The 57239-nt window shown below is 73.5% G+C and carries 49 protein-coding genes and 2 pseudogenes (1 of these 51 running past the window's edge); 26 read left to right on the plus strand and 25 right to left on the minus strand.

The features are described 5' to 3' along the window. Both G011_RS32200 and G011_RS0123770 read left to right on the plus strand, forming a co-directional pair. The coding region (locus G011_RS32200) for a hypothetical protein (protein WP_036553025.1) at positions 1 to 223 on the plus strand (223 nt) is incomplete at its 5' end. Then, the gene (locus G011_RS0123770; protein WP_019610648.1) at positions 220 to 435 is read left to right on the plus strand and encodes a hypothetical protein; all 216 of its coding nucleotides are present in this window, start codon (positions 220 to 222) and stop codon (positions 433 to 435) included. The genes G011_RS32200 and G011_RS0123770, both read left to right, overlap by 4 nt. Before the next feature lie 472 nt (positions 436 to 907). Here G011_RS0123770 and G011_RS0123775 read toward each other — a convergent pair whose 3' ends face one another. Further along, a complete protein-coding gene (locus G011_RS0123775; protein WP_019610649.1) occupies positions 908 to 1564 on the minus strand; it encodes a hypothetical protein in 657 nt (218 codons plus the stop codon). Between the two features lie 672 nt (positions 1565 to 2236). Between G011_RS0123775 and G011_RS0123780 the strand changes: the two genes are divergently transcribed. Next, positions 2237 to 3841, plus strand: coding sequence for an MFS transporter (locus G011_RS0123780; protein ID WP_019610650.1), 1605 nt, complete (start codon positions 2237 to 2239; stop codon positions 3839 to 3841). 170 nt (positions 3842 to 4011) lie between these two features. On the opposite strand, the gene G011_RS0123785 is transcribed toward G011_RS0123780, so the two are convergent. Further along, complete coding sequence (locus G011_RS0123785) at positions 4012 to 5388, minus strand: sodium/glutamate symporter (protein ID WP_019610651.1); 1377 nt, start codon at positions 5386 to 5388, stop codon at positions 4012 to 4014. 95 nt (positions 5389 to 5483) lie between these two features. Continuing rightward, entirely contained in the window at positions 5484 to 6617 is a 1134-nt protein-coding gene (locus G011_RS0123790; protein ID WP_026338592.1) for an FAD-binding oxidoreductase, read from the minus strand. 72 nt (positions 6618 to 6689) lie between these two features. Here G011_RS0123790 and G011_RS0123795 point away from each other — a divergent pair, with 72 nt between their 5' ends. Both G011_RS0123795 and G011_RS0123800 read left to right on the plus strand, forming a co-directional pair. Next, entirely contained in the window at positions 6690 to 7622 is a 933-nt protein-coding gene (locus G011_RS0123795; RefSeq protein WP_026338593.1) for a MurR/RpiR family transcriptional regulator, read from the plus strand. Between the two features lie 88 nt (positions 7623 to 7710). Continuing rightward, complete coding sequence (locus G011_RS0123800; protein WP_019610654.1) at positions 7711 to 8514, plus strand: SAM-dependent methyltransferase; 804 nt, start codon at positions 7711 to 7713, stop codon at positions 8512 to 8514. A 1078-nt stretch (positions 8515 to 9592) separates the two neighbouring features. Here the strand turns inward: G011_RS0123800 and G011_RS0123810 are convergent. From G011_RS0123810 to G011_RS0123825, 4 genes are all read right to left on the minus strand, one after another. Beyond that, on the minus strand, positions 9593 to 11101 hold the full coding sequence (locus G011_RS0123810) for a rhamnulokinase family protein (RefSeq protein ID WP_019610656.1): 1509 nt from the start codon (positions 11099 to 11101) through the stop codon (positions 9593 to 9595). Further along, a complete protein-coding gene (locus tag G011_RS0123815; RefSeq protein ID WP_019610657.1) occupies positions 11098 to 13194 on the minus strand; it encodes a bifunctional rhamnulose-1-phosphate aldolase/short-chain dehydrogenase in 2097 nt (698 codons plus the stop codon). The genes G011_RS0123810 and G011_RS0123815 overlap by 4 nt, the downstream gene beginning before the upstream one ends. Continuing rightward, positions 13182 to 14360: an L-rhamnose isomerase gene (gene rhaI / locus G011_RS0123820; RefSeq protein WP_026338594.1), complete on the minus strand. Its 1179-nt coding sequence runs from the start codon at positions 14358 to 14360 to the stop codon at positions 13182 to 13184. Before rhaI ends, G011_RS0123815 begins: the two co-directional genes overlap by 13 nt. Before the next feature lie 445 nt (positions 14361 to 14805). Next, positions 14806 to 15402: a LysE/ArgO family amino acid transporter gene (locus G011_RS0123825; RefSeq protein ID WP_019610659.1), complete on the minus strand. Its 597-nt coding sequence runs from the start codon at positions 15400 to 15402 to the stop codon at positions 14806 to 14808. A gap of 96 nt (positions 15403 to 15498) precedes the next feature. On the opposite strand from G011_RS0123825, the gene G011_RS0123830 reads away from it, so the two are divergent. Next, complete coding sequence (locus tag G011_RS0123830) at positions 15499 to 16395, plus strand: LysR family transcriptional regulator ArgP (RefSeq protein ID WP_019610660.1); 897 nt, start codon at positions 15499 to 15501, stop codon at positions 16393 to 16395. A gap of 258 nt (positions 16396 to 16653) precedes the next feature. Beyond that, positions 16654 to 17520, plus strand: coding sequence for an LLM class F420-dependent oxidoreductase (locus G011_RS0123835; protein ID WP_019610661.1), 867 nt, complete (start codon positions 16654 to 16656; stop codon positions 17518 to 17520). Between the two features lie 133 nt (positions 17521 to 17653). Here the strand turns inward: G011_RS0123835 and G011_RS0123840 are convergent, their stop codons facing one another. Then, the gene (locus G011_RS0123840) at positions 17654 to 18562 is read right to left on the minus strand and encodes a serine hydrolase (RefSeq protein ID WP_013153414.1); all 909 of its coding nucleotides are present in this window, start codon (positions 18560 to 18562) and stop codon (positions 17654 to 17656) included. After that, positions 18559 to 19503 (minus strand): LysR family transcriptional regulator, encoded by a 945-nt coding sequence (locus tag G011_RS0123845; protein WP_019610662.1) that lies wholly within the window; start codon positions 19501 to 19503, stop codon positions 18559 to 18561. Before G011_RS0123845 ends, G011_RS0123840 begins: the two co-directional genes overlap by 4 nt. 208 nt (positions 19504 to 19711) lie before the next feature. Here G011_RS0123845 and bla (G011_RS0123850) point away from each other — a divergent pair, with 208 nt between their 5' ends. From bla (G011_RS0123850) to G011_RS0123865, 4 genes are all read left to right on the plus strand, one after another. Then, a complete protein-coding gene (gene bla, locus G011_RS0123850; protein WP_019610663.1) occupies positions 19712 to 20629 on the plus strand; it encodes a class A beta-lactamase in 918 nt (305 codons plus the stop codon). A gap of 62 nt (positions 20630 to 20691) precedes the next feature. Next, the gene (bla, locus tag G011_RS0123855; RefSeq protein WP_019610664.1) at positions 20692 to 21645 is read left to right on the plus strand and encodes a class A beta-lactamase; all 954 of its coding nucleotides are present in this window, start codon (positions 20692 to 20694) and stop codon (positions 21643 to 21645) included. A gap of 320 nt (positions 21646 to 21965) precedes the next feature. After that, entirely contained in the window at positions 21966 to 22316 is a 351-nt protein-coding gene (locus G011_RS0123860; protein WP_019610665.1) for a DUF3817 domain-containing protein, read from the plus strand. Between the two features lie 143 nt (positions 22317 to 22459). After that, the gene (locus G011_RS0123865) at positions 22460 to 23491 is read left to right on the plus strand and encodes a phosphatidylinositol-specific phospholipase C domain-containing protein (RefSeq protein ID WP_019610666.1); all 1032 of its coding nucleotides are present in this window, start codon (positions 22460 to 22462) and stop codon (positions 23489 to 23491) included. A 24-nt stretch (positions 23492 to 23515) separates the two neighbouring features. Here the strand turns inward: G011_RS0123865 and G011_RS0123870 are convergent, their stop codons facing one another. Next, a complete protein-coding gene (locus tag G011_RS0123870) occupies positions 23516 to 23992 on the minus strand; it encodes a hypothetical protein (protein WP_013153420.1) in 477 nt (158 codons plus the stop codon). 443 nt (positions 23993 to 24435) lie between these two features. Here G011_RS0123870 and G011_RS0123875 point away from each other — a divergent pair, with 443 nt between their 5' ends. Continuing rightward, complete coding sequence (locus G011_RS0123875) at positions 24436 to 25242, plus strand: peptidoglycan recognition family protein (RefSeq protein ID WP_019610667.1); 807 nt, start codon at positions 24436 to 24438, stop codon at positions 25240 to 25242. Between the two features lie 60 nt (positions 25243 to 25302). Here G011_RS0123875 and G011_RS0123880 read toward each other — a convergent pair whose 3' ends face one another. Continuing rightward, positions 25303 to 28488: a BTAD domain-containing putative transcriptional regulator gene (locus G011_RS0123880; protein ID WP_019610668.1), complete on the minus strand. Its 3186-nt coding sequence runs from the start codon at positions 28486 to 28488 to the stop codon at positions 25303 to 25305. Between the two features lie 107 nt (positions 28489 to 28595). Between G011_RS0123880 and G011_RS0123885 the strand changes: the two genes are divergently transcribed. From G011_RS0123885 to G011_RS0123905, 5 genes are all read left to right on the plus strand, one after another. Next, complete coding sequence (locus G011_RS0123885; RefSeq protein ID WP_019610669.1) at positions 28596 to 29357, plus strand: SDR family oxidoreductase; 762 nt, start codon at positions 28596 to 28598, stop codon at positions 29355 to 29357. Between the two features lie 72 nt (positions 29358 to 29429). After that, positions 29430 to 29876 carry a MarR family winged helix-turn-helix transcriptional regulator gene (locus tag G011_RS0123890; RefSeq protein ID WP_019610670.1) on the plus strand — a complete coding sequence of 149 codons (447 nt, stop codon included), beginning with the start codon at positions 29430 to 29432 and terminating at the stop codon, positions 29874 to 29876. Positions 29877 to 29998: 122 nt separating this feature from the next. Next, the gene (locus G011_RS0123895; protein WP_013153423.1) at positions 29999 to 30508 is read left to right on the plus strand and encodes a hypothetical protein; all 510 of its coding nucleotides are present in this window, start codon (positions 29999 to 30001) and stop codon (positions 30506 to 30508) included. A gap of 101 nt (positions 30509 to 30609) precedes the next feature. Further along, positions 30610 to 31695: an S-(hydroxymethyl)mycothiol dehydrogenase gene (locus G011_RS0123900; protein WP_026338597.1), complete on the plus strand. Its 1086-nt coding sequence runs from the start codon at positions 30610 to 30612 to the stop codon at positions 31693 to 31695. Beyond that, positions 31692 to 32324: an MBL fold metallo-hydrolase gene (locus G011_RS0123905; RefSeq protein ID WP_013153425.1), complete on the plus strand. Its 633-nt coding sequence runs from the start codon at positions 31692 to 31694 to the stop codon at positions 32322 to 32324. Before G011_RS0123900 ends, G011_RS0123905 begins: the two co-directional genes overlap by 4 nt. A gap of 88 nt (positions 32325 to 32412) precedes the next feature. Here the strand turns inward: G011_RS0123905 and G011_RS0123910 are convergent, their stop codons facing one another. Further along, positions 32413 to 33486, minus strand: a complete 1074-nt coding sequence (locus G011_RS0123910; protein WP_026338598.1) for a hypothetical protein — start codon at positions 33484 to 33486, stop codon at positions 32413 to 32415. 175 nt (positions 33487 to 33661) lie between these two features. On the opposite strand from G011_RS0123910, the gene G011_RS0123915 reads away from it, so the two are divergent. Continuing rightward, positions 33662 to 36736, plus strand: coding sequence for a BTAD domain-containing putative transcriptional regulator (locus G011_RS0123915; protein WP_019610673.1), 3075 nt, complete (start codon positions 33662 to 33664; stop codon positions 36734 to 36736). Between the two features lie 44 nt (positions 36737 to 36780). Here G011_RS0123915 and G011_RS0123920 read toward each other — a convergent pair whose 3' ends face one another. Next, positions 36781 to 37398: a hypothetical protein gene (locus tag G011_RS0123920; protein ID WP_019610674.1), complete on the minus strand. Its 618-nt coding sequence runs from the start codon at positions 37396 to 37398 to the stop codon at positions 36781 to 36783. A gap of 134 nt (positions 37399 to 37532) precedes the next feature. Then, positions 37533 to 38135, minus strand: a complete 603-nt coding sequence (locus tag G011_RS0123925; RefSeq protein ID WP_019610675.1) for a DUF4352 domain-containing protein — start codon at positions 38133 to 38135, stop codon at positions 37533 to 37535. A gap of 688 nt (positions 38136 to 38823) precedes the next feature. Between G011_RS0123925 and G011_RS0123930 the strand changes: the two genes are divergently transcribed. Both G011_RS0123930 and G011_RS0123935 read left to right on the plus strand, forming a co-directional pair. Beyond that, positions 38824 to 40197 carry a multidrug effflux MFS transporter gene (locus G011_RS0123930; protein ID WP_019610676.1) on the plus strand — a complete coding sequence of 458 codons (1374 nt, stop codon included), beginning with the start codon at positions 38824 to 38826 and terminating at the stop codon, positions 40195 to 40197. 274 nt (positions 40198 to 40471) lie between these two features. Then, the gene (locus tag G011_RS0123935; RefSeq protein WP_019610677.1) at positions 40472 to 40681 is read left to right on the plus strand and encodes a hypothetical protein; all 210 of its coding nucleotides are present in this window, start codon (positions 40472 to 40474) and stop codon (positions 40679 to 40681) included. 39 nt (positions 40682 to 40720) lie between these two features. Here G011_RS0123935 and G011_RS0123940 read toward each other — a convergent pair whose 3' ends face one another. The 4 genes from G011_RS0123940 to G011_RS0123955 form a co-directional block, all read right to left on the minus strand. Beyond that, positions 40721 to 41440: a DNA alkylation repair protein gene (locus tag G011_RS0123940; protein ID WP_019610678.1), complete on the minus strand. Its 720-nt coding sequence runs from the start codon at positions 41438 to 41440 to the stop codon at positions 40721 to 40723. Between the two features lie 94 nt (positions 41441 to 41534). Continuing rightward, positions 41535 to 42392 (minus strand): SigB/SigF/SigG family RNA polymerase sigma factor, encoded by an 858-nt coding sequence (locus G011_RS0123945; RefSeq protein WP_019610679.1) that lies wholly within the window; start codon positions 42390 to 42392, stop codon positions 41535 to 41537. 498 nt (positions 42393 to 42890) lie between these two features. Then, positions 42891 to 43817 carry a cation diffusion facilitator family transporter gene (locus tag G011_RS0123950; RefSeq protein ID WP_019610680.1) on the minus strand — a complete coding sequence of 309 codons (927 nt, stop codon included), beginning with the start codon at positions 43815 to 43817 and terminating at the stop codon, positions 42891 to 42893. Between the two features lie 190 nt (positions 43818 to 44007). Beyond that, the gene (locus G011_RS0123955) at positions 44008 to 44751 is read right to left on the minus strand and encodes a TetR/AcrR family transcriptional regulator (protein WP_013153432.1); all 744 of its coding nucleotides are present in this window, start codon (positions 44749 to 44751) and stop codon (positions 44008 to 44010) included. Between the two features lie 80 nt (positions 44752 to 44831). Between G011_RS0123955 and G011_RS31360 the strand changes: the two genes are divergently transcribed. Next, complete coding sequence (locus tag G011_RS31360) at positions 44832 to 46730, plus strand: type II CAAX prenyl endopeptidase Rce1 family protein (protein WP_019610681.1); 1899 nt, start codon at positions 44832 to 44834, stop codon at positions 46728 to 46730. Positions 46731 to 46784: 54 nt separating this feature from the next. Here G011_RS31360 and G011_RS30210 read toward each other — a convergent pair. After that, positions 46785 to 47465: pseudogene (locus G011_RS30210) on the minus strand (AMP-binding protein); the annotation flags it as partial. Between the two features lie 205 nt (positions 47466 to 47670). Here G011_RS30210 and G011_RS0123970 point away from each other — a divergent pair. Then, positions 47671 to 48861, plus strand: coding sequence for an IS110 family transposase (locus tag G011_RS0123970; RefSeq protein WP_026338600.1), 1191 nt, complete (start codon positions 47671 to 47673; stop codon positions 48859 to 48861). Positions 48862 to 48968: 107 nt separating this feature from the next. Beyond that, positions 48969 to 49445, plus strand: coding sequence for a hypothetical protein (locus G011_RS31885; protein ID WP_155979829.1), 477 nt, complete (start codon positions 48969 to 48971; stop codon positions 49443 to 49445). Positions 49446 to 49537: 92 nt separating this feature from the next. Here the strand turns inward: G011_RS31885 and G011_RS30215 are convergent. After that, positions 49538 to 50392: pseudogene (locus tag G011_RS30215) on the minus strand (AMP-binding protein); the annotation flags it as partial. A gap of 257 nt (positions 50393 to 50649) precedes the next feature. Continuing rightward, positions 50650 to 51477, minus strand: a complete 828-nt coding sequence (locus G011_RS0123980; protein ID WP_013153435.1) for an alpha/beta fold hydrolase — start codon at positions 51475 to 51477, stop codon at positions 50650 to 50652. 289 nt (positions 51478 to 51766) lie between these two features. Between G011_RS0123980 and G011_RS0123985 the strand changes: the two genes are divergently transcribed. Continuing rightward, on the plus strand, positions 51767 to 52687 hold the full coding sequence (locus tag G011_RS0123985) for a ketopantoate reductase family protein (RefSeq protein ID WP_026338601.1): 921 nt from the start codon (positions 51767 to 51769) through the stop codon (positions 52685 to 52687). 124 nt (positions 52688 to 52811) lie between these two features. On the opposite strand, the gene G011_RS0123990 is transcribed toward G011_RS0123985, so the two are convergent. Beyond that, entirely contained in the window at positions 52812 to 53669 is an 858-nt protein-coding gene (locus tag G011_RS0123990) for an SDR family oxidoreductase (protein ID WP_019610686.1), read from the minus strand. 112 nt (positions 53670 to 53781) lie between these two features. Between G011_RS0123990 and G011_RS0123995 the strand changes: the two genes are divergently transcribed. Beyond that, positions 53782 to 54216, plus strand: a complete 435-nt coding sequence (locus tag G011_RS0123995) for a helix-turn-helix domain-containing protein (RefSeq protein ID WP_026338602.1) — start codon at positions 53782 to 53784, stop codon at positions 54214 to 54216. A gap of 96 nt (positions 54217 to 54312) precedes the next feature. Here G011_RS0123995 and G011_RS0124000 read toward each other — a convergent pair whose 3' ends face one another. Beyond that, entirely contained in the window at positions 54313 to 55080 is a 768-nt protein-coding gene (locus G011_RS0124000; RefSeq protein ID WP_019610688.1) for an SDR family oxidoreductase, read from the minus strand. A gap of 129 nt (positions 55081 to 55209) precedes the next feature. Between G011_RS0124000 and G011_RS0124005 the strand changes: the two genes are divergently transcribed. Beyond that, complete coding sequence (locus tag G011_RS0124005; RefSeq protein ID WP_019610689.1) at positions 55210 to 56046, plus strand: helix-turn-helix transcriptional regulator; 837 nt, start codon at positions 55210 to 55212, stop codon at positions 56044 to 56046. Between the two features lie 243 nt (positions 56047 to 56289). Here the strand turns inward: G011_RS0124005 and folE are convergent, their stop codons facing one another. Both folE and G011_RS0124015 read right to left on the minus strand, forming a co-directional pair. Further along, complete coding sequence (gene folE / locus G011_RS0124010; RefSeq protein WP_026338604.1) at positions 56290 to 56868, minus strand: GTP cyclohydrolase I; 579 nt, start codon at positions 56866 to 56868, stop codon at positions 56290 to 56292. Then, a protein-coding gene (locus G011_RS0124015) for a 7-carboxy-7-deazaguanine synthase QueE (RefSeq protein ID WP_026338605.1) crosses the window boundary here: on the minus strand, positions 56865 to 57239 show its 3' portion. 294 nt of this gene lie beyond the right edge of the window; 375 of the gene's 669 nt are visible here — the last part of the coding sequence; its start codon lies beyond the right edge, outside the window — the gene reads right to left on this strand; it ends in the stop codon at positions 56865 to 56867. Before G011_RS0124015 ends, folE begins: the two co-directional genes overlap by 4 nt.

Here is a 57239-nt window from a genome sequence, read left to right on the forward strand (position 1 = left end):
CAACGGCATGCGGCCCTTCTACGACTTCGACGCCAACGCGTGGATCGCCAACCCGCTGACCCGGGCCGACATCCGGTTCCTGCGGGCCCGGCTCGCCGGGCTCTCCGGCGAGTTCGCCCGTCTGGGCCGGTCCGACTGGTTCGACGAGATGATGGAGCGCTTGGACATGCTGGCCAACAACGCGCGGGGAACCACCGGGCTGTTCTCAGGGGGTGGCCGGTGACCCGTGTGCTCTACGCCCAGGACCGCCGCACGCAGCGGACACGGCCGTTCCTGACGCTGCACGACGACGGCACCCTCACCGCCCACGACCCGGAGACGGCCGACGCGATCCCGCGCCTGCGCGCCACCCGCGGCTGGTCCGGCGAGCGGATATTCGACGAGTGCGCCGCGCAGTCCAACGCCTACGTCCGCTACTTCGAAGAACCGGAGTGACCACGGCAGACCCTTGCACCAGCGCGTCCGTCCGGGTCGCCGGCGCAGCCCGCGTCCCGGCCAGCGACCCCGGACGGTCGCGTACGCGCTTTCCCCACCGAGAGGTCCGGTCCCGTCCCTCCCCGGCAGCACGGCGACCGGGCGGCTGCCACGACCCGAGTCGGTCACGGCGCGACGCACGACCGCGCCCACAGGAACAGGGCGCCGCTGTGGTGGTGTCCGCAGAGCGGCACAGCCTTCTCCGTCACTTGCCGTGATCAGGAAGGAGACTGCCCTTCCGGCCCACTCATCCCGGTGGTGGAGGGGCCGGATCGAGGGGCAGGGCTCGCGGCCCGACGTGGTGCGAGGTTCCCGTCTCCCGCCCGGAAGCGGGGGATTCTCGGGAGACGGGAACCTCTCCCAACGGCTCTCAACGGCTGCGGAGCCCCCTCAACGGATTGCCTCGCACCGCGCGGGCACGGGTTCGCGCAGGTCACGTCAGGGCGCGCGAAGAGGCGTGACCAGCCCTTCGCGCGGTGAGGGCGAGCCCGGCGATGAGCGCCACCTCGCCCATGTTCCCCACCGCCAGCGGCACCGTGGGCACGGCCGAGGCCGCGAACATGACGGCGGCGCCCAGCAGCATCCACCCGCTGCGCGCCCGCACCAGCAGCGCTACCCCGACCACGAGCAGCACGACGACGGTCGTCACGGCCGGGACCGGCAGGGCCGACTCGGCGGCCGAGTAGCGCAGCGCGTCGCCCTCGTGACCCGGTACCAGGGTGAGCCCCACGAGTTCGGTCACGACGCCGTAGACGATGAGGGCAGCCGCCAGCAGCCAGAACCCGGCGCGCACCGCGCGCGGGCGGGCCCAGGCGAGCCCGGCGTCGCGGGCCGCCCCGGCGGCGAAGACGATGAGCAGCGGCGTGACCAGGGCGTGCACCACGAAGCGCGGCAGGTTCAGCGCGAGCAGGAGGTCCCCGGCGCCGATGGTGGAGCCCAGCGCCACGATCCCGTTGTCGTAGACGAGTCCGGCGGCCACGACCGCCACCAGCCAGGTGTGCGGGGAGCGCCGGGAGAGCGCCAGCCGGACCAGCCAGACGGTCAGGCACAGGTGGGCCAGCGCGAAGGCGGCGAAGAGGAGGGAGGTCATGCGCGTCCTTCTAGCTCGTTTTTCGAGAAGACAGTTTTTCGAGGGTTACCTCGGCAGTCTGCCCCATCGGAGGAGCGCCATGCGCGCGGACCGCGCCTGTCTTCGGCCCCCTCCCCCGCGGTCGAGGATCCGTCCGCGAGGCCGACACCCAGCGGGAACCGGACCGAAGGACACGGCACGCGGGCGCGGCGGGACGCTGATCAGGAGCGACGCGGGCCGCGGACCGGGATCGGGCGCACCGCCGGGTGAGGGAGCGGGACGGATCGCGGACGGGGACGCGGGAGGGCCCGGAGCCAACCGTGAACGGGATCACGTGGGCGCGGGTCGGGCACCCTGGCGGAGGACGCGGGACTGGCACGGGCCTCGGCGGACGACGTGGAGCGGGCACGGGCCGAGGGCGGACGCCCGGCGAACGGCGCGGGCATTCCCGGAGGCGGATGTCGGCTTTCCCACGTTTGGCCAGCCCCCGGATCGTGACCCCGGTGATATTCTACAGTGGGTGCAAAAATGCCTCTCCTGCACATTTTTGGCCACCCACGGCAACCGAGCAGTCCCGCGGCCTCCCGCGCCGCCCCGTCTTCCTTTCCCAGAGGTCCATCCGTGCGCACTTCCCGTCCCTTACCCGACACCGGGCAACCCTCGATCCTGCGTTCCCTGAGCGGCCTGCTCATAGTGCTGGGCGTGACGATGCTCAGCAGCACGATCGTGTCGGTCGCCCTCCCCCAGATCGTCGGGGCGCTGGACGGCAGTCAGTCGCAGTACACGTGGGTGGTGACCGCGACCCTGCTGGCCTCCACCGCCTCCACTCCGGTCTGGGGCAAGCTGGCCGACATCTTCGACAAGAAGAAGCTGCTCCAGCTCTCGATCGGGCTGTTCATCGTCTCGTCGCTGCTGTGCGGGTTCGCGCAGACCACCGGCCAGCTCATCGCGTTCCGGGCCGTGCAGGGCCTGGGCATGGGCGCCTCACAGGTCCTGGTCCAGGTGATCATCGCCGCGATGGTCAGCCCCAAGCAGCGCGGCACCCTCAACGGCTACATCGGCGCGGTGATGGCCGTGGCCACCGTCGGCGGACCGCTGATCGGCGGCCTGCTGGCCGACCTGCCCGGCCTGGGCTGGCGCTGGTGCTTCCTCATCGGCGTGCCGTTCATGCTGGTGGCCCTGGTGGCGCTGAGCCGCACGCTCAAGCTGGTGGACGTGCGCCGCCCCGGCACCAAGGTGGACTACGCGGGCGCCACGCTCATCGCCGCGGGCGTCAGCCTCCTGCTGCTGTGGGTGACCTTCGTGGGCAACGACTTCGCCTGGATCTCCTGGCAGTCCGGGGCCATGGTCGCCGGAAGCCTGCTGCTGCTCGGCATGGCCGTGTGGGTGGAGGCGCGCGTGTCGGAGCCGGTCGTGCCCCTGCACCTGGTCATGCGGCGCGAGACGGCCATCGCCATCCTGGCCAGCTCCGCGGTCGGCATGGCGATGTTCGGCGGCGCGGTCTTCCTGGGCCAGTACTTCCAGATGGCGCGCGGCTACTCCCCCACCGAGGCCGGTCTGCTGACCGCCCCGCTCATGCTGGGGACGATGATCTCCTCGACCGTGTCCGGGCGCATGGTCTCGCGTTCGGGACGGGTCAAGTCCTACGTGGTCACCGGCATGGTCACGCTGACCCTGGGCTTCCTGGTGCTGGCCACCATCGACGCGACCACGCCGTTGCTCATCGTGTGCGGGGGCATGGTGCTGATGGGGCTGGGGGTCGGCATGTCCATGCAGAACCTGGTCCTGGTGGTGCAGAACTCCGTCCCGCTGCGCGAGATCGGCGCGGCCAGCGGCACGGTCGCCTTCTTCCGCACCCTGGGCGGCACCATGGGCGTGTCCGTGCTGGGCGCCTTCCTGGCCAACCGCGTCTCCACGAACATCTCCGACGGCCTGTCCGAGGCCGGGGCGAGCCCCACCGCCGGAGGCGGAGACGCCGGCACCCTGAACCTGGACGCCATGCCGCCGCTCCTGCGCGAGATCGTCGAGGGCGCCTACGGCACGTCCACCGGCGACCTGTTCCTGCTCGCCACGGGCATCGCCCTCGTCGGTCTGGTGCTGGCGGTGTTCCTGCCCCGGGTCCAGCTGCGGGACAGCCTGGACCTGCCCGATCCGGCCGCGGAGGCCGCGAAAACCGAGGGGTCCGAGGAGCCCGCACAGGCCGCGCGCGCCCCGAAGGCCGGGGCCCTGACGGAGCCGACGAGCACCGTCGGCGCCGCGGGCGCGGCGCGGACCGGCCGCGAGCCGTCCGCCGACTGACCAACCCCGCACAGGAGAGGCCCTTCCCGGAATCGCCCCCGGGAAGGGCCTCTCGCGTTCGCGTCCGGAACCGGCGGCTCACCGCGCGTCCGGACCGGGCGGCGGCCCGGCGCCCCTCCGCGCGTCCGGACCGGGGGCGGTTCCCGACGCCGGGAACCGCCCCCGGCGGCTCAGCCCCCGGACGCGGTGCCGACACCCGCTCCGGGCCGCCGCCAGATCCTCAGCACCCGCGCGAGCACGTACACCGCCGCCGCGGCGAGGAGCGCTCCGACGCCCAGCGCCCAGGGCCCGTAGTTCACCGCGATCAGCGGCAGCAGCGCCGTCAGCACACCTCCCCCGGCGATCGGGCTGAAGAAGGGAGCGCGCAGCGCGTAGGCCCGCGCGGCGTCGGTCCTGAGTTCCGGGTCGGCCGTGCGCAGCAGCATCAGGCCGACCGAGGCCACCGCCGTCAGCGTGCCGAAGTTGACGATGGAGTGCTCGAACCAGGAGTCGCGGAACATCCGCGGGCCCGCCCAGTAGAAGAAGCCCACCGCGACCAGCGCGGCGACCGCCACCAGCACCAGCAGCGGCACGATGTTGCCGAGCACGACGGGCACCGCGATGGACGCGACGGCCGAGACCACCAGCAGGTCGAGCGCGACCCCCTGGATGGCGCGCAGGCTGCCGGGGTCCACCGCCTCTCCCAGACGGGTGCGCGCGATGACCGCCTGTACGACGCCGCCGCCGATCATCGCCAGCGGGAACAGCGGCATGCCGGGGACCACGAGTCCGAGGAAGTACTGGAGCACCCAGCCGATCAGCACCGCCGCGGCGATCAGCGCCCCGTGGAAGGCCAGTCCGTCGACGAGGTCCTTGTTGAGGGTCACACGCCCCACCGAGGGCCGCGCCTCCTCGGGCAGGACCTCGGGCGCCTCCTCTCCGCGGTCCGCGCTGACGTGGCGCAGGTGGCCTCGGCGGGCGCCGACGTTGATGAGCACCATGCCCACGACGATCCCGAACACCAGCCCGGCGGTGGCCGCCGCCAGCGCGAGCGCGCCGCCGTCCGCCCAGCCTAGTTCGGCGTAGACCGGCCCCATTCCGGCAGCGGTGCCGTGCCCGCCCGGCCAGCCGACCTCGATGACGGTGCCGAACATCGCGTTCACGTCCCAGAAGGGTATGAGCAGCGCGGCGCACACCAGTACGGGGACGCCGATCATCAGGAGGTCGCCCATGTAGCCGAACAGGAGCTGCGGCGCGATGAGGTGGTAGCTCCTGCGCGGGTTGGGGATGCGTACGCCGATGAGCATCGGGGCGAAGACCACGGTGATCAGTACCCCGGGCAGCGCGGCCCAGGTGCCGATCATGCTCTCGGGGAACAGCCCCGCGCCGTAGGGCCCCAGCGCGGCCCCCAGGACGCCGCCGATGAGCGCGGCCGGGACGAACAGGCGGCGCAGCGGGGCGAACAACAGCCGCAGCACGACCCCGGCGAGCACGAGCAGGCCGAGGACGGTGACGGCGAACAGCAGGGTGGTGACGGCGTCGCCGCCGACTTCGTCTGTGGGGAACACGCTGCTCCTTCGTACGCGCGGATCGGGGGTGGGGTCGGCGGCCGCGTGGGCGGACCGGACCGGGGTCGCGCGCGACCCCCGGTCCCGCGCCTGGGTCAGAACCTCGCGAACGAGAAGGGGGCGAGGTTGTCGGGGCGCGCGCCGGTGCGCGCCCAGAACGCGAGCGACTCGGCCACCGCCGGCGCGATGGCGAAGCCGTGCCCGGTCCAGCCGGTGCCGACCAGAGCGTTGGCGGTCCCGGGGATCCGGTCGATGACGGGGATCTCGTCGGCGCTGCACGACTCCGGCCGGGAGGCGTCGGCCAGGTCGAGTTCGGCGTCGGCGAGGTCGGCGTAGACCTCCGCGGCGGCCCGCATGTTGCCGCGCACGTTCTCCTCCACGGTCCGGCCCCGGCCGTTGTCGGCGTCCCAGCGGCCGCGCCACCCGCCGCTCACCATGACGGCGCCGTCGGGCAGCGGCTTCAGCGACAGCGAGCGGTGGTCGTGGCCGACGAGGTGGGTCAGGGGCGGGGTGGAACGGGGAGTCAGCCGCAGCGCCTGCGGCAGGATCCGCCACACCGGCAGCTCCACGTCGAACTGCGTGCGCAGCAGGTCGGCGGCCCCGGCGTTGTTGAGCACCAGCAGCGCCTCCCCCACCTCGTGGCGCTCCCCGCGCGCGGTGCGCACGGCGGTGACGCGGTCCCCGGAGCGCTCCACGGCGGTGACCGGGCTGTGCTCGGCGATCACGGCGCCGCGCCCGCGTGCCGCGTCGGCGAACGCCCTGGTCGTGGCGGTGTGGTCGGCGGTGCCGTCGAGCGGGCAGTACAGCGCCGCACGCACGGACTCCGAGACACCGGGTTCCCGTGCCAGGACGCCGTCGCGGTCGAGCACCTCGGTGGGCACGCCCAGGCGCCGCTGCACCGCCGCGTGGGTGTGCGCGGCGACCAGCCCGCCCCTGGTGCCGGTGGTCTCCTGCTCGATGAGAAACATCCCACCCGTGCGCTGGTAGCCCGTGGCCGCGCCCAGGCGCTGGTCGAGCGTGGGCCAGATACGGTAGGCGGCCCGCATCAGCGGCAGTTCGCGCAGGTCGCGCCGGTTGGCGCGCACGCCCCGGCGGCCGAAGCCGCCCGAGGCCCCCGAGGCCACCTCGCGGGCCTCCAGGAGCAGGACGTCCGCCCCGGCCTCGGCGAGCTGCCACGCGGTGGCGCAGCCGTGCACTCCGCCCCCGATAATCACAAACTGGTAGGTCATCGGCCACTCCCTCACTGTGTGGTCGGTCTCACGGGAGCGTAGTTTTAACTACATGGTTAGGTCAATGACGAAATGAAAACTTCATCAGAGGAGGGTGGCGGGTTCCGTGAGCGGGTGGGCGCCCGGCTCGACTCGCTCTCCCCCCGCGAGCGCGCGGTCACCGACTTCCTGCTCGACCGCCCCTCGGAGGCCGTGACCGCGTCGGCCGCCGAACTGGCCGCCCGCACCGGCACCAGCGACGCCACCGTCGTGCGCACGGCCCGGTCACTGGGCTACGGCGGCCTGCGCGAACTCAAACGCGCGGTCATGGACATGCTCACCACCCGGCGCGACCCCGCCCTGGTCCTGGACCAGCGGCTGGAGCGCCTCAGCGGCACGCGCGTGTTCGACCAGGTCCTCGCCGACAGCGTCGACCTGCTGCGGGGGCTGCCCGAGGTCCTCGACTCCGGGGCCTTCGACGCCGCGGTCCGCCTGGTCGAGGCGGCCGGGCGCACCGTCGCCTACGGCATCGGACCGGCCTCGGCGACCGCCCGCTACTTCGCGGTCGAACTGGGCCGGATGGGCCGCCGGTGCACCGTCCTGGAGGCGACCGGGTTCCGGCTCGCCGACGACCTGCTGGGCATCGGCGGCGACGACGCCGTGGTGGTCTTCGCGCCGCTGCGGCTCTTCCGGGAGGTCGACGCCCTCCTGGACCACGCGGCCGAGGTCGGGGCGCCCGTCGTCGTGGTCACCGAGGCCGTGGGCGAGGCTGTCCGCGAACGGGTCGAGGCCGTCCTGACCACCCCGCCCTCCACCTCGGGCGCCGCGAGCGAGAACCTCGCGAGCTGGCTGGTGGCCCACGCCCTCACCATGGAGCTGGCCGCCCGCGACCGCACCGGATCGGTCGCGGCCCACCAGCGCCTCAACCGCCTGCGCCGCGCCGTGGCCGGTGCCGAGATCGACACCGACGTCACCGACCGCGGCGGTACCGCGGAGGGGCCGGGTGGAGCACAACGCCCTTCATGACGGGATTTTTCGGGTTGCGGGCGGGTCATGGGACGCATGAGACTGCGCGTACCGCTTGTTGCGGCCCGCCCCCACCCGAGAGGCCACCATGACGGACATCCCCATCGACACCGGCGTCGCGCACACCGCGCGGGTGCGGGACTACTGGCTCGGCGGCAGGGACAACTACCCGGTGGACCGCGAGATGGGCGACGCCGTCGCAGGGCTGGCGCCCCAGGTCGTTGATGCCGTCCGGGGGGACCGGCTCTTCCTGCGCCGCGCGGTGGGCCACCTGGCCCGGGAGGAGGGCGTCCGCCAGTTCCTCGACCTCGGCGCCGGGCTGCCCGCCGCCGGCAACACCCACGAGGTGGCGCGGGCGCACGCCCCGGACGCGCGCGTGGTCTACGTGGACGACGACCCCAGGGTCCTGGCGCACGCGCGCGCCCTGCTGGTGGGCACCGACCAGAAGCGGACCCGGTACGTGGGGGCGGACCTGCGCGACACCGACCGGGTGCTGGAGAGCGCCAGCGCGACCCTCGATCTGAACCGCCCGGTCGCGCTGTCCCTGCTGGGGACGATGGGCCACTTCGGCGACCTGGAGGAGGCCCTGGGCATCGTGCGCGCCTACACGGACGCGCTGGCGCCGGGCAGTTTCCTGGCCGTGTGCGACGGCGTCCTCGCCCACGTGGAGGCCGTCACCGACGAGCACGCTCTGGAGGCGCTCCGGCGCTGGTGGGAGAGCGTCGCGCGGCCCTACCACACGCGCACGGTGGAGGACTTCACCCGCTTCTTCGACGGGTTGGCGCTGGTCGAACCCGGGGTCGTCTGCGTCACCCGGTGGCGGCCCGAGCCGGTCGAGGTCGGAAGGGCGCGCGACATCCCCGAGTACTGCGGCCTGGCCCGCAAGGACTGAGGCGCGGCCCCGGCGCCCGCCAGCGGCGTCTACGGGGTGTCAGCGTCGCTCCGTTCGGCGCGTACGCCTCCACCGCGTCCATGTGCCTCTTTCCACCGCTGGCTGTCCCGCCTGGCCACAGGCCCGTTTCGTCCTGGATTGAGCACGTTCACGGGCGGCAGCGCCACCGCTTTGTCCCAGCACCTGTTCGCACACCGTACTGTCCGTAACCGGTCGCGAACCTGACGTGTGCCGGGGAAGGCGGTACCGGTTCCCGTACGGGTCCCGGATCGCGGAGGAGCCGAAGGAACAGGCCCCGGCGGCTTCCGAGCCGGTGAGCGCGGTCCGGACGGCGGCCCGGAAAGCGTCGTAGGCCGCGCCTAGAGTCGTCCTCGACCGCGCGGCGGACGACACACTGTTCTCCCTGGGGTTTCAGAGGTGATCACACGGGCACCTTGCAGAGACATCGGGTCGTCGGTGCGGAGGGCGCAGCGGCCGGAGTGAGCGATCAACGGCCACGGCCGTCCGGGGAAAAGGGGAGCGGGGGAACATGACGCTGGCGATTTTCGTAGCGGTTGCGGTCACGGTAGCGGTGGTCGTGGACACCCTGGTCCCGATGGGGTCCAGAAGCGGGCTGGGAGTCCGCAGGGGTGCGGCGCGCAGGGCGCTCACGGCCCTGCGGCGGAGCCCCCAGCCCTCCCCCGCGCCCGTGCGGGCCGTGAACGTGACGGAGACCGTGGCGGAGACCCCCGCCAGCCGGGCACCGGAGCCGAGGCGGGAGACCGAACCGGCCGGGCGGGGCCTCACGGTCACGCCGACTCGCGGGCGCCGCGCCTGGAACGGCAGCCCCGCGCGAACGGGCCGACCGCGCCGCGCCGCCGCGAAGGCCTCCCTCACCTGACAGCTGACCGAACGGGGTCGGTGCTCGCACGCGAGCACCGACCCCGTCGTCTTGTGCGGGCTTCCCCGGCTCTGGCCGCACAGCCCGGCGCCTGGCCGCCCACACGGCGGTCCCGGGAAGCGCGAACACACCGAGCACGGACGCCGAGGGGCCGCCGGAACCCCGGCGGCCCATCCGACCTCGACGGCAGGCCCGGCCTCAGCCGTGGAGCAGACGCTCGGCGGCCTCCCACGGGGCCCGCGGCGCGCTCGGCCGGTACCGGCTGACCTCGGTGGAGTCGGCCACGATCCGGCGCAGGTCGGCCAGACCGCCCTCCACCGCCCCGACCGCGCGGGCCTGCACCAGCAGGTTGCCGATCGCCGCCCCCTCGGCGGGTCCGGCGACGACCTCCAGCCCGACCGCGTCCGCGGTGAGCTGGCACAGCAGCGCGTTGCGCGAGCCCCCGCCGACCACGTGGACCACCTCCACGTCCGTCCCGCTCAGCTCGGCGGCCTGGCGCACCGCCCGGCGGTAGGCCAGCGCCAGGGAGTCCACCACGCACCGCGCCACCTCGGCCTCGCCCTCCGGCGGGCGCTGCCCGGTCTCGGCGGCGAACGCGGCGATCCGCGCGGGCATGTCCCCCGGCGGCAGGAACCGGGGGTCGTCCACGTCCACCACGCACGAGAGCGCGGGCACGCGGGCGGTCCGCGCCAGCAGGTCGGCCAGGTCCACCTCCCGCCCCCGCTCCCGCCAGGTGCGCAGCGACTCCTGGAGCAACCACAGTCCGGCGACGTTACGCAGGTAGCGCACCGTGCCGTCCACGCCCAGCTCGTTGGTGAAGTTGGCCGCCCGGCTGGCCTCGGTGCGCACCGGGGCGTCCAGCTCCACGCCCACCAGCGACCACGTCCCCGAGGAGACGTAGGCGAAGCGGCGCGTGGCCGCGGGCACGGCCACCACGGCGGAGGCGGTGTCGTGCGAGCCCACCGCCACCAGCGGCGCGCCCGCCGCCGCGCCGAGGCCCGCACCGGGTTCCGGGCCGTCCCGGAGGGCGCCGACGACGGTTCCGGGTTCGACCAGACCGGGCAGCAGGTCCCGCGCCGCGACGCCGAAGCCCGTCTCCAGCAGGTCCAGGCAGGCGTCGGCCCAGCGGCGTTCGCGCACGTCGACCAGGCCGGTGGTGGAGGCGTTGGTCAGCTCCGCGACCCGCTCGCCCGTCAGCCAGTACCCGAGAAGGTCGGGCACGAGCAGCAGATCGCGGGCCGCGGCCAGCTGGGCGCCACCGGAGGCGGCGGCGAGCTGGAACACCGTGTTGAACGGCTGCACCTGCAACCCGTTGACCGCGTACATCCGTTCGGCGGGCAGGTGCGCGAACACCCGCTCGGGCACCCCGTCGGTGCGCCCGTCGCGGTAGTGCACGGGGTTGCCGAGCAGGGCGCCGTCGGCGTCCAGCAGCCCGTAGTCCACCGCCCAGGAGTCCACGCCGACCGAGGCCAGGCCGTGGGGCCCGGCGGCCCGGCGAAGCCCCTCGACCACGCCCGCGTACAGGGACAGCACGTCCCAGTGCAGGCTGGCGCGGCTTCCCGCGGGCACGGTGACCGGTCCGTTGGGGAAGCGGGCGACCTCCTCGGTGCGCAGTCGCCCGTCCTCGAACCGCCCGGCGATGACCCGGCCGCTGGAGGCGCCCAGGTCGACGGCGGCGTGGACGGCGCCCCCTCCGGCGGCGCTCATCGCAGGAAGGCCGCGGCGACGCCGCTGTCCACGGGGATGTGCAGGCCGGTGGTGTGCGACAGCTCGCCCGCGGTCAGCGCGAACACCGCGTTGGCCACGTGCTCGGGCAGCACCTCGCGGCCCAGGATGGTGCGCTGGGCGTAGAACGCGCCCAGGTCCTCCTCCCGGACCCCGTACACCTTGGCCCGCTGGGCGCCCCAGCCCCCGGCGAAGATGCCCGAGCCGCGCACCACCCCGTCGGGGTTGACGCCGTTGACCCGGATGCCCTCGCCGCCCAGTTCGGCGGCCAGCAACCGCACCTGGTGGGCCTGGTCGGCCTTGACCGCGGAGTAGGCGACGTTGTTGGGACCGGCGAACACGGCGTTCTTGGAGGCGATGTAGACGATGTCGCCGCCCATGCCCTGGGCGGTCATCGTCCGGGCCGCCTCGCGCGAGACCAGGAAGGACCCCTTGGCCATGACGTCGTGCTGGAGGTCCCAGTCGCGCTCGGTGGTCTCCAGCAGCGGCTTGGAGATGGACAGACCGGCGTTGTTGACCACCAGGTCCACGCCGCCGAAGGCCAGGGCCGCCGCGGCGAAGGCGCGGGACACCGCGTCCGCGTCGCTGACGTCGCAGGCCACGCCCACGGCCGTGTCGGAGCCGCCCAGTTCGGCCGCGGCGGCGGCCGCCCTGTCGGCGTCCAGGTCGGCCACGACCACGCAGGCGCCCTCGCGCGCCAGGCGGGCGGCGATGGCCTTGCCGATACCGCTGGCCGCGCCCGTGACCAGGGCGACCCGGGCGGCGAGCGGCTTGGGCTCGGGCAGGCGGGCGAGCTTGGCCTCCTCCAGCGCCCAGTACTCGATGCGGAACTTCTCCGACTCCTCGATGGGCCGGTAGGTGGAGACGGACTCGGCGCCGCGCATCACGTTGATCGCGTTGACGTAGAACTCGCCCGCCACGCGCGCGGTCTTGGCGTCCTTGCCGAAGGAGAACATGCCCACTCCGGGGACCAGCACGATCGCCGGGTCGGCGCCGCGCATGGCGGGGCTGTCGGCGTCGGCGTGGCGCTCGTAGTAGGCGCGGTACTCGGCCCGGTACTCCCCGTGCAGTTCGCGCAGGCGCTCCACGGCCCGCTCCAGCGGGGCGTCGGCGGGCAGGTCGAGCACCAGGGGGCGGACCTTGGTGCGCAGGAAGTGGTCGGGGCAGGAGGTCCCCAGCGCGGCCAGGCGGGGGTGCTCGGCCCCGGCCAGGAAGTCCAGGACCACGTCGCTGTCGGTGAAGCGGCCCACCTGGGGGTGGTCGGTGGAGGCCAGCCCGCGGATGACCGGGGCCAGGGCGGCGGCGCGCCGGCGTCGCTCGGCCTCGGGCAGGGCACCGTAGCCGTCCAGGACGGGTCCGAAGGGTTCGGGGCGGCCGTTCTCCTCCAGGAACCCCTCGGCGGTGCGGATGATCTCCAGGGAGTTGGCCTGGCACTGCTCGCTGGTCTCGGCCCAGGCGGTGATGCCGTGGCCGCCCAGGATCGCGCCGATGGCGTCGGGGTTCTCCTCGGCGATGCGGGCGATGTCCAGGCCGAGCTGGAACCCGGGGCGGCGCCAGGGCACCCACACCACGCGGTCGCCGAAGCACTCGCGGGTCAGGCGCTCGCCGTCCGCGGCGGTGGCCAGGGCGATGCCGGAGTCGGGGTGCAGGTGGTCCACGTGCGCGGCGCGCAGCAGGCCGTGCATGGCGGTGTCGATGGAGGGCGCGGCGCCGCCCCTGCCGAACAGGCAGTGGTCGAAGGCGGCGACCATCTCGTCCTCGCGGTCCTCGCCGGGGTAGACGTCCACGAGGGCGCGCAGGCGGTCCAGGCGCAGCACGGCCAGGCCGTCCTCGGTGAGGGTGCCCAGGTCTCCGCCGGAGCCCTTGACCCACAGCAGGTCGACGTCCTGTCCGGTGACGGGGTCGGTGCGGGTGCCCGCGGCGGAGGTGTTGCCCCCCGCGAAGTTGGTGTTGCGCGGGTCGGCGCCGAGGGTGTTGCTGCGGGCGAGGAGCTGTTCGACGACGTCGGACACGGGGTCTCCCTGTTCGGTGCTGCTGTGCTCTGGCGTGGACGGCGGCCGGTTCACGCGCCCCACCCGGCCTGGGTGCCGCCCCTGCGCTCCTCGGCGACGCGCTCGGCGTAGCCGGAGCGGGCGTGCGCGGCCATGGGGTCGGGGTCCAGGCCCTGATCCCGGCGCAGGTCGGCGAGCAGGGGCCGCACGTCGGTGTTGTAGGCGTCCATCAGGGCGGCGTTGGCGGCCAGGACGTCGCCCTCGCGCTGGGCGGCGGCGAGCGCGTCGGCGTCCACGAGCAGGGCCTTGGCGGTGGCCTCCTGCACGTTCATGACCGAGCGGATCTGACCGGCGATCTTGGGTTCGATGTTGTGGCACTGGTCGAGCATGAACGCGACCCCGGTGTCGGCGGCCAGGCCGCCGCCGCGTACGACCTCGTACATGATGCGGAAGAGCTGGAAGGGGTCGGCGGCGCCGACCATGAGGTCGTCGTCGGCGTAGAAGCGCGAGTTGAAGTCGAAGGCGCCGAGCTTCCCGGCGCGCAGCAGGAACGCGACGATGAACTCGATGTTGGTGTGCGCGGCGTGGTGGCCGGTGTCCACGCAGACCACGGCCTTCTCCCCCAGCTCCAGGCAGTGGGCGTAGGCGGTGCCCCAGTCGGGGACGTCGGTGGCGTAGAAGGCGGGCTCGAAGAGCTTGTACTCCAGCAGCAGGCGCTGGTCGGGGCCGAGCCGGTCGTAGACCTCGGACAGGGCCTCGGCGAGGCGGTCCTGGCGGGCGCGCAGGTCGTCCTGGCCGGGGTAGTTGGTGCCGTCGGCGAACCACAGCTTGAGGTCGCGCGAGCCGGTGGCGTCCATGACGTCCACGCACTCCAGCAGGTGGTCGATCGCCTTGCGGCGCACGCCCGGGTCGGGGTTGGTGACGCTGCCGAGCCGGTAGTCGTCGTCCTGGAAGACGTTGGCGTTGATGGCGCCGACACCGATGCCCAGGTCGCGCGCGTGGGCGGCGAGCGCGGCGTAGTCGTCGACCCGGTCCCAGGGGATGTGCAGGGCGACCGTGGGGGCGACCCCGGTGAGGCGGTGGACCTCGGCGGAGTCGGCGACCTTCTCCCAGGGGTCGCGGGGGACGCCGGGCTGCGCGAACACCTTGAACCGGGTACCGGAGTTCCCGAAGGCCCAGGAGGGGAGTTCGATGTGCTGGCGCCGCAGGACGGCCAGGGCGTCCGCGCCGCGTTCGGGGAGTGCTGCCACGGTGGGGCTCCGTTCGGGGAGGGCGCGCCCGCCGGTCCGACCGGCGAGAAGGCCCATTGAATCGTTTCACTCAGGCTGGGCTGAAACTACCGCCAGCTCTTCTCGTGTGTCAAGGTTCACCCTATCTCTAGCCTGGTCAGGCAACCCTTCCTTGCTTGAAACGTTTTATAGCAGGGGCGTGCACGACCCCCAGGGAGAGACCCGTGCCACGCAACGGCGGCAGCGGTGGGGGCGGTCCGGAGGGGCCGTCTCCGGCGCCCGGACCCCGCCGGGCGGCCCCGGGGCCCGGCCACCTGCCTCCTTCCGACCGGCCGACGCGCCCGACCGGAACGCGGGGCGGATCCGCTCGGCCGCACCGGAGCGGCTCGCCCCCTTGCCGCCCCGGCACGGCCGTCCCGCCCCGGGGGACGCCCTGAGCGGGCGGCCCGGCGCGGCGCGGGAGGGCTCAGGCGCCGAGTGCCATGCGCACGCCCAGGGTGAGCATGACGGCGGCGATGAGCGCGTCCAGGACCCGCCAGGCGCCCGGGCGGGCGAAGACCGGGCGCAGCAGGCGGGCGCCGAAGCCCAGCCCGAAGAACCACACGAGGCTGCCCGTGACCGCGCCCGCCGTCCACCACCAACGCGCGTCGCCGTCCTGCTGGTTGGCCAGGGAGCCCAGGAACACCACCGTGTCCAGGTACACGTGCGGGTTGAGCCAGGTGAGCACCAGCGCCGTGGTCACCGCGGCCCCGCGTCCGGCGGAGGGCCCGCCGCCGACCACGAGGGAGCCGGGGCGCAGGACGCGCCGCGCGGCGGACAGGCCGTAGGCGACCAGGAAGCCCGCGCCCAGCAGGCGAACCGCGGTGACGGCGAGGGGCGCGGCCTCGACGACGACACCGACGCCGAGGACCCCGGCCGTGATGAGCACGGCGTCGGACAGGGCGCAGACCAGCACCACCGGCAGGACGGTGCCGGTGCGGCCCTCGATGCCGATCCGCAGGACGTGGGCGTTCTGGGCGCCGATGGCCACGATGAGCGCCAGTCCGGTACCGAGGCCGAGCATGGCGGGGAGGAGTGTCTCGTTCACCCCGAAACGCTAGGTCGGGCACCCGTGTGCAGTAAAGCTAAACTTTCTTAGGATCCCTGAGAGAGGCTTAAAATGCCATTCCAGTTCGACCATCTGCGCACCCTGACGACCCTGGTGGACGAGGGCACCTTCGATGCCGCCGCGCGGCGGCTGCACGTGACGGCCTCGGCGGTGTCCCAGCGGGTCCGGGCGATGGAGCAGACCGCGGGCCGTGTGCTGGTCCAGCGCACGAACCCCGTGCGGACCACCGCCGCCGGGGACGTGGTGCTGCGCTACGCCCGCCAGGTGCTGCTGCTGGACGAGGACGCCTCCGCGGAGCTGCGGCTGGGCGAGCGCGAGCGGGGCCGGGTGTCGGTGCCGCTGGCCGTCAACGCCGACAGCCTGGCCACCTGGTTCCTGGAGGCGCTGGCGGACCCGCCCGACGACCTGGGCGCGGTGTTCGAGATCCACCGCGAGGACGAGGAGCACACCACCTCCCTGCTGCGTTCGGGGGCGGTGATGGCCGCCGTGACCTCCACCCCCGAGGCGGTCCAGGGGTGCACCGTGGCGGGGCTGGGCGCGATGCGCTACCACGCGGTGTGCAGTCCGGGTTTCGACCGGGAGCACCTCGGCGGCCGGGCGGACCCGGAGCTGCTCGCCCGGGCTCCGGTGGTCAACTTCGACCGCCGCGACGACCTCCAGGACCGGTTCCTGCGCGAGTCCCCCGGCGGTGAGCCCTCCGGCCCCCGGCACTACGTCCCGGCCTCGGAGGACTTCGCCCGGGCCGTCCTGCTCGGGTTCGGGTGGGGCGTGGTGCCCGAACCGCAGTGCTCGGAGCACATCGCCTCGGGGCGGCTCGTGGCCCTGGCCCCGGACCGCCCCGTGGACGTGCGCCTGTACTGGCAGCGGTGGAACCTGCGCTCCCCGGTCCTGGACCGGGTCTCGGAGGCCGTGCGCGCGGGCGCGGCCGAGCGCCTGCACCCGCTGTGACCGGAGTCTTCGCGCCGCGCGGGCGCCGTGGTCCGTCCCGGCGGCCGGGCCCTCGGCTCCGCACCGGGCGGGCGGCACGGAGCACGTCCCGGGGAGACGCGCCCGGTGCTCCGCCCAGAACGGGGCACGGCGGCCAGGAGGACTCCCCTTCCCCGCCCGGGGGCGCTCGTTCGGGGAGGAAGGTGGGTAGGTCCCCCGTGTCCGTCCGGCGGGCCGCCGGGGGCGGCACGCCGACACCACCGTCAAGAAAGGCCCGACATGAGCCTGAACGCCACCGCCGTCGACCTGGGGACCTACGGAGTGTGGGTGACGAGGACCGACCTGACCGCCGACGCGGCCGCCGAGATCGAACGGCTCGGCTACGGAGCCGTCTGGGTCGGCGGCTCCCCCGGCGCAGATCTGGAGGAGGTGTCCACGGCACTGGCCGCGACGTCGCGGATCGCGGTCGCGACGGGCATCGTCAACATCTGGACCGCGGACGCGGAGGCGCTGGCCGACTCCTTCCGCCGGATCGAGTCCGAGCACCCCGGCCGGTTCCTGCTCGGCATCGGCGCGGGCCACCGCGAGGCCAACGGCCCCGAGGCGGTCAGGCCCTTCGGCGCGGTGGTGGACTACCTGGACGCCCTCGACCGCGGCGGCGTGCCCGCGGACCGGCGCGTGGTCGCCGCCCTGGGGCCGCGGATGCTCGGCCTGTCCGCCGAGCGCTCCGCCGGAGCCCACCCCTACCTGGTCAACCCCGAGTTCACCCGCGGCGCGCGCGAGGCACTGGGCCAGGGCCCGCTGCTGGCTCCCGAGCACAAGGTGGCCCTGGGCGAGGACCGCGAGCGGACCCGGCGCACCGGCAGGAAGGGGCTCAGCGTCTACGTCGACAACCGGCTGACCAACTACCTCGCCAACTTCCGGCGCCTGGGCTTCTCCGACGAGGACTTCGCCGACGGCGGCAGCGACGCGCTGGTGGACGCCATGGTCGCGCAGGGCGCGCCGGAGTCGGCGGCGGCGGAGCTGCGCGCGCACCTGGAGGCGGGCGCGGACCACGTCGCGGTGCAGCCGCTGGCCGAGGACGGCGACATCCTGCCGGTGCTGGCCCGGCTCGCCCCGGCCCTCGGGCTCACCGCCCGGGGCTGAGGCCCGCCCCCATGGTCGGGCCGCACGAGTCGCCGGTGTGGCCCGGGGGCCCCGGCCCGCGTCTTACAGCGGGGTTCGGGCGCCGACTTCGGCTACGGGTACGGGATCGCGGTGAAGGAGTGCTCCTCGTCGGTCAGCGGACTCCCGCGCGCAGGTGGTCGCGCAGCTCCCGCGCCACGCGCGCCATGAGCGCCTCGGCCCCCGGCTGGTGGTAGGCGGGCACGCGCGACTCGGTGAGCACCGCGACGGCGAAGGCCTGGCCGTCGGCGTGCTCGACCACACCGATCTCGTGGCGCAGGTTGAGCAGGGTCCCGGTCTTGGACGACCACCGGGAGAGGTCGGAGGTGAAGTCGGGGGCCAGCCGGTGGCGCAGCAGGTTGTCGCCCATCAGCTCCCGCACCCGGGCGGCCACGTCCGGGTCGATCGCCCGGGGCCGCCACAGCGCCTCCAGCAGGTCGGCGAAGGCCCGGGCCGCCCCGGAGCTGGCCCGGGTGACGTCGAGCTGCTCGATGCGGTGCCCCCGTCCGGCGGTGCCCTCGCCGATGGCCAGCGAGTGCGCCAGGTGCGCGCCCTCGGGGCCGAGCCGGTCGGCGGGGGTGTCGCTGAGGCCGCGCATCGTGTGCCGGACGGTGATGCCGCGCAGCCCGGCCGCGCGCAGCGACGCGGCGACCCGTTCGGGAGGGGTGATCTCGAACAGGGCGTCGGTGGCGGCGTTGTCGCTCAGGCACATGCTGAGGTAGAGCAGGTCCTCGACGCTGACGCGGGCCGGGTGGCGGAACCGGCTCACCCCGGTGGGCCCCGGGGTGGTGATCCGGCCCGGCTGCACGAGGACCTGCTCCGCGCCGTCGATCTCCCCCGCGCGGATCCGTTCGAGCGTGGCGACGGCGAGCGGGACCTTGACGAGCGAGGCCGTCGAGAACTCCAGGTCGGGTTCGATGCCCAGTTCCTCGCCCGTGCGCAGGTCACGTACGAGGAAGGAGCCCCGCAGTCCCCCCTCGTCGAGTTCGCGGCGCAGGTCGCGGACCAGGGCGGTGGCGCTCACGCGGACTCCTGTCCGGGGTCGGGGCGCCCGAGCGGTTCGCGCCCGCCCGTGCCGGGACGGCCCTCCCCCGCCGGGGCGCCCAGGCAGCGGGCGATCGCCCGTCCCAGGAGGGCGCGCAGCCGCTCCGCCTCGTCCCCGGTCTCGGCGGCCACCTCGTAGCCGCGGGCGAGGCGGACCTCGCCCGTGGGGCGCCAGTACAGTCCCAGGTCCTCGGCCTGGCGGGGCGAGCAGAGCAGGAGGTCCTCCGAACCCAGGACCTCGGCTGCGGCGGAGGCCAGGGAGGCGGCGAGGACCACCTGGCCGGGCCGCAGGCCCACGGCGTCGCGCAGGCGGTTGAGGGGATCGCGCACGTGGGGGACGTCGTCCTCGGGCTGGAGCCAGACGCGGCGGCCGCGCGAGGACGAGCGGTCGCGGGGCAGGCGCAGGGTCTCCAGGTAGACGGCCCCGGCGCGCGGTTCCCCGGCGCCCGCCAGCCCCAGCGGGACCGTCCACGCGGCCTCGCCGGGCGGCACCCCCGCCAGGGCGGCGCGCACCTCGCGGGCGCCCAGCAGCTCGGTCCGCGCCGCGGGCGCGGCGGAGCGGAAGTCCAGGTGGATGCCCTCCTCGCGGGCCTCGGCGCCCAGGAGGGCGAGGTCGCGCGTGGCGCAGGTGTCGGGCACGGCCAGGCGCAGCGGGCGCAGCGCCGCCCTCTCGGCGTCGTGCTCCATCTCCTCGGCCAGCCGGACCAGGCGCCTGGCCGAGGGCAGCATGTCGCGGCCGAACTGGGTGAGGGTGGCCCGGCGGGTGGAGCGGTCGAACAGGCGGGCGCCCAGGTGTCTCTCCAGGGCGGCGATGCGCCTGCTGGCGACCGGCTGGGGGATGCGCGCGGCGGCGGCTCCGAGGGTGAAGCTGCCCCTCTCGCTCACGTTCACGAACGCCTTGCAGGCGCCGACGAGGTCCATGGCCCTCATAGTATGCCGTTCTGGCATGGAAATGGTCGTTTCTGTCTTGGACAGCATCATTGCCAGCGGTCAGACTGCTGGTCGAGGCCGCCCGGCAGGGCGGCGCGTGCGGGTTCCCGCACGGCTGACCGGGGGTCTTCCGTGTCCGGACCGCCTTCGGCCCCGGACGAAGACCCGCGCACACCCAGGACAGGAAGAGCAGGCACACATGGTGTTCTCATCCCACCGGCGCACCGGACTCGCGGCCCTGGCCGCGGTCGTCCTCGTCCCCGCCACCGGCTGCGCGGCGGCCAACGGCGCCGCGACCCCCGAGGCGGAGCAGTCGGCCTCTCCGGCGGCCTCCGGCGGTCCCGCCCGGGAGTTCGAGCGGTTGGAGGAGGAGTTCGACGCGCGGCTGGGCGTCTACGCGGTGGACACCGGCAGCGGCGAGGAGGTCGAGCACCGCCCCGACGAGCGGTTCGCCTACGCCTCGACGCACAAGGCCCTGACCGCGGCACTGGTGCTCCAGCAGAACACGCCCGAGGAGATGGAGGAGGTCGTCACCTACACCGAGGAGGACCTGGTCGACTACTCGCCGATCACCGAGCAGCACGTGGACACGGGCATGACGCTGATGGAGGTGGCCGACGCCGCCGTCCGCCACAGCGACAACACCGCCGCCAACCTGCTCTTCGAGGAGCTGGGCGGGCCGGACGCGTTCGAGGACGAACTGGAGGCGATCGGCGACGACGTCACCGACCCGGAGCGGCTCGAGACCGAGCTGAACGACTGGACCCCCGGGGACACCAGCGACACGAGTACACCGCGCGCCATGGCCGGGAGCCTGCGCGAGTTCACCCTCGGCGACGCCCTGCCCGAGGACCGGCGCGAGGTGCTCAACAACATGCTCGTCAACAACACCACCGGCGACGAGCTGATCCGCGCCGGGGTGCCCGAGGACTGGAGGGTCGGCGACAAGACCGGCGCCGGGAGCCACGGCACGCGCAACGACATCGCCGTCATCTGGCCCCCGGAGGGCGACCCCATCGTCCTCGCCGTCATGTCCAGCCGTGACGAGGAGGACGCCGAGTACGACAACGCCCTGATCGCCCGGGCCGCCGAGGTCGTCGCGGAGGAGCTGGCCTGACGCCGCTCCGTGCCGACCGGGCACGGAGACCGGACGTCCCCAGGACAGAAGGAGCAGGGAAAATGTTGCTTTCACCCCTACGGCGCACCGGACTCGCGGCCCTGGCCGCGGTCACCCTCGTTCCCGCCGCCGCCTGCGGGGCGGACGGTTCCGGACCGGCTCCGGGGACGGAGCCCTCGGCCGGGCCCTCCGCCGAGGGCTCGGCCGGGCGGTCGGCCCCGGCCGACCTCTCCGCCGGGTTCGCCGACGAGTTCGCGGACCTGGAGGAGGAGTTCGACGCGCGGCTGGGCGTCTACGCGGTGGACACCGGCAGCGGCGAGGAGGTCGCGCACCGCCCCGACGAGCGGTTCGCCTACTGCTCCACCCACAAGGCCTTCAGCGCGGCGCTGGTGCTCCAGCGGAACACGCCCGAGGAGATGGAGGAGGTCGTCACCTACGACGCCGACGACGTGTTCGGCCACTCACCGGTCACCGAACAGCACGTCGACACCGGGCTGCCCCTGGTGGAGGTGGCCGACGCCGCCGTCCGCTACAGCGACAACACCGCCGCCAACCTGCTCTTCGACGAGCTCGGCGGACCCGACGGGTTCGAGGAGGCGATGGAGGAGATGGGCGACGACGTGATCGAGGCCGACCGCGTCGAACCCGGCCTGAGCCGGTGGGCTCCCGGTGACACCCGGGACACGAGCACGCCGCGCGCCATGGCCGGGAGCCTGCGCGAGTTCGTCCTCGGCGACGCCCTGCCCGAGGACCGGCGCGAGGTGCTCACGCGGATGCTCGTCGACAACCTGACCGGGGACGAGCTGATCCGCGCCGGGGTGCCCGAGGGCTGGGAGGTCGGCGACAAGACGGGGAGCGGGAACTACGGCACGCGCAACGACATCGCCGTCCTGTGGCCCCCGGAGGGCGACCCCATCGTCCTCGCCGTCATGTCCAGCCGTGACGAGGAGGACGCCGAGTACGACAACGCGCTGATCGCCGGGGCCGCCGAGGTCGTGGTGGAGGCCCTGGGCTGACGGTGCCGGGCTCGGTGCGACCCGGCTGAGGCGACTCGGCCGGGAGGGCTCGGCCGAAGAAGCCCGGTCGAAGAGGCCCGCTGAGGACCCGGGGGCGCGTGCCCCCGGGTCCTCCGTCTCCCCCGACCTGTGCCCACCGCCACGGGCCGGGCCGGAGGGGCCCGTCACCGGTGCGCGCGGAACGCCCGAACGTGTGCTTTCGCACCTTCCGCCCCGGATTCGGCCACTCGAAAACGTGTCCTAGCCTGGGAGCGGTCCGGGCCCGGCGGGCGCCGGGAACCTCCCCTCCTGTCCAGAACCGAGCGAGTCCGAGGAACAGCGTGAGCATCAGTCCCCGTGTCACAGCGATCGTCTTCCGCGTGGTGGCGATCATCGAGGCCCTGACCTGGATCGGCCTCCTGGGCGGCATGTACGTCAAGTACCTGGGCAGCGGCAGCGAGGCGGGCGTGCACCTCTTCGGCCCCCTGCACGGGGGCGCCTTCGTGCTCTACGTGGTGGTCACCCTGGCCGCCGCCCTGCACCTGCGCTGGAACCTGTGGGCGACCCTGGTGGCCCTGGCCGCCTCCGTGCCTCCCCTGGGCACCCTGGTCGCGGACTGGTGGCTGCACCGCACCGGGCGTCTGGCCCCCCGCGCCGAGGAGCGGGACCGCGCGCCCGAGCCCGTGGCCTGAACCCCCGGACTTCGCGGGGCCCGACGGGACTTCATCCTCCGTTGGGCCCCGCGCCACCTTCCGGAGCATGACCCTTTGCGCACGAGCGGTGACCTGTGGTTGATTGACCACCAGTCAGTGACCCCCAGCGCCGAAGGACCCCCATGCCCTCCGCCCGCACCGCCGCGCTGACCTGCGCCGCGCTCGCCCTCGCCCTGATCAGCGCCCCCTCCCCCGCCTCCGCTGCCGAGCAGGCCCTCTCCCAGACCACCTCCGTGGGCGTGCACAACGCCTACGAGACGGCGACCTTCCCCCACTTCGCCGACGCCCTCGACTCCGGTGCCGGGCTCCTGGAACTGGACGTGTGGACCGACGAGTGGTTCGGCACCTGGCGGGTCAACCACGAACTGGTCGGCCAGCACAACAACTGCGCCGGGGCCACCAGCCCCGACGAACTGCGCCGGGGCGGCGACGGCGACCTCGCCGACTGCCTGCGCGACGTGCGCACCTGGCACGAGGCCAACCCCGGCCACCCGCCGCTGCTGCTCAAGGTCGAGATGAAGAAGGGCTACCACGCCGAGGCGGGTCTGGGCCCCGCCGAGTTCGACGCGCTCGCCGACCAGGTCCTGGGCGACGCCCTGTTCCGGCCGGACGACCTGCTGGCGGGCGCCCACGCCACCCTGGACGAGGCGGTGCGCGCCGACGGCTGGCCCTCGCGCGGCGCTCTGGCCGGGAGGGTCGTCGTCTACCTGACCCCGGGCACCTTCGAGCAGGGCAACCCCTTCGACGACCTGTGGACCGACGAGGAGCAGGCGTCGCGCCTGCGCGACCTGGCCGCCGGGGGCCGCCTGGACGAGGCGGCCACCTTCCCGGCGGTGCTCGGAGCCCGCGGCGGCGACCCGCGCGAGCGCTACGCCGAGGAGCTGCGGCCGTGGTTCGTGGTCTTCGACGGCAGCGCCCCGGCCTACACCGGGGGCATCGACACCTCCTGGTACGGCGAGAACGACTACCTCCTGGTGATGACCGACGCCCACGCGGTGTCCCCCGCGATCGACGCGCGCACCCCCTCCCCGGAGGAGGCCGCCGCCCGCGTGCGCGAACTCGCGCAGGCCGGGGCCACCACGGTGACCAGTGACTGGGCGGGCCTGCCCGGGGTGCTGTCCATGGTCGTCCCGCACGGCCCGGGCCCCGGCTGACGCCGGTGCCGTCCGCCGCGGGGCCTACTCGGCTCGCGCCCCGCGCGAGAAGTAGGCGTTGGACGCGGGCAGGAACAGCAGCACGAGGGCGGAAAGCCCCAGCAGTCCCGGAACGGCGTAACCGAGGACGTCGTAGGCCGACATCCCGGCCGGCGGCCACACGATGGCGTCCATGTTCGCGGTGGCCAGGTCCATGAGCACGACGAGGGCAGCGGCGGCGGCGATCAGGAGGCGCGCCCAGTTGCGGCCCCGGCGCACCAGGACGGCGAGGAGGACGCCCACCGCCGCGAACAGCAGCGTGGCGGCGCCGGACACGGCGGCCTGGCGCAGGCCCCCCTCCTCGCCCGCGGCCGCGCGCATACTGTCCAGGCCGGTGGGGGCGACAACGAACACGTTCAGCACCCACAGCACCAGGTCGACGGCGATCAGGGCGAGCAGGAGCAGGAAGGCCGCCTCCACCGTCCCGGGGCGCCCGGTCCTCTCGGCGGTCGTACTCGTCATGGGTCCTCTTCTTCTTCCGTCGGTTCTCGGGGTGGGGGAGAAGGAGCCCGGGGCACGGGACGCCTGAATAGCCAGGGATCGTACAGCAAACGCCCGGGGCCGGACAGCGGCGCAGTCAAGGGCGGTGGCGCTCCGGGGGCACCGCCCGGCGCCCGACGGGAACCGGTGCCGGGCTCGGGCACCGCGGTTCGGAAAAGACCTGTCGAGGACAACGGAAAAGACGAGCAAAGAGGCGGGGATGGAACAGCGGAAAACGCGCATTCCCGCTCTATCGTTTCTCCGCCGTCTTGTACACCGACGACCTACTTCTACCCATGGGGTCAAAGAGTGGCGTTCTGGCCGGTCACGGCCATGAAAATTCACCGCGTCACACTTTGTGCACCGTGGGTGGTCCGTGTTCTCTTATGGACTGGCAAGTCATGACACGAGCCGAAGGATCACCCATGACCAGAACCCACCGGTCAGGTCCGGACAGACGCACCGTCCTGCGCGGGGCCGCGTTGGCCTCCGGCGCCGCCGTTCTCGGCGGGGCGTTCACCGCGGGCGGCGCGAACGCCTCCGCGGGGGTGGCCGAACCACCCCTGCACACCCGGGCCGACTGGGGAGCGCGCTCGCCCGCGGGCCGGGTCCAGATCCTGACCACCGCGCCCAGCTACATCGTGGTCCACCACACCGCGACGGCCAACAGCACCGACTACTCGCTCAGCCACGCCTACGCCCTGTCCAGGGCGATCCAGAACTACCACATGGACTCCAACGGCTGGCTGGACACCGGCCAGCAGCTCACCATCAGCCGCGGCGGCCACGTCATGGAGGGCCGCGACCGCAGTTTCGCCGCCATCCGCGAGGGCAGCCACGTCGTGGGCGCGCACGTGGCCAACAACAACAGCACCTGTATCGGCATCGAGAACGAGGGCCTCTACACGAGCGTGAGCCCGACCGGGGCCCTGACCGACGCGCTGGTGGCCACTCTGGCGTGGCTGTGCGGGGCCTACCGGCTCGATCCGCACAGCGCGATCCTGGGCCACCGCGACTTCAACGCCACCGCCTGCCCCGGCGACGTGCTGTACGCGCTGCTCCCGGAGCTGCGCGACGCGGTCGCCGACGCCATGCTGGCGCCGGTCCTGGGAACGGTCGCCCACCGCGCGCCCGCCGGGAACGGCCCGACCTACCCGACCGTGCCCGAGGACGAGACGGACCGCCTGTTCTACCACGGTCCCGCCCGGGGCCCCGACGACTTCACCCGCTGACCCGCCCGCCGGAGCGCTCCGGGTCCCGCGCCGTCCGCGGCGCTTCGGGTCCGGCACAGCTCAGGGCGCGTCGCCGACCGCGGTGCCCGTCGCCTCGCGGCGGGCACCACCCGCACCGATCCGCCCGTTGACCCGGTCCACGTCCCAGCGCTCGACCGCCGCCAGCGGCGCACCCGCCTCCTCCCGCAGGGCCGCGGCCCGCTCCAGCAGCCGCGACGCCCGGCCGTACCCGCCCGCCAGCGCGTGTGCTCCGGCCAGCCCCTCCATCGCCAGGGCGACCGCACGCGGGTCGCCGCTGCGCTCGGCCTCACGCCGCGCCCGTCCGTGCAGTTCCAGAGCCGCCTCCGCATCGCCGCGCTGTTCGGCGACGAACCCCAGCTGGGTGAGGATGAAGGCGGTCCCGATCCGGCCGTCCACGCGCCGGTTCCACTCCAGGCGGCGCAGCAGCGACCGCTCGGCCAGGTCCAGGTCTCCCCGGCGGCGGGCGGCCAGGGCGATCCCTGCGTCCGCGAACTGCTCGCCCACCGGGTCCGCGTGCTCCTCGGCCACCCGCAGCGCCCGGGCGTGCAGCGCGTCGGCCCGGTCCAGGTCCGCGTTGAGCAGGGCGACCCGCCCCAGGCCGGAGAGCTTGAGGGAGAACGTGTGCCACAGCCGGAGGCCCTCGGCGATGCGCAGCCCCTCCTCGTGACGCCGGGTCGTCTCCGCCAGGTCGCCGCGGGCCTCGGCGACCTGGGCCAGGGTGTCGGAGGCGCGCAGGATCCCCCACCGGTCACCGAGGACGCGCAGTGCCCGCTCGGCCTCCAGCGCCTCCCGCCGGGCTCCGGCGAGGTCGCCCCGGGCGAAGGCCGCCCGGGCCAGGGTCTCCCGCGCGACCGCCGCGCCCCACGTGTCCCCCGCCCGCACGCAGGCGTCACGGGCCCGCTCCACCCGGGCCGCGGCCCGGGCCGGATCGCCCAGCCCCCAGCGCGTGAACTCCGTGAACCAGGTCAGGCGGGCGTGCGCGACCGGGTCGTCCACCCGGGCCAAGTCCTCCTCGGCGGTGGCGCTCCACCGCCGGGCGTCCTCGGAGCCGGGTACCGCCAGGGCGGCCCGCCACACCCGTGCCCGGGCGCGGGCCACGGGAGGTGCGCCGGGCACGGACAGAGCGGCGTCCAGGGCGGTGCGGGCCGCCCCCGCGCGCCCGCGCAGGTACCGGTACCAGCACGCGGACTCGGCCAGGCGCAGGGCCAGGCGGGCGTCCGACTCCTTCACCGCGAAGGCCAGGGCCGCGTCCAGGTTCGCCGACTCGCGGTCCAGGCGCCGGAGCCAGTGCTCCTGGTCGGCGCCGCGCAGCCCTTCGTCGGCGTGCCCGGCCAGCTCGGCGAAGTGGGCGGCGTGCCGGGCGCGGGTGCGGCGCGCGTCCCCGGCCTCCTCCAGCCTTTCGAGGGCGTAGGCGGCCACCGACTCCCTCAGGAGGTAGCGGGTCGCGCCGGAGCGGTCGGCGGCCACGACGAGCGAGCGGTCCACGAGCGCCCCCACCAGCCCCAGTACCTCGTGGACGGGCACGGTGCCGGGATCGGAGCACACCGCCTCGGCGGCGGCCAGGTCGCAGCCGTCGGCGTGCACGGCCAGGCGGCCGAGCACGGCGCGTTCGGCCGCGGAGAGCGGTTCCCAGCTCCAGTCGATCACGGCGCGCAGGGTGCGCTGGCGTGCGGGCGCGTCGCGGCGGCCGGCCCCGAGCAGGGCGAAGCGGTCGTCCAGGCGGGCGGCGATGTCGGCCACGCCCATGTGCCGCAGCCGGATGGCGGCCAGTTCGAGGGCGAGGGGGATGCCGTCCAGGCGTCGGCAGACCGCGGCGACGGCGGGAGCGGTGTCGGTGTCGAGCGCGAACGAGGCCGCGGCGGCCCGGGCGCGCGCGGTGAAGAGCCGTACCGCGCCCGAGGCGGCGAGCGCTTCGGGGTCGTCGGTGTCGGGATCGGGCAGGTCCAACGGGGGCAGCGCGTACAGGTGCTCCCCGGCCACGTCCAGCGGTACCTGGCTGGTGGCCAGGACGCGCAGGTCGGGCACCGAGCCCAGCAGGCGGGCGACCGTGTCCGCCACGGGGCCGACGACGTGCTCGCAGTTGTCGAGGACGAGCAGGGCGTCGCGACCGCGCAGGAGTCCGGCGACGCGCTCGTGCGGGGCGGCCCCCGGCTCCGAGGCGTCGTCGCGGACCCCCAGGGCCGCGGCCAGGAGGGGCACGGGGTCGCCTCCGGGGGCGAGCGCGGCCAGTTCCACGAACAGGGCCGTGCCGGGGTCCAGGGCGCGGGCCGCCGCCAGGGCCAGCCGGGTCTTGCCGACTCCGCCGGGGCCGGTGAGGGTGACCATCCGCTGGGCGCCGATCAGGGAGCGCAGCGCCCGCAGGTGCTCGTCCCGGCCGATGAGGTCCCCGACCGGCGCGGGCAGTCCGGCGGCGGGGACGGCCGTCCTGTGCGCGGCGGGGAACGCGGCGGCCCCCTGCGGGGGCGCGGGGTGCGGGGCCGGGTCCAAGGACGGGTCCTGCGTCAGGACCGCCCGGTGCAGGGCCGTCAGCTCAGGGCCGGGGTCGATCCCCATCTCCTCGGCCAGACGGGCGCGCAGCCCTTCGTAGGCGGCCAGGGCCTCCCCCTGTCGGCCCGCCCCGTAGAGCGCGCGGACGCGGGCGGCGTGCAGGCGCTCGCGGTAGGGGTGTCGGGCTGCGGCCTCGGCCAGCTCGACGGCCAGCGCGGCGTGTTCCCCCAGTTCCAGACGGGCCTCGGCCCGGTCCTCCAGGGCGGTCGCCCGCAGTTCCTCCCAGTGGGCCGCGGCGGACCGCGCCGGTTCGGTGTCGGCGAACTCGGCCAGCACGGGCCCGCGCCACAGGTCCAGGGCGCGGGTGAGCAGGTCCGCGCGCTCACGCGGCTCCTCGGCCCGCGCGGCCCGGCGCAGCAGTTCCTCGAACCGTGCGGCGTCCACGTCGTCGGCGTCCAGCAGGTAGCCGGGCGCGCGGTGGCGGACCAGGGCGCGGGCCCCGGGCTCGGCGCGCTCCAGGTCGCCGCGCAGCTGGGAGACCCGGGCCTGGAGGACGGCCGCGGGGCGGGCCGGAGGGGTGTCGCCCCACAGGTCCCGCACGAGGCGGTCGGCGGGCACCAGGCGTCCCCGGGCCAGCAGCAGGGAGGCCAGCAGGGCGCGCACCTTGGTGTCACGGATCCGGACGGGCTCACCGTCGTCGGTCCGCACCGTCAGCGGACCCAGCACCCCGAAACGCATGCGGACAACCGTAGCGATCCCGTAGGACAACCGTGGCGGCCGCCGCCACCGTGGTCCTGTGCGGGGCGGTGAGGCGCCGCCCCCGGACCGAAACGGGGTGACCGGTGATGGGGGACTACGCGGGCAAGCGGGCCGTGGTGATCGGCGGGACGCACGGCATGGGGATGGGCGTGGTCGAGGCGCTGCTCGCCGGAGGGGCCCGGGTGCTGCTGACCGGGCGCAGTGAGAAGAACCTGGAGGAGGCGCGCGGCCGCCTGGGGCCGGAGGCGCACGTGGTGCGCGCCGACGTGGCGGACCTGGCCGACACCGACGCTCTGGCCGAGGCCGTGCGCGCCGCGCTGGGCGGGATCGACCTCCTGCACGTGAACGTCGGGACCGCGGAGCTCGGCCCGTTCGGGGAGGTGACGGAGGAGTCCTACGACCGCTTGTTCGCGGTCAACACCAAGGGGGCCTTCTTCACCGTCCAGAGGCTGGCGCCGCTGGTCGCCGACGGCGGGGCGATCGTGTTCACCACCTCGGTGACGAACATGACCGGTACGCCGGGGATGAGCGTGTACACGGGCGCCAAGGCGGCCGTGCTGGGTTTCAGCCGGGTGCTCGCCTCGGAGCTGCTGCCGCGCGGCATCCGGGTGAACACGGTCGCGCCGGGCTTCACCGACACCCCCACGATGGGGATCGCGGGCCTCGGGGGAGCCGATCGCGAGGAGTTCATGCGGGTGGGCGACGCGGCCACGCCGATGGGCCGCCACGGCACCGTCGACGAGGTGGCCCGCGCCGTGCTCTTCCTGGGGTTCGAGGCCACCTTCACCTCGGGCGCGGAGATCCCCGTGGACGGCGGTATGGGCCTCGGCCTGAGCACCAGCCTGTAGCCGTTCCGGGCCCCGTCCCGGAGGCTGCCGCGCGGGGCGGATCCGCCCCGCGCGGTGGGGGAGACTGGTGAGGTGAGCACCGAGAACAGCCGCCCCGGACCGCCCGTGACCAGTCCCTCGATCATCCTGCTGACCCTGGCGCGCGGTATCGAGACCGAACTGAACGCCGCGCTCGCGCCCCTGGACCTGACGGTCGCCCGGCTCGGGCTGCTCGGCCACATCTCCGGGGTTCCGGGCGTCTCGTTCAGCGATCTGGCGCGGATGTCGGGGATCACGGTCCAGAGCGTGCACGGCTCGGTGAAGTCGCTGGTCGCCGCGGGCCTGGTGCGCGACCACACGTCGCGGGCCGGGGCCGCCTCGGCGATCGAGATCACCGACGAGGGCGCCCGCCTGCTCGACGCGGCCAGGCAGGCGGTGGCTGCGGTGGACACCGCGATGTTCGGGCCGGACGCCGACCCCGTGCAGCGGCGGGTGGGCGAGGCCGCGCGGGAGGCCTTCGGCGCACCGGGCGGCTCCTGAGAGCGGCCATCCGCCGCCTCTCCCGTTTCCCGGAAGTCCCCGGGGTCGTGAACCGACCCCTCCTTCAGGGTGCCTGAAGCCAGGGGTATGCTTCAGGCACCCTGAAGGAAGAAGGACATCTCATGGAACACCTGCTGCTCTCGGTCCACGTGCTCGCCGCCATCGTGTTCGTCGGCGGATCGACCGTCGCGGCCAGCCTCTTCCCGCGGTTCGCCCCCGTCGCCGTGCCCGCCACCGTCGGCGCCGCCGACGCGGGGGCCGCGGGCACGCCCCCGGGCGCCCGCTCCCCCGACGGGCGCGACCCGGGTGAACGCGACGCCGCCGTGGCCGCCCTGCTGCACCGCACCACCCGCGGTTACGCCGTCGCCGGGATCGTCGTCCCCGCCGTCGGGATCGCCCTGGCCCTGCTCCAGGGCCGGATGGGCGAGATCTGGGTCATCGTCTCGATGCTGCTCACGGCCCTGGCGGGCCTGATGCTGGCCGCGCTGATCTACCCCCGCCAGCGCGAGGCGCTCCGCGAGCCCGGCGACCCCCGCGCGCTGCGCACGCTGTCGATGATCACCGGGATCTACAACCTGGTGTGGGCGTCCGTCGTCGTGCTCATGATCGTCCGCCCGGGCTCGGGGGCGTGACCGGCGCCCCGGGAGCGGGATAGGTGTGACGCGGGAGGGGAATGGTGCCGGAAGCGGCGCACATCCGCGCCGCCTCCGGCCACGTGTGGGGGTAAGCGAAGATGTCTCAGCGGGTACAAGGGGTGGTCTCCCGGTCCAAGGGGGCTCCGGTGGAGATCGCCACGATCGTCGTGCCCGATCCGGGCCCCGGCGAGGCCGTGGTCAGGGTGCAGGCGTGCGGGGTGTGCCACACCGACCTGCACTACCGCGAGGGCGGCGTCAACGACGAGTTCCCGTTCCTGCTCGGGCACGAGGCCGCGGGCATGGTGGAGTCCGTGGGCGAGGGCGTGACCACCGTCGCGCCGGGTGATCACGTGATCCTGAACTGGCGCGCGGTGTGCGGGGACTGCCGCGCCTGCCGCCGGGGACGGCACCAGTACTGCTTCGACACGCACAACGCCGAGCAGCGGATGACGCTGGAGGACGGCACCGAACTCTCCCCCGCCCTGGGCATCGGCGCGTTCGCGGAGAAGACCCTGGTCGCCGCGGGGCAGTGCACCAAGGTGGACCCGCAGGCCTCGCCCGCCGCGGCCGGCCTGCTGGGCTGCGGGATCATGGCCGGGATCGGCGCCGCCATCAACACCGGCGGCGTGGGCATCGGGGACTCGGTGGCCGTCATCGGCTGCGGCGGCGTGGGCAGCGCGGCCGTCGCGGGCGCGCGGCTGGCCGGGGCCGGACGGATCATCGCCGTGGACCTGGAGGACCGCAAGCTCGAATGGGCGCGCGGGTTCGGCGCCACCCACACCGTCAACGCCTCCTTCACCGACCCGGTCGAGACCATCCGCGACCTGACCGGCGGTTTCGGCGCCGACGTGGTGATCGACGCCGTGGGCACCCCCAGGACCTACGAGCAGGCCTTCTACGCGCGCGACCTGGCGGGCACGGTCGTGCTGGTGGGCGTGCCCACCCCGGAGATGCGCCTGGACCTGCCGCTGCTGGACGTGTTCGGCCGCGGCGGGGCGCTGAAGTCCTCCTGGTACGGCGACTGCCTGCCCTCACGCGACTTCCCCGTGCTCATCGACCTCTACCTCCAGGGACGCCTGGACCTGGACGGCTTCGTCACCGAGGAGATCGGACTCGGCGAGGTCGAGGAGGCCTTCGCCCGGATGGAACGCGGCGACGTCCTGCGCTCGGTGGTGGTCCTGTGAGCGGCGCGCGCGTGGAACACCTGACCACCTCGGGGGTCTTCGCCCTGGACGGCGGGGAGTGGGAGGTCGAGAACAACGTCTGGATCGTGGGCGACCGCGACCAGGCCCTGGTCATCGACGCCGCGCACGACGCGGGCGCGATCCTGGGCGCGGTGGGCGACCGCGAACTCGTGGCGGTGGTGTGCACGCACGCGCACAACGACCACGTCAACGCGGCCCCGGCCCTGGCCGAGGCCACGGGCGCGCCCATCCTGTTGCACCCGGCCGACCGGGTGCTGTGGGACATGACCCACCCGGACCGCGCACCCGACGCGGAGCTGTCCCAGGGACAGGACATCACCATCGCCGGGACCAGGCTGACCGTCCTGCACACCCCGGGCCACGCCCCGGGCGCGGTGTGCCTGTACGCACCCGACCTGGGCGTGCTGTTCAGCGGCGACACCCTGTTCCAGGGCGGCCCGGGGGCGACGGGACGGTCCTACTCGGACTTCCCGACGATCGTGGAGTCCATCCGCGACCGGCTGTTCAGCCTGCCGGAGGACACGGTGGTCAACACCGGGCACGGCCCGTCCACGACGATCGGCGCCGAGGCGCCCCACCTCCAGGAGTGGATCGACCGGGGACACTGAGGGCCGCGGTGCGCGCGGCCCGCCATCCGGGCCGCGCCCTCGGTGTGCGGGGCGGCGGCCGGGGGCGCACCTCCGCCGTCCGCCCCGCTCAGACGGGGCGGGCGGCGGTGAGGCGGGCCCCGTACTCCATGGCGGCGAGCACCGCCGGCACAAACCGCCCGGAGAGCCGCGCCAGCCGGTCCGGGGCCAGGACGACGCGCAGCGCGCCCGGCGCGAAGGTGGCCAGCGCGCGCCCGACCAGGGGCTCGTCCCGGCGGGCGCGCAGGCCCGCCACCGTGCCCGGCCAGTGCCGCTCCTGGACCGCGCCGAAGGCGGCGGCGGTGGTCCAGAGCGCGAACAGCGGCCCGGAAGCGGCGCCCAGGTGCTCGGCGCAGTCCCGGCTCAGCTCCCCCGGCGCCGCGCCCCACTCCTCCAGCACCCGCGGTGTGGGCCGGTGGGCCTCGGGCACGTCGTTGCCGGTGTCGATGACCACGGCCTCCCCGGTGTTCCAGCGCAGGAACGGCAGCAGCGGGGGCAGGTCCAGGACCGGCCCCGCGAAGCGGGCGCCCTCCGCCGCGAAGCAGGCCGAGTGCCGGAGCCCGTGTTCGTCGTTGCCCTTGATGCTGGGCAGGTCCTCGTGCTCGACCAGGTTGGGCGCCGCGACCAGGGCGGGGGTGCCGCGCTCCCGCAGGAACCGCAGGGCGGCGCGGTCGTCGGAGCGCCCCCCGGCGCCGCGCAGGTAGCGGCCCATGTCCAGGGCCATCTCGCGCGGCAGGAGCAGGGCTGGGGTCGGCATGTACGGGTTGATCACCGGGACCGCTCCGGCGCCGGTGAACACCGCCCACCGGGCCAGGTAGGCGGTGCGCGAACCCCATTCCACGAAAAGGGAGAGCGCGGCCTCGGAACGCCTTTTCACCGCGTCGCGCACGGAGTCGGCGAAATCCGCGCACACGCGGACGTCGTCCTGGAGGACGAGGTGGTGGGTGGAGTCGAAGCGTTCCGCGCTGGAGAAGGCGACCCGGGAGGCGCGCAGGGAGCTGGGCGGCCCGTCGGGCTCGGGGTCCACGGCCAGGCAGGCGTCCGCGATCCCGAGGGAGTCCAGGACGCGGCGCGCGGCGGCGATCCGGCGGGGGTGGGTCATCACGGACGCGGACAGCACGACGGGAGAAAGGGGGTTCGGCATATACCGAGAATAACCGGAAAACGGCCGAAGGAAAGGCCGGTGGAAATTGTTTTTATTTCCCCATAAACCCTTACCCGGCCAGATTAGCACACCTTTTACGGGAATTTCTGTTCCGCTGTTCCCGGAGTACGGCCGCGGGTTCCCGCCCGGGGCCCGCGTCGGGGACAATACCGGTATGCGCGTGGCGATCCTCGGTCCCCTGCGGGTGGTCGCCGACGGCCGGAGCACGGACGTCGGCGGACCCCGCCTGCGTGCGCTGCTGGCCCGGCTCGCCCTGGACGCGGGCCGCCCGGTCGGCCACAGGGTCCTGGCCGAGGACCTCTGGCCCGAGGCGGACGCCGCGGACGGACCGGAGAACCCCTCCGCCGCACTGCACTCACTGGTCTCCCGGCTGCGCAGGGCCCTCCCCCTCCCCGGCACCCTGCGCTCCGAACCCGCCGGATACCGCCTGGACCTTCCCGCCGACGCCGTCGACGCCCTGCTCTTCGCACGCCTGGCACGGCTGGGGCACGATGCTCTGCGGGACGGTCGGCACAGCGTGGCCGCAGAACAGTTGGACCGGGCCCTGGAGCTGTGGCGGGGCGACCCGCTGGCCGACATCGTCCCGCTGCCCTACGCCGAGGCCGCCGCGGTGCGCCTGGAGGAGCTGCGTCTGGGCGCGGTGGAGGACCGGGCCGAGGCCGGGCTGGCCCTTCCCGGGCGGGCTCCGCGCGCCGCTGAACTGGAGCCGCTGGTTGCCGCGCATCCCCTGCGCGAACGCCTGCGCACGCTGCTCGTCACCGCGCTCGACGCCGAGGGCAGGCGCGCCGAGGCCCTGTCCGCCTACGCCTCCTACCGGACCCGGCTGGCCGAGGAGCTGGGCACCGACCCCGGTCCGCGTCTGCGCGCGCTCCACCTGCGGATCCTGCGCGAGGAGGACGGCCCCGCTCCCTCGCCGCCGCCCACGACCTCGTCCGCATCCGCCGCACACGGCAACCTGCGCGCCCCGCTGAACGCCTTCGTCGGCCGCGAGGGCGAGCTGCGGCTGGTCGGCGAGCGGCTGGCCGAGCACCGTCTGGTCACCCTGGTCGGCCCGGGCGGCGTGGGTAAGACCCGGCTGGCCTCGGTCACCGCCGCTGGCACCGGTGGCCGGGTGTGGCTGGTGGAGCTGGGGCCGGTCGGCGATCCCGACGGCGTCCCCCACGCGGTCGCCGGGGCGCTCGGCCTACGGGTCGTGGCCGACCCGCTGTCCCCCCTGGTCGATGCGCTGTCGGTCACCGACACCCTGCTGGTCCTGGACTGCTGCGAGCACGTGGTCGAGGCCGCCGCCCGTCTGGCCGAGGAGCTGCTGGGCCGCTGCCCCCGGCTGCGCGTCCTGGCCACCAGCCGCGAACCGCTCGGGGTCCCCGGGGAGGCGCTGTGCCCGGTGCCCCCGCTCGTGCCGGAGGCGGCGCGGCTGCTGTTCACCGAACGGGCACGGGCGGTGCGGCCGGACTTCACCCCCACCGGCGAGGTGGAGCGGATCTGCGCACGCCTGGACGGTCTTCCCCTGGCCATCGAGCTGGCCGCCGCACGCCTGCGCTCGATGCCGGTCGGGGCGCTCGCGGCCGGTCTGGACGACCGGTTCCGGACCCTGGGCGTCGGCAGCCGTACGGCCCCGGCCCGCCACCGCACGCTGCGCGGGGTGGTGGCGTGGAGCTGGGACTTGCTCACCCCCGGCGAACGCGACGCGGCCGAGCGGCTGTGCGTCTTCGCCCGCACCCTCACCGTCGTGGCGGCCGAGCGCGTGGGTGTGGCCGCCGAGACCCTGTACTCCCTGGTGGACAAGTCGCTGCTGGAGGCGGACGGCGACCGGTACCGCATGCTGGACACCATCCGCGAGTACGGAACGGAGCGCCTGGCCGCGACCGGTCGGCTGCACGGCGCCCGCACCGCCCACACCGCGTACTTCCTTGAGCTGGCCGAGCGTGCCGAGCCGCGTCTGCGGGGACCGGAGCAGACGGAGTGGCTGGCACGGCTGGCCGCTGACCACGACAACCTGCTCACCGCCCTGGGGCACGCCCGTGACCGCGGCGACACCGGGACGGCCCTGCGGCTGGGAGCGGCGCTGGGATTGTTCTGGGCCGTACGCGGCGACCACGCCAACGCGGTCGTCCAGCTCGGGGCGGTCCTGCGCGGCTCGGCCCCGGAGGCGCGGGAACGGGAGCGGGACGCCCGGTTGCGCGCGGCGGCCGCCTACCTGCTCAACGCCGTGTTCGCGGGTGAACTCGCCGACGCGCGGGAAGTGGTCGGGCCGCCACCGGACACGGCCGACCCCGTCGGCGCGTTCGTGACGGCGCTGCTGGCCCTGGCCGAGGGTCGGACCGTCGACGGGACCGCCGCCCTGGAACCGCACCTGGCGCACCCCGACCCCTGGACGCGGGCGATGCTCTGGCTGGCCCGCTCCTTCCTGGACGGCGCCTCCGGTGACGCCGCCCAGGACCGGGAGAACAGCGAACAGGCCATGTCCGCCTTCCATGAGGCCGGTGAGCGCTGGGGGCTGTCGCTGCTGCTGATGTCCCTGGCCTACGCCCGCGCCGCGACCGGCGACGACGGCGGGGCCACCTCCGCGCTGGAGGAGGCGCTGGACCTGACCCGCGAGCTGGGGGACCAGCACGGACAGCGGGTGTGGCTGGCGATGGCCTACGTCGACGCCGGGAACACCGACCGCGCACGCGCCCGGCTGGAGCAGGTGGTCGCCGAGGCCGCGTCCACACGCCAGGTGGCCCTGGCCCGGGTCTGCCTGGCCGACCTGGCCCGCCACGAGGGGGACCTGGAAGGGGCCGGGCGGCTGCTCGACCTGGCGCGCGAGGCGGTCGGGGACGGCGAGCCGCAGGACCGGACCCTGTACCGGACCACGGCAGGGCACCTGGCCGCGGTCTCCGGCGACCTCCGCGCGGCCCTGCGCCACCTGGAGGAGGCCTTCACCCTGGCCGACACACTTCCCGACCTGCCGATGCTCGCCCGGGTGGCCGTGGCCGCCGCGGACCTGCTCCTGCGCGGGGACGAGGCCGCGCGGGCGGCGCGCGTCCTGGGGGCCGCACACGCGCTGCGCGGCGGCCCCGATCCGCACCACCCCGACGTCGCCCGACTCGCCGGTGAGCTGCGCGCCCACCGCGCCGCCTACGACCGCGCCAGCCGTCTGGCGCCGGAGGAGGCCCTGGCGGCGTTCCGCGGTGAGCTCGACGACCTGGCCTCCCGGCCTCCCCGTCCCCCGTCGGGGACCCGGTAGGGCCGGGTGACCGCCGACCACACCCACCGCACCGGTCGCTCCGGTTACGCCGGTGCGGCCTCCTTGCGCTGCTTCCTCAGGAACTCCTCGCGGCAGTCGGAGCAGCAGAACCCGTGCAGCGTCCCCTTCCACTCCAGGGTGACGGCGGTGTCGTTGAGGGGGACGGCCACCCCGCACAGCGGGTCCCGCACCGCCCGCCCCCGCGCGAGGTCCTCCGCGTAGGGCTCGCTGATCAGCTCCACGAGCGCGTCGGAGTCGACCGCCCTGCCGTAGACGCCCAGGCTGCCCTCGGTCACCCCGACGACCTGCACCTGGACCACGGGTTCCCGGTAGGGCCGCTCGGCGTCGGCCTCGGCGTCGGCGACGACCCTCGTGGCGTAGGAGACCAGGGCGTCGCTCATGGCCTTGCGCCACGGGCCCGGCACGTGGAAGCGCACCGCGTAGCGGGGCGCGGCGTCGGCGCCGAGGACGCGCTGGCCGACCACCCACACCTCGGGCTCGTGCACCACCACCTGCATCAGGGAGCCGAGGACCTGTTCCCAGCCGGGCTGGATCTCCTCCCCCTCGGTCAACTCGGTCACGGTGCCCAGGCGCTCAGCCAGTCGGCGGAGCCGTTCCGGTGCGAGGGCACCCTTGGGGACGAACAACTCGATGAAGAACATCGCACAACACCTCCGGGACGAACGGTGCCGGATCGTTCTGCCAGGAGGCTGTCACACGGCTGTCAGGCCAGAGCGCACCGGGCGGAACGGCTCCCGGGCGCGCCGCGCGGAGGCCGCCCGGGAAACCACTGGCCTCACTCGGCCCGGATCACGAGCGGTTCCTCCAAGGAGAACAGGTCCTCCACCCGGACCTCGGTGATCTCGGTACCCTCGGGCACGTCGAACACGGCTGATCCGGAGATCCGGTTTCCGGGGTTGATCTGCTCCAGGAAGGGGGCGTCGTCGACCAGCGTGCTGGACGAGTAGGTGTTGCCCTCGGCGTCGATCAGGCTGACCGCCGAACTGTCGAAGACCGTCGCCCGGTCCCCGGTGTTCTCCACGGTGACGTCCACGACCTTGAACTCGCCCTGGGCCTGCTCCGTGGTGTGTTCGCCGCCGTGGGAGGAGGTCGTCTCGATCCCGTCGACCACGACCCGCCACTGCCCGACCGTGCCGGGCTCCCCCATGGACACGGACTCGGCCGCCCCCTCCTCCGTCTCTCCCCCGGGCTGTTCCCGCTCGGAGTCGCCACCGGAGAACAGCACGGCCGAACAGGCGATCGCCAGGACCAGGACCAGAAGCGCGGCGGCGCCGCACCCCAGCAGGACCCAGGGCCAGGCCCTGCGTCCACGCGGCGGCTGCTGCCCGTAGGACGGCTGTCGCGGGTACTGCGGACCGTTCGGCGGTTCCCCGTACACGGCACACCACTCCCCCAGGAAACACCCCGCGAGGGGGCACCGGACTCGTCTTCGCGACCAAGGATCCTCCCTTTCCCGGGATAAGGGGGGAACGCCGCAGCAAACAGTTCACGCAAGACACGCCCGGAAATACCAAACCCCTGGAAAAAACTTCTGGCACGAAGCACTGTGCCCCGCGAAAAACCGAACACCCGGCTCCGGTCGCCCCATTCGGCCCGGCGCGAGAAGCCCCCACCGGGGAGCGAGCGGCCTCCGCCCCCGGAAGCCTGTGAGCTCCTGGGGCGCGCCTTCCAGCCCCGCTCTTTTCTTCACAGGACACGCACTACCGAAAGGCGTGTTTCGCCCAGCGGAACTACCACCAAGTAACCATGGGGGATTCGAGCGCCACGCGACCGGGAGAATGAGCGGAACCCGAGGACCCGACGGCTCCCGTCCCCGCATGGGCGTCGTCACAGCGGACCGAAACCCTTTACCAGCAGGGATTTCCAGGACCGTAATTCGGATCACTCGACGTGTTGGGTAAAGCGGGGATTGCCTGCTCCTAGCCTTGTGTTGGAGGCGGAAGTGATCCCGGGACCCTCTGGTCCTCTCACGGGACTTCTGTCGGCGCCCCGCCCGAAGGCGGTTCACGGCGCCCCCCGCGTACCGCGCACCGCTTGTCGATACCTTTCCCCGCGTTGGAGCCTCGGTGACCCTTGCTTCCGCACGTCCGAACCGTCGTGCCCCGATCACCACGGACGTCCAGGTCGTCCCGGACGCCCAGAACGTCCCGTCCGCCCACAACCCCCCGCACCACCACGACGTGCCGCAGCAGGCCGGTCCGGCCCGCCAGGAGACCACGGCCGCCACGGCCCGGACGCGCCGCCGCACGCTGCTGCTCGTCCTGGTCCTCGGCGTGCTGTCCGCGATCGGTCCGCTCGCCACCGACCTGTACCTGCCCGCACTGCCCCAGATCGCCGCCGACCTGGGCACCAGCGAGGCCAGCGTCAAGCTCACCCTGACCTCGGTGATGGCCGGTCTGGCCCTGGGCCAGCTCGTCATCGGCCCGCTCAGCGACCGCTGGGGGCGCCGCGCGCCGCTGCTGGTCGGCATCGGCGTGTTCACCGCCACCACCCTCGCCATCGCGACGGTGAGCAGCGTGGAGATGTTCAGCCTGCTGCGCTTCGGCCAGGGGCTGTCGGCCGCGGCCGGACTGGTGATCTCGCGCGCGATCGTGCGGGACGTGTTCGACGGCGACGCCGCCGCCACCTTCTTCTCCCGGCTGGTGCTGCTCTCCGGCCTGGCCCCCATGCTCGGCCCGATCCTGGGCGGCCAGCTGCTCTTCTTCGGACCCTGGCAGCTGCTCTTCGCCGTGCTCGGCGCCGCCGGGCTGGCGACCTTCGCACTGGTGCTGTTCGGCCTGCCCGAGAGCCTGCCGCCCGAGCAGCGCGAGCGGGTCAGCCCGCGTGCGCAGCTGCGGGTGTTCGGCCGCCTGCTGCGCGACATCCGCTTCACCGCTCCCACGCTCACGCTCGCGCTGAGCTTCGGGATGAGCTTCACCTACATCTCGACGTTCTCGTTCGTGGCCCACTCGCGCTTCGGGGCCAGCGCCCAGGAGTTCAGCCTGGTGTTCGCGGTGACCACGCTCGGCATGATCATCGGCAACCAGCTGAACGCCTACCTCATCCGCCGGGTGGAGATCCACCGCCGCCTGTTCCTGGGCCTGGCCGGGTCGATCGCCTCGGTGGCCGCGCTGGCGCTGCTGGGGTCCTCGGGCGGCGCGAGTCTGGTGACGGTGACCGTCGCGCTGTTCGTGATGATGGTGTTCACCGGGCTGGTGTCGCCGAACGCCACGGCACTGGCCCTGGACGGACAGCCGCCGAAGGTCGCCGGAAGCGGCTCGGCCCTGCTGGGCACGCTCCAGTTCGGCATCGGCTCCGGCCTGGCCTCGACCGCCGGGCTGACCGGCCCGGTGACCCTGTCCAGCATGACCGCGGTCATGCTCGCCACGGCCGTGGCCGCCGCGGTGGTGTTCACCGCTTTCGCGGTGCGTACGCGGCGCACCGCGCTGGCGACCGCCTGAGCGTCGGTGCGCACGGCTGGTGTGATCCGCCCGTTCAGGCCGGACCGGCCCTCACCACCGGCGTCATGGACGTGGTGGTGAGGGGCGCCGCCGAACGGACTCGAAGCCGGGCCCGCTGGGCCGGGCGGCCCCGGGCCGGGGGACGGCGCGCGTTCCGTGCGGGGAACGGGTCCGCGCGGAAGCGGGAGGCGGGACCGGGTGAAACGTCGCGTCTCGCGGGTATAGGTCTGCGGCGAAGACAACCGATCTACCCCCCATCCCCTGGAGGCAGAGCGTGCGAGTACGCATCGTTCTTTCGACCCTCGTCGTCCTGTGGCTGCTCGTCGGGCTGATCGCCGCGTTCCAGCGCGGTCTGTTCAGCAACGACGAGACCTCGTGCTCGACGCTGGGCCACACCGTCGGAACCATCTTCGTCGGGCCGTTGAACTACATGGGGGTCAACCCGACCATCGAGTGCCCGCCCCTGCCCGAACCCTCCGAGTAGCGGATCCGGCGCCGCGCCCCCGCGGGGGCGCGGCGCCGCTCAGCGCCCACGGTAGTGGGCGCGCTGGCCGGGGTCGAGCTTCTCGATCGCGGCGCGCAGCAGGGGGCGCGGTGCCCGCGCGGCGTGGGCGTCGAGGAAGGCCAGCAGCCGGTCGCGGTCCTTGTCACCGGCGGCGCGGAGCATCCACCCCACCGCCTTCTGCACCAGTTCGTGGTCGTCGCCCAGGAGGATCTCGGACAGGGCGAAGGCGTCGTCGAGGTCGTCGTGGGCGATGAAGTGCGCCGTCGCCACGATGGCGGTGCGCCGCCGCCACGGGTCGTCCGAGCGCGCCAGGGTGTACAGGACCCCGCGGGGGCGGTCCCGCAGGTGGCGGCCCAGGACGTGGTGCGCGGCCAGGTCCACCAGGTCCCAGTTGTTGACGCGGTCGTGGCGGCGCAGGTACAGCTCGGCGAGCGCGGCGACCTGTTCGGGCGTGCTGCGCCGGTGGCGGGCCTTCTTCTCCATGATGCTCATCGCCCCGGCCCTGGCCTCGTGCACGGGGCTGTCCATCAGCTCCTCGACCTGGTCGAGGGGCATGTCCACGAACTCCTTGGCCAGGGCGAACACCGTGCCCATGCGCACCCCGACGAAGTGGTCGTCCTCGGGCTGGTGTCCGACCTCGAAGCGGAAGTAGCGCTGGTACTTGCGGAGTTCCTCGTCGCTGCGGTGCTCGTCGAGGCGCGCCAGGAAGGCGCGGGCGGTCAGCGGTGCGGTGGCCATGGCGGCATGGTAGACGTCCCCGGTGACAGCGGGCGTGAACGGTGCCGCCGGGAGGACGGCCCCCGTCGGCGTCCTCCCGGCGGCGCGGTCCGCCTCATCCCCGAGCCCGCCCGTCCTGTCCCATCTCCTCGCGCAGCTGCCCCAGGACGCCGTTGAGGAGCCGGGAGACGTGCATCTGCGAGTAGCCGAGGCAGTCGGCGATCTCGGACTGGGTGTGGTCGCCGAAGAAGCGCAGCATGAGGATCTCGCGCTCACGCTCGGGCAGGCGGGCCAGGGCGGGCTTGAGCGACTCGCGCTGGACCACCAGTTCCAGGCCCTCGTCCTCGCTGCCCAGGTGGTCCTCCAGCCGGGTGCCCTCCTGCCCCTCGGAGTCGGAGGTGTCCGGGGCGTCCAGTGACAGGGAGCGGTAGGACTCCGAGACCTGGATGAGCTCGCCGACCTCGGCCTCGGGCAACCCCATCTCCTCGGAGAGTTCGTGGACCGTGGGCGTGCACGCGTGGGCCTGCTGGAAGTCGTTGAGCGCCTGGCGCAGCTTGATCCGGTTCTCCTGGTGGCGCCGGGATACACGCACGGCCCAGGTGTGGTCGCGGAAGTGCCGCTTGATCTCACCGGTGACCGTGGGCATCAGGTAGGAGATGAACGGCTTGCCGCGGTCGGGGTTGAAGCCGTGGATGGCCTTGACCAGCCCGAGCATGGCGGTCTGTTGCAGGTCGTCCAGCGGTTCGCCGCGGCCGTTGTAGCGGCGGGCGAGCTTGTTGACCAGCGGCTGGTAGAGGACCACGACCCGTTCGCGCAGGTCGTCGGCCCGCGGATCGTCCCTGTCCAGACCGTGGAGTTCGGCGAGCATGTCCTCGGCGGTGGGGTCCTCGTCCCAGACCGGTCTGCGCGGTCCGGGGACGGCTGGTGTGTGGTCGAAGGTCTCGTGCGTCGCGTGGGGAACGTTGATGGACAAGAGGAAGCCCCCGGTGTCGTGTCCTGTTCGGTGCCTGATGTCTGCCTGGAGGACAGTGAGCGGGCGGCACGCCCGCGCTGTCTATCGAGGTAGGAGGCCGGGATCCGGCGGGGGATGATCGCGATGTGAGGAGTACGTTCCCTAAGAAAAGGCACCAAAAGCCGCCGGGAGGAAATTTTTCGCCATATGCCAGAAACCGCTCGCCCGCCCGTCTGCGGCGACCGAAAAGGCAGGGGAAAGGCGTCCGCGCTCCACAGGGTCCCCCACGCCCCCACAGGGCCCGGCGCCCCGTTTTCCCTGTTGGCCCGTGCCGTACGCACCGACGTCGACTCCGCACCCCACGCGCCGACCGCCCATTCCCGGGCGATGTTCATTTTACTCGAACACGGGTTCGCTTTCTTTTTCCGGCGAAGATGAACGCCGCCCGAAAAGGCGGTGCACAGGGCGGGCCGCCCCTCCCCCGGTTCCCGGGCCCGACCCGCGCGGTCGCCGGGCGCCTCAGTCCGCGGGCCGCGGGCGCAGCAGGTCGGGTTCGATGTAGATGATCGCGGCGATGGGCACCGCCTCGCGGATCCGCCGCTCCGCCTCGTCGATGGCGGCGGTGACGCGGCGGGCGTCGTCCTCGGCGTCCACCGCCACCTTGGCGGCGACCAGCAGCTCCTCGGGGCCCAGGTGCATCGTGCGCATGTGGATGACGGCGTCGATGTCCGCACAGCCCAGGATGGCCTCGCGGATGAGGCGGATGTGCTCCTCGCTGGCCGACTCACCGATGAGCAGGCTCTTCATCTCCACCGCCAGGACCGCCGCGAACACCACCAGCAGCAGTCCGATGGCCCCCGAGCCGAGCCCGTCCCAGACGCCGTTGCCCGTGATGAGGGTGAGGCTGACCCCGACCAGTGCGAAGGCCAGGCCGATGAGGGCGCCGGTGTCCTCCAGCAGGACCACCGGCAGCTCCGGGGCCTTGGTGCGGCGGATGAAGCCGAACCACCCCACCCGGGCGCGCGCCGTCCTGGTCTGGCGCATAGCGGTGCGCAGCGCCGTCGACTCCAGGGCGGCGGCCACCAGCAGCACCACGACGGGGACCCACTGCCAGGAGGTGATCGGGTGCGGGTCGCGGATCTTCTCCCAGGCCTCGTACAGGGCGAACAGCCCGCCGAGGGTGAACAGCACGATCGCCACCAGGAAGGCGTAGACGTAGCGCTCGTGGCCGAAGCCGAAGGGGTGCTCCCGCGTGGCCGTGCGCCTGGCCCGCCGCCCGCCGACCAGCAGCAGGAGTTGGTTGCCGGAGTCGGCCACCGAGTGCACCGACTCGGCGAGCATGGCCGACGAGGCGGTCAGGAGGTAGGCGACGAACTTGGTCGCGGCGATCCCGAGATTGGCCGCCAACGCCATGACCACGGCCTTCGTGCTGTCCTCGCCACTCACCGCGTCGCCTCCTCGTCAGCCGCGGACCGTACGGCCCGGGGACACGGGGCGGACGGTCGGCGCGGCCGCACCGGCCGGGATCGCCCGAGGTGGTCGGGGCCGCGCCCCGGACTGTCCCAGGTTCCGGGGAGCCCGGTGCCCGCGCAAGCACCCCCGCCGCCGTGTCGGTCCGGGGAGACCGTCCGGAGCGTCAGGAGCGCTCGGCGGCGCGGGAGCGCACGCGCAGCTCTATCCCGTCCAGGAGCCAGTCCAGCCCCCGAGAGAAGGCCTCCTCCGGGGTAGGTCCCGCGGTGGTCACGCGTTCGACGGCCGGGTAGCGCCCCGTCGCACCCGCGCGGGAGGCCAGGAAGGCCTCCTGGACCGTGTCCCACGTGCGACCGTCGGGGGTGGTCCAGGCCCCGGCCCGGTCGGCCTGGACCACCAGGGCGACGTGCCCGCGGACGTAGCCGTTCACGGCCTCCACGACGGTGAACACCTCGTGGTCGCTCAGCCCGGTGCCGTCGAAGACCCGCACGGCGGAGTCGACCCAGGCGAAGGTGTGCGGGCCGACCGGCTGTCCGGTGGCCGTGAGTTCGACGAGCCAGGGGTGCTCGCGGTAGGAGCGCAGGTCCTCGTGGGCCCACGCCCTGACCTTCTCCCGCCAGGTGCCGGCGCGGGTGTGCGGCAGGACCGCCTGGCCGACCATCGTGTCCACCATCAGGGCGATCAGGGCCGACTTGTCGGGGACGTAGGTGTAGAGCGTGGCCGTGCCCACGCCGAGCCGGGAGGCGACTCCGCGCATGGACAGCGCGTCCACGCCCCCCTCCTCCACGACCAGCATGGCGGCCTCGACGACGCGCTCCACCGTGAGGTTGTGCCGGGGGCCGCGCCGGGGCCGCCGGGGGCCGTCCCACAGCAGTTCGAGCGTGGCCGTGGGGTCGTGGACGTAGGCCACTCTTGCCTCCTCGCGAAAACTCCGTACACTGTTCGACAAAGACCGAACACCGTACGGAGTTTACCCCCGGGAAGGCGGCCATGCCGGACGAGCCCCGCTCCGCGCCCCCATCCGACACCGCGCCCCGCGCCCCGGGGGCCGCACGCCCCCGGGCGGGCCCCGTGGCCCTGGCCGTCCTGGTCTGCGCCGCCGCAACCCTGGTCGGTGTGCTCGCCGCGGCCGCCTCGACGTCGGTTCCGGGCCCGGCAGGGGACCCCGACCCCCTCCTCGCCCTGGCCGTGCGGGCCGCGCTGTGCACGGCGCTGGTGCCGCCGCTGCTGTGGGCCGCCCGCCGCTTCCTGGACCGCGCGCCGACCCCTGTGTTCGGCCTCGCGCCCCGGGGATGGTCCGTCCCGCTGGCCGCCGCCCTCACCGTCCTGCTCGCCTCGGCCGCGCTCCTGGGCGCGGTGTGGGCCCTGGGGGCGGCAGCCCCGGACACCGGCGCGGTCGGGGGCGCCGCCTCGGCCCTGGCCGTGACCCTGCCCCTGCTCCTGGCAGCCCAGATCCTGCCCGAGGAACTGGTCTTCCGCGGCTACGCGCAGCACCATCTGGGTCTGCGGTACTCCCCGTGGGCGGCTCTCCTCGGCCAGGCCGCCCTGTACACGCTCTTCGCCGCCGCGGTCACCGGCTCGGCGGCGCTCTCCGGCGAGGTGTTCCTCCTGGGCCTGTTCCTCGGGGCCCTGAGAACGACCAGCGGGGAGGTGTGGACGCCGCTGGCCGCGCGAACGGCCCTGACCGCCGTCGGCGTGCTCTCCGATGAACTCGGCCTGCGCCTGTCCTCCGCTCCGGAAGCCTGGCAGGCGGTGCTCTCCCTCGGCCCGGGCCTGGCCGCCTTCTGGGTCGTGTACGCCTTGCGCGGCCGCGGCCGGGTGGGCGACCCGTTCCCCGACGCGGGCGGGCCGCGCCGCCCCCTGGCGCAGAAGGGGATCCTGTACGACGTCGGCTCCAGCTACCTGCCCGGTCAGAACTCCCGGCCGCGGTGGCGCCCGGATGTGGTGGACCGGGAGATGCGGGTGATCCGCGAGGACCTGCACTGCACGGCGGTCACCGTCTTCGGCGAGGACCTCGGGCGGCTGGAGGAGGCGGCCCGCCTGGCGCTGGGCCGGGGGCTGTACGTGTGGGTCCAGCCCCGCCTGGTCGACGCCGCGCCGGGCGAGCTGACGGCCAACCTGGGCCGGGCCGCCGAGGCCGCCGAACGGCTGCGCCGCGACCACCCCGAACGGGTGGGCCTCAACGTGGGCTGCGAGATCAGCCTGTTCGCCACCGGGGTGCTGCCCGGACGCGACCTCGACCGGCGCACGCGCGCGCTGGGGCTGCTCTTCCCCCTGCTGCCGTGGTTCGACCGCAGGCTCAACCGGCTGCTGCGCGAGCTGGCGGACACCGCGCGCGCGAGGTTCCACGGGCCGCTCACGTACGGTTCCGGCGCCTGGGAGACCGTGGACTGGACGCCGTTCGACGTGGTCGGCGTGGACTACTACCTGGACGGACTCACCCGCCGCTCCTACCGGCAGGGGCTGCGTCGGCTGCGCACCCACGGCAAACCGCTGGTCGTCACCGAGTTCGGCTGCTGTTCCTACGAGGGCGCCCGGGACAGGGGCGGCTCGGGCTCGGACATCCTGGACTGGAGCGACCTGGGGGACCGCAGGGTCAGGGACGGGCACGTGCGCGACGAGCGGGTGCAGGCAGACCTCATCAGTGACCTGCTGGACGTGTTCGAGACCGAGGAGGTGCACGGGGCGTTCGTGTGCATGTTCATCGAGGGCGACTGCCGCTACTCCCCCGACCCGACCCGCGACCAGGACATGGCCAGTTTCGGGATCGTGCGCCCGCCACCGCTGGAGTCGGGGCTGTCCCCCGACGACGGCCACTGGGAGCCCAAGCTGGCCTTCCACACCCTGGCCGCCCGCTACGCCGAGGAGGCGCCCGACCGCATGGGCTGAGCCGCCGCCGTCCACCCGGCGCTCCGGCCGCGCGCGGCCCCGGCGCGGTGCCGGTCAGGCGATGCGGTCGCGCAGCTCGCGCTTGAGGATCTTGCCGGAGGCGTTGCGCGGCAGCTCGTCCACCACCCGTACCTCCTTGGGGGCCTTGAACGCCGCCAGGCGGGCGCGCACGTGCTCCACCAGGTCGTCGGGCAGGGTCTCGGGGTCGGCCTCCCCGGTGGGCACCACGAACGCGGTCACCGCCTCGATCCACCTCTCGTCGGGCGCGCCGACCACCGCGGCCTCGGCCACCCCGGGGTGGGTGTACAGGGCGTCCTCCACCTCACGGGAGGCCACCAGCACGCCGCCGGTGTTGATGACGTCCTTGATCCGGTCCACCACCTCGATGTAGCCCTCGGCGTCGGCGCGCACCAGGTCGCCGGAGTGGAACCAGCCGTCCCGGAAGGCCTCCTCGGTCTCCTCGGGCTTGTCCCAGTAGCCCTGGCACAGCTGCGGCGACCGGTACACCACCTCGCCCAGCTCCCCGGGGGCGACGTCGCGGCCGCTGTCGTCCACCACCCTCAGTTCCACGAACAGGGCGGATCTGCCCGCGGAGGCGGGGCGCGCGTCGTGTTCCTCGGGGCGCAGCACGGTGGCCAGCGGGCCGATCTCACTCTGCCCAAAACAATTGAAAAGACCTATTTCGGGCAGGGTCGAGCGCAGCCTCTCCAGCACCGGGCCGGGCATGACGGAGGCCTTAAGAATGGATGGGTGGTCCAAGGGGACCGGGTGAGGCTGATGACGAAAGTGCCGTCCATGGCTCGCGGGGCATGGCCGCCCGATCCCCTGGACACTTCAACCTCTGATTGAGAGCTGCGACCCATCGCTTCGTTAAGGCTTTGACGGTGAAGTGCTCCACGGACCACGAAGTGAACCCTCGTGTGTGGAGCAGGTGAACAGGTTGAGCACTCATCAGCGGATCTGGGTCGGCATCGACGCAGGCAAGGGCCACCACTGGGCAGTAGCCATCGATGCTGAGGGCTCCCGGCTGCTCTCGCGCAAGGTGGTCAACGACGAGGCCGAGATCCTCGACCTGATCGCCGACGTGTGCGGCCTGGCCGATGAGGTGCGGTGGGCGGTGGACATCTCCAGCCGACCCTCCGCGCTGCTCCTGGCCCTGCTGCTCGGGCACGACCAGGAGGTGGTCTACATCCCCGGACGGACGGTCAACCGCATGTCCGGAGCCTTCGCCGGCGACCACAAGACCGACGCCAAGGACGCCCAGACCATCGCCGAGACCGCCCGGATGCGGTCCGACTTCCGTGCCCTGGAGCTGGCCCCGGACCTGGTGGGCGAGCTGGCCCTGCTCACCTCCTACCGGGCCAACATGACCGGCGACCGGGTGAAGATGATCAACCGGCTGCGCGAACTCCTGGTGGGGATCTGCCCCGCTCTGGAGCGCTCCTTCGAGTTCCGCAAGCGCCCCGGTCTGGTGTTGGTGAGCGGGTACTGCACCCCCTCCGCTCTGCGCCGTATGGGCGTGGGGCGGCTGACGGCGTGGTTGGCCAAGCGCGATATCCGCAACGCCTCCTACTTCGCTCACAAGGCGGTCGAGGCCGCCAAGTCCCAGACCACGTCGCTGCCGGGTGAGAAGCGGGCCGCCGCGCTCGCCTCTGATCTGGCCCGGCAGATCCTGGACCTGGACGAGCGGATCAAGAGAATCGACCGGGAGATCGCCGATGTCCTGGGCCAGGACGAGCGCGGCGCGATCATCCAGTCCATGCCGGGGATGGGGCCGTTGCTGACCGCGGAGTTCATCGCCCTGGCCGGGGACCTGTCGGCGTACCGGGACGCCGGGCACCTGGCCTCGCACGCGGGCATCGCCCCGGTGGCACGGGACTCAGGCAAGCGGACGAACAACAACCGCAGACCCCGGCACTACAGCCGCAGGCTGTGCCGCCTGTTCTACCTCTCGGCGCAGTCGGCGTTGCTCAGGCCGGGAGCCTCGCAGGAGTACTACCGGCGCAAGCGAGCCGAGGGGATGATTCATCCTCAGGCGGTGTTGTGCCTGGCCAGGCAGCGGATCAACGTGTTGTGGGCGATGCTGCGGGACGGGCGCCCCTACGCTCACCCGGTTCCAGGGGCGGCTTGATCTGGTGAGCAGGACGGCAACGGATCGTCCGATGGTGGAAACACCCACGCCGCGTGAACGCCATGTGTAGTGTCATCATCACTATCCGTCGCTCCTGAAAGGGTATCGTGGCTACTGACGGCATCACCCCGGGCAAGCACTACCACCTGGTCAACGTCCACCAGGACCGAGGGCTCACTGTCCGGGTGCACACCAGCTGGGACTGGGTCATCACACGCGCTGGCGAAGGCGACCACGGCGCGTCGGTCGTCTTCGAGGCCAACGACGGCGGCGGATACGTGATCCGGTCCTCGTGGAGCAACTATGGGGAACACGTCTACTGGACGTGGGCCGAGAACGGCATCTACCTCGACAAGTACGAGCCTGCTTCCCTCTGGCACACCATTCCGACAGCCAACGGATTCGGGCTGTTCAAGCACCAGAGCGACCAGTTCCTCTACTCGCCCGGCGGCGACCAGTACGTCAAGACCGCCGACTGGAAACAGGCCAGGACGGCGGAGATCCTCGAGGTGGACGTTGAGGAGATGGTGAGTGAAGACCCCGAAGCCAGGAAGCGCTTCGAGTTCAAGGTGATCCCCGCCTGACCAGCCCTGTTCAACGCGCGCCTGGGCAGGTTCCCCGTGGGGTGAGACGGGGAACCTGATCCCTCATCCTGGCGAGGTTGACTCAGACATTGAGATGCCCCGTAGTAGGCCTTGCGCAGGCTCGTCAGGTCGCGCCGGGCGAAGTCGGGGTGGCCCGCCATCGCCACCCACAGCGTGGGCGCGGCGAAGAAGGCCCGGTGTCCGGCCGTCTCGATCCGCTCCAGCAGGTCGGCGGGGTCGGGCGCCTCCGCCAGGGTGTTGCGCGCCCCGACCGCCAGCCACGGCATGAGGAAGACGTGCATCTGCGCGCTGTGGTACAGGGGCATGGCGTGCAGGGGCTCGTCGTCGGCGGACAGGTCCAGGCCCACCACGCAGGACAGGTACTCGTGGACGAGCGCCCGGTGGGTCATCATCGCGCCCTTGGGGCGGGAGGTGGTGCCGGAGGTGTACAGCAGCTGCACCAGGTCGGTGTCGCGGACACCGGCGTCCAGTTCGGGCACCGGCCCCTCCAGGCTGTCGGCGAGCAGCGAACCGGGGCCCTCGCGCAGCTCCAGCACCTGTTCCACGCCGGTCCCGTCGCGCAGCGCGTCCACGGCCGGGCGCAGGGCGGGGTCGGTCAGGACGATGGTGCTGCCGGACTGCTCCAGCAGGTAGGCCAGCTCCTCCCCCTGGAGGGCGAAGTTGACCGGCACGTGGACTAGCCCCGCCCGGGCGCAGGCCAGGAACCCGATGAGGTAGGCGTCGGAGTTCCTGCCGTAGGCCGCGACCCGGTCGCCCCGGACGGCGCCGAGGCCGAGCAGGCGTGCGGCGGCGCGGGTGACCGCGGCGTCCAGGTCGGCGTAGGTCCAGGAGCGCCCGCCGAAGACCAGCGCGGTACGCCCGGGGGTGCGCGCCGCGCTGCGCCGGAGGATGTCGTCCACGGTGCTGGATGTCGTCGAACCGGTCATGTCCTGCCTCCCGCCCGTCGGTACGGCCCCTGGAGCCGTCGGCAGGACCCATCCTGTGGCGCACGGGCCGCACTGGCAACACCCGGCGGAGGAAACAGGCCCTCGGAGGGTGCCCGCGCCCCCTCGCGGTCCGGCAGCGCGTTCCCCCTCCCGCCCTGTCCGGAGACCGCGTTCTCCCGCTCCGCACGGCCGCGTCCGACGTCCGCTTCGGCGGGCGGGCCCCGCCGCGCCCGCGCGGTCCCGCCCGCCGCAGCGGGTCAGCTCTTGAGAAACTCCAGCAGGTCCTGGTTGAACCTCTCCTTGTCGCCCGGCACGAGGGCGATGCCGTGGGAGCCGCCCTCGTAGACCTTCAGGGTGGCGTCCGGGATGATCCGCGCCGACTTGCGGCCGGTGGCGTCGATCGGCACGACCTGGTCGTCGTCGCCGTGCACCACCAGGGTCGGGACGTCGAAGCGGCGCAGGTCATCGGTGAAGTCGGTGTAGCCGAAGGCGTCCACGCAGCGCACACCGGCCTCGATGGACTGGTGCATGGCCATGAACCAGAAGGCGTCCTTGTTGCCCTGCGTGACCTTGTTGCCGGGGCGGTTGGCGCCGAAGAAGCCCTCCGCGGTCTCCCTCCAGAACTGCGAGCGCTCCCTGATGATGCCGTCCTTGATCCCGGTGAGGACCTCCTCGGGCACCCCCTCGGGATTGGTGTCGGACCTGACCATGATCGGCGGGACCGCGGACAGCAGGACGGCCTGGCGCACGCGCCGGGTGCCGTGGCGCCCGATGTAGCGGGCGAGCTCGCCGCCGCCCATGGAGTGGGCCACCAGCGTGACGTCCTGGAGGTCCAGGTGGTTCATGAGGTCGTTGAGGTCGTCGGCGAAGGTGTCGAAGTCGTAGCCGCTCCAGGGCTGGCCGGAGCGACCGTGGCCGCGGCGGTCGTGGGCGAGGCCGCGGAAGCCGTTGTCGGCCACCCACTTCATCTGGTCCTCCCACGCGTCGGCGTTGAGCGGCCAGCCGTGGATGAACACGACCGGTCGGCCGCTCCCCCAGTCCTTGTAGAAGATCTCGACGCCGTCGCGGGTGGTCACGTAAGCCATGGGAACCGTTTCCTCCTCCTCGTGCGGACGGGGCTTCACCCCGGGTCGCGCCGTGCTCACCCACTGAACGGGGCGCACGGGCCACGACCCGATTGCCCTCACCTCCGAGCTGCGAAAACCGGGGTTCCACAAGCATGGAGCAGGCTTTACGAGAGTGCGGCGGCGCCGGGGGCCCGACCCTCCCCCCGCGGGAGGACGGGGCGGTGCGCGCACGCGGCCGCGCCCTTGCCAGGCGAGATCCCATGGCCCTACGTTGTCCGTTGTCGTGCAACCACCGGGCGGGAGCAGCATGAGGATTCTTGTCGTGGGAGCCGGAGCGGTCGGCGGCTACTTCGGAGCGCACCTGGTCCGGGCGGGCCGGGACGTGGACTTCCTCGTCCGCCCCGCACGCGCCGCGCTCCTGGGCGAGCACGGTCTGCGCGTGCGCGACGTGCGAGGACGTGTGGAGGCGCTCCCTGTCCGAGCGGTCACCGCCGACCGGGTGGGCCCCGACTACGACCTGGTGATCGTGGCCGTCAAGTCGTACGGGTTCGACGACGCCCTCAAGGACCTGTCCCCCGCCGTAGGCCCGCGGACCGCGGTGCTGCCCTTCCTCAACGGCATGCGCCACATCGACGCCCTGGTCGAGCGCTTCGGCGCCGACCGGGTCTACGGCGGCGTGGCCATGGTGATGACGCGTCTGGGCGAACGGGGGGAGATCGTCCAGGTCGGCACCATGGGCGAGCTGATCTACGGGCCGCTGGGCGAACACCCCGTCGTCGCACCGCAGGACGTGCACGCCGCGCTGGACACCGGGGACCACACCGCCACCTCCGCCGCCGACATCCGCCAGGAACTGTGGGACAAGTGGGTGTTCCTGGCGACCCTGGGCGCGTGCACCTGTCTGATGCGCGGCCCCATCGGCCGGGTCAACAGCGCGCCCGGCGGCCAGGAGTTCACCGCGGCGGTGTTCGCCGAGGCCATCGCCGTGGCCACCGCCTCCGGCCATCCGCCGGGCGAGGCGGCCCGGAAGAGGGCCGACGCGATCATCGCCGACACCACCTCCTCGACCACGACCTCCATGTACTGGGACCTGACCCGCGGCAACCCGGTGGAGGCCGACCACATCGTCGGCGACCTGGTCTCCCGGGGCAGAGAGCTCGGCGTGCCCACACCGCTGTTCTCACTGGCGTACACGCACCTGAGCGTCTACGGGGCGGGTCGCGGGTAGGCTGCCCCGTCCGCCGGGCCGCCGCTGACCCCGGCCCCCTCGGGCACGGACTCCGGCTGAGAGGCGGCGGCTCCGGCGGCTCGCTGGACCCGCCCTCCCCCGAGCGGGGAGGACGGGGCGCGGATCAGAGCAGAGCGCGCAGGGTCTCACCGACCGGGGTGGTCGGTCGGCCGATGAGCCGGGACAGCTCTCCGGTGATGGCGGACAGCTCGCCGTCGCGCGTGTTGGTGTCCAGCGCGGCCACGAAGCGCGCGGTGCCCTCGTCCAGTCCGGCCCCGGTCAGGGCCGCCACGTGCTCCTCGGTGGTCAGGTCGCGGTAGACGACCTCGCGGCCGAGCAGTTCGCCCAGGGTCGCGGCGAGGTCGTCGTAGGTCCACGCGGTGTCGCCGGAGAGCTCGTACACGGCGCCCGCGTGCGCCGCCGGGTCGCGCAGCACGGCGGAGGCGGCCTCGGCCAGGTCGCGGCGCGAGGCGCTGGCGGTACGGCCCCGGCCCGCGCTGCCGACGAAGGCGCCGGTGGCGCGGGCCTGGTCCAGCTGCTGCGCGAAGTTCTCGTTGTACCAGCCGTTGCGCAGGATCGTGTACGCCAGCCCGGAGGCGGTGACGAGTTCCTCAGTGGCCTTGTGCTCGGGGGCCAGGACCAGCGTGGTGTCGGTGGCCCTGGGCGCGCTGGTGTAGACGATGTGCCCGACCCCTGCCTCCGCGGCGGCATCGATCACGGCGCCGTGCTGACGCACCCGCTCACCGATCGCGGTGCCCGAGACCAGCAGGAGGGTGTCGGCTCCCTTGAGGGCCTCCCCCCACGAGGCGGGCTCGTCGAAGTCCGCGTGGACGGTGCGCACGCCCCGTCCGGCGAGGTCGGCCAGCCGGGCGGTGTCGCGCGCGGTGGCGGTGATCCGCCCCGCCGGAACGCCCCGGTCGAGGAGGTCCTCGACGACGAGGCGGCCGAGGTGGCCGGTGGCACCGGTGATGACGACGGACATGGGTGCTTCCCTTCGTTGCGGCCGGGCGTTCCGGCCGTCCAGGCGTCCCAACCCACCCGCTCACCGGCACATTCCAAAAGTCGGGTGCCCACCTTTTGGTAAGTTGGGTTCCATGAGCGTGCCGTCCGGTTCCCCGCCCCCTCCGCGCGGGCAGGTCCTGTCCGCCGACTGCCCCTCCCGGCGGTTGTTGGCCGGTATCACCAGCAAGTGGGGGGTCCTCGTGCTGGTCTCCCTGTCGCACGGGCCGCTGCGCTGGAGCGAGCTGCTGCGCGCGATCGGCGGGATCAGCGAGAAGATGCTCGCCCAGACCCTGCGCACCTTCGAGGCCGACGGACTGGTGTTGCGCGAGGCCAGGCCGGTGGTGCCGCCTCACGTGGAGTACCGCCTCACCGGTGACGGCCGCGAGGTCACCGACCTGCTGCTGCCGATGGTGGAGTGGGTGCAGGACCACGTCGGTGACGTGCGGGCCCCGTCCGCTGGACGGGACGGGGGCGACGGACGCGGCCCCGCCCGGACCGAGGGCCCCGCGAGGCCGCGTTCGCGCTAGCACCCCGCCCGCGTCCGGCCCCGTTCCACCCCGTCCGCGGTAGTGCCCGTCCCCGGCAGGGCCCCGCTGGAGCGCCTGTCCGCCCCGGACCCCGGCTCAGCGCTGGGCGGCGGGTCGGACGATGATCTCGTTGACGTCCACGTCCGCGGGCTGGTCGAGGGCGAACGCGATCGCCCGGGCGATCGCGTCGGCGGGCAGCGCGTTGCGGCGGTAGGTGCGCATCGCCTCCCGCGCTCCCGGGTCGGTGATGTGGTCCGCCAGCTCGCTCTCGACCACGCCCGGGGAGACCGTGGTCACCCTGATGCCCGGGTCGAGTTCGAGCCGCAGCCCCTCGGTGATGGCCCACGCGGCGAACTTGGTCCCCGAGTACACCGCCGACGTGGGCACGACCTCGTGCGCGCCGATCGAGGCGACGGTCACGAAGTGCCCCGAGCCCTGGCGCTGGAAGTGCGGGAGCGCCGCGGCCACACCGTGCAGCAGCCCCTTGACGTTGACGTCGACCATCCGGTGCCACTCCTCCACCAGCAGCGCGTCCATCCGGGACAGCGGCATGACCCCGGCGTTGTTGACGAGGGCGTCCACGCGCCCCCGCTCGCGCACGGTGGCGTCGAGCGCCTCCCGCACGCTGTCGGGGTCGGTGACGTCGAGGCCGCGGTGCTCGGCGCTGCCGCCGGAGTCGCGGATCCGCTGGACGAGTGCGCGCAGGCGCTCCTCACGCCTGGCCCCGAGCACCACGTGGTGCCCCTCGGCGGCCAGGCGCAGCGCCGCGGCCTCGCCGATCCCGCTGCTGGCCCCCGTCACCACGATCACCTTGCGGGCCGTCTCCCGCGCCTGGTCGCTCATGGCCTCGGCCTGGTCGTTCATGGCCGTCCTCTCCCTCGGTTGACCGGACGCGTCCCAGTCTGGGCGGGTCGCCGCGGGCCAGGAAGACCGCGCCGTTCCTGGGTGGAGCGCACCCAGGAACACCGGGCCGCGGAGCCCTACCCTGGTCGCATGGACTCCCCTTCGCTCGGCGACTTCCTCCGGAGCGCACGCGCGCGGCTCACACCGCGCGCGGTGGGCCTGCCCGTCCACGGACACCGCCGCGTCGCCGGACTGCGACGCGAGGAGGTGGCGCTGCTGGCCGGAATGAGCGCCGACTACTACACGCGGCTGGAACAGGGCCGCGAGACCCACCCCTCACCACAGATCCTGGACGCGCTCGGACAGGCCCTGCACCTGGACGGCGACGGCCGCCTGCACCTGTACCGGCTCGCCGGGCTGGTTCCGAGACCGGAGGCGCCCGCCCCCGCCGAGCGCGCCGACCCCTCTCTGCTCGGCCTCATGGACGCCTGGCACGACACCCCGGCGCTGGTCCTGGGCCGCGCCTACGACGTGCTGGCCTGCAACCCCCTGGCCGAACAGCTCTTCCGGGGCTTCCCCTTCTCACGGAACCTGGTGAGGACGGTGTTCCTGGACCCCGCCTCCCGCGCGTTCTACCCCGACTGGCAGGCCGTCGCCGCGAACACGGTGGACGGCCTGCGCCTGGCCGAGGGCGCCTGGCCCGACCACCCCCGCGTCCGCGAGGTCGTCGAGGAGATGCAGGCGGAGAGCCCCGACTTCGCCCGGCTGTGGCGGCGCAACGGCGTGCGGGGCAAGAGGCTGGAGACCAAGCGCTTCGCCCACCCGGAGGTGGGCCCGCTGGAGCTGAGCCTGCACGCCTTCGACGTGCGGTCGGCGCCGGGCCAGGAGCTGGTGGTCTACCACGCCGAGCCGGGTTCGGTCAGCGCGCAGTCGCTGTCCCTGCTGGGCACGCTGGCGGCCGAGGCGGCGCGGCCCCGGAGGCCGTAGCCGGGAGGGGCGGCAGTCCGTCCGGGCGGAGAGGGCACGAAGCCGGCAGGGGGCGCCGGGGACCGGTCCTCACGGACCGGCTCCCCGGCGCCCCGCTCCCGGCAGCGCTACCCGGGCGGGGTACGAGACCAGGTAGCCGTCGAGGAAGCGGGTGGGACCTCGTACGGTGGCGCGGTGCGGCGACCGTGCGCCCGGGGGCTCTCCCGGCACCGCTCCGGCCGAACGGAGGGGCGTACGCGGCGGTCAGTTCCCGGACAAGGCGATCCTGACCAACTCGTCGCGCGGCGGACCGTAGTCGCGGAAGATCCCGTCGAAGGCCGAGCAGGTCATGAGGGCCGGGGTCCGGATGCCCCGCATGGACATGCACAGGTGCTCGCCGCGACCGATGACGGCGACGTCGTTCGTGTGGGCCACCTTGGAGACCTCCTCGGCGATGTCGCGCACCAGGCGTTCCTGGACCTGGAGCCGGTGCGCGTGGCGGTGGGCGATCCGGGCGAACTTGGACAGCCCCAGCACGCGTTCGTCCGGCCTGTAGGCGATGGTGAGCACGCAGGAGAAGGGCAGGAGGTGGTGTTCGCACAGCGACCACACGGTGACGTCGGAGACCATGACGATCTGTCCGTCGGTGTGCAGCGGGAAACTGGTCTCGACCCGGCCGGCCTGGTAGTCGCTGAACTCCCTCCACCATCGGGCGAAGCGCTGCGGGGTGTCCCGCAGCCCACTGCGGTCCGGGTCCTCACCGATCTCGATGAGGAGCCGCCGTGCCACGTCCTCCAGCGGATCGCGCACGGTGGAGTCACGAGGTAGGTCTGCCAGCGTCATACGCCTCTCCGATCGCCCCACAGCATGATGTGCAGTCTGGTGGTCAGATTCCAACCGCGGGCCATGACGGGATCCCGCAACCGGACGAGGGACCTGTCCAGTGCCGCCCGGGTCCGCCCTTCCGGCATCACCCAGACCGGACCGATGCCGTACCGTTCGACGAGCGTCCCGACCTCGTCGAGGTCGGCCTCGGTACGGCAGACGAACTTGAAGGCGGTTCCCGGCACCGCGGCGAGGGCCGCCAGAGCCGGTCCGACGATGCGCCTGTCCTCCGGGTCCCCCGAGTGGGCCAGTTTCGGTGACACGTTGAACCTGACCGACTCCGCCAGACGGGGTTCGGGGATGACCGTCCCATTGGTCTCGACCTCGAT

This window comes from Nocardiopsis sp. CNS-639, assembly GCF_000381685.1.
Lineage (GTDB): Bacteria > Actinomycetota > Actinomycetes > Streptosporangiales > Streptosporangiaceae > Nocardiopsis > Nocardiopsis dassonvillei.

Coding starts and splice junctions, on each gene's coding strand:
- G011_RS0123795 (WP_026338593.1), top strand. CDS start 6,690: ATGAAAACTTCATCAGAGGAGGGTGGCGGGTTCCGTGAGCGGGTGGGC.
- G011_RS0123920 (WP_019610674.1), bottom strand. CDS start 37,398: ATGTTCTTCATCGAGTTGTTCGTCCCCAAGGGTGCCCTCGCACCGGAA.
- G011_RS0123870 (WP_013153420.1), bottom strand. CDS start 23,992: ATGACGAGTACGACCGCCGAGAGGACCGGGCGCCCCGGGACGGTGGAG.
- G011_RS0123880 (WP_019610668.1), bottom strand. CDS start 28,488: ATGCGTTTCGGGGTGCTGGGTCCGCTGACGGTGCGGACCGACGACGGT.
- bla (WP_019610664.1), top strand. CDS start 20,692: ATGTTGCTTTCACCCCTACGGCGCACCGGACTCGCGGCCCTGGCCGCG.
- folE (WP_026338604.1), bottom strand. CDS start 56,868: ATGACGCTGGCAGACCTACCTCGTGACTCCACCGTGCGCGATCCGCTG.
- G011_RS0123865 (WP_019610666.1), top strand. CDS start 22,460: ATGCCCTCCGCCCGCACCGCCGCGCTGACCTGCGCCGCGCTCGCCCTC.
- G011_RS0123995 (WP_026338602.1), top strand. CDS start 53,782: ATGAGCGTGCCGTCCGGTTCCCCGCCCCCTCCGCGCGGGCAGGTCCTG.
- G011_RS31360 (WP_019610681.1), top strand. CDS start 44,832: ATGCCGGACGAGCCCCGCTCCGCGCCCCCATCCGACACCGCGCCCCGC.
- G011_RS0123790 (WP_026338592.1), bottom strand. CDS start 6,617: ATGACCTACCAGTTTGTGATTATCGGGGGCGGAGTGCACGGCTGCGCC.
- G011_RS0124000 (WP_019610688.1), bottom strand. CDS start 55,080: ATGAACGACCAGGCCGAGGCCATGAGCGACCAGGCGCGGGAGACGGCC.
- G011_RS0123900 (WP_026338597.1), top strand. CDS start 30,610: ATGTCTCAGCGGGTACAAGGGGTGGTCTCCCGGTCCAAGGGGGCTCCG.
- G011_RS0123800 (WP_019610654.1), top strand. CDS start 7,711: ATGACGGACATCCCCATCGACACCGGCGTCGCGCACACCGCGCGGGTG.
- G011_RS0123990 (WP_019610686.1), bottom strand. CDS start 53,669: ATGTCCGTCGTCATCACCGGTGCCACCGGCCACCTCGGCCGCCTCGTC.
- G011_RS0124005 (WP_019610689.1), top strand. CDS start 55,210: ATGGACTCCCCTTCGCTCGGCGACTTCCTCCGGAGCGCACGCGCGCGG.
- G011_RS0123915 (WP_019610673.1), top strand. CDS start 33,662: ATGCGCGTGGCGATCCTCGGTCCCCTGCGGGTGGTCGCCGACGGCCGG.
- G011_RS0123835 (WP_019610661.1), top strand. CDS start 16,654: ATGAGCCTGAACGCCACCGCCGTCGACCTGGGGACCTACGGAGTGTGG.
- G011_RS0123940 (WP_019610678.1), bottom strand. CDS start 41,440: ATGGCCACCGCACCGCTGACCGCCCGCGCCTTCCTGGCGCGCCTCGAC.
- G011_RS0123830 (WP_019610660.1), top strand. CDS start 15,499: ATGCCATTCCAGTTCGACCATCTGCGCACCCTGACGACCCTGGTGGAC.
- G011_RS0123910 (WP_026338598.1), bottom strand. CDS start 33,486: ATGCCGAACCCCCTTTCTCCCGTCGTGCTGTCCGCGTCCGTGATGACC.
- G011_RS0123875 (WP_019610667.1), top strand. CDS start 24,436: ATGACCAGAACCCACCGGTCAGGTCCGGACAGACGCACCGTCCTGCGC.
- G011_RS0123985 (WP_026338601.1), top strand. CDS start 51,767: ATGAGGATTCTTGTCGTGGGAGCCGGAGCGGTCGGCGGCTACTTCGGA.
- G011_RS0123845 (WP_019610662.1), bottom strand. CDS start 19,503: ATGGACCTCGTCGGCGCCTGCAAGGCGTTCGTGAACGTGAGCGAGAGG.
- G011_RS0123980 (WP_013153435.1), bottom strand. CDS start 51,477: ATGGCTTACGTGACCACCCGCGACGGCGTCGAGATCTTCTACAAGGAC.
- G011_RS0123895 (WP_013153423.1), top strand. CDS start 29,999: ATGGAACACCTGCTGCTCTCGGTCCACGTGCTCGCCGCCATCGTGTTC.
- bla (WP_019610663.1), top strand. CDS start 19,712: ATGGTGTTCTCATCCCACCGGCGCACCGGACTCGCGGCCCTGGCCGCG.
- G011_RS0123775 (WP_019610649.1), bottom strand. CDS start 1,564: ATGACCTCCCTCCTCTTCGCCGCCTTCGCGCTGGCCCACCTGTGCCTG.
- G011_RS0123810 (WP_019610656.1), bottom strand. CDS start 11,101: ATGAGCGCCGCCGGAGGGGGCGCCGTCCACGCCGCCGTCGACCTGGGC.
- G011_RS0123885 (WP_019610669.1), top strand. CDS start 28,596: ATGGGGGACTACGCGGGCAAGCGGGCCGTGGTGATCGGCGGGACGCAC.
- G011_RS0123825 (WP_019610659.1), bottom strand. CDS start 15,402: ATGCTCGGCCTCGGTACCGGACTGGCGCTCATCGTGGCCATCGGCGCC.